This is a genomic window from Sphingobium scionense, assembly GCF_014197035.1.
GTDB classification, from domain to species: domain Bacteria; phylum Pseudomonadota; class Alphaproteobacteria; order Sphingomonadales; family Sphingomonadaceae; genus Sphingobium; species Sphingobium scionense.
Genome location: NZ_JACIEU010000005.1, coordinates 167,302 through 222,203, shown reverse-complemented (window position 1 = coordinate 222,203; position 54,902 = coordinate 167,302). Strand labels below are relative to the sequence as shown.

Genomic DNA, 54,902 nt, shown 5'->3' with positions numbered 1-54,902 from the left:
CCTGCTCGCGGCGATCGTCTATGGCCAGGCGATCGCGCAATCGCCGGTCTGGGGGCCGATCTTCACCTTCACGCCCGTGCAGCTCTGCTGGATCCTGATCGGCTATGGCGCGGTGGCGTCGGTGCTGCCGGTCTGGCTGCTGCTGGCCCCGCGCGATTATCTGTCGACCTTCCTCAAGATCGGCGCGATCGCCGCGCTGGCGATCGGCATCGTCATCATGGCGCCGCCGCTCAGGATGCACGCCGTTACCCAGTTCGCCGCCGGCGGCGGGCCGGTCTGGTCGGGCGGCCTCTTCCCCTTCCTGTTCATCACGATTGCCTGCGGCGCGGTGTCGGGCTTCCACGCGCTGATCGCCAGTGGCACCACGCCCAAGCTGATCGCGACCGAAAGCGACGCGCCGCTGATCGGCTATGGCGCGATGCTGATGGAGGCGTTCGTGGCGATCATGGCGCTGGTCGGCGCGTCGATCCTGGACCCGGGCATCTATTTCACGATGAACAGCCCGGCCGCGGTGATCGGCACCGATCCCGCCAGCGTCTCCGCCGCCGTCACCGCCATGGGCTTCCCGATCAGCCCGGACCTCATCGTCCAGACGGCAAAGGATGTCGGCGAACACACGATCATCAGCCGCGCCGGCGGCGCCCCGACGCTGGCCGTGGCGATGGCGGAAATCTTCAGCCATGTGTTCGGCGGCCCGGCGATGAAGGCTTTCTGGTATCATTTCGCCATATTGTTCGAGGCGCTGTTCATCCTGACCGCGGTCGATGCCGGCACCCGCGCCGGTCGTTTCATGCTGCAGGATCTGATCGCGCTCGCCGTGCCGAGCTTCAAGGACAGCAAGAGCCAGTTGCCCGGCTTCGTCGCCACGGGCCTGTGCGTCGCGGCCTGGGGCTTCTTCCTCTATCAGGGCGTCACCGATCCGCTGGGCGGGGTGAACACGCTGTGGCCGGTATTCGGCATTTCCAACCAGATGCTGGCCGCGATCGCGCTGATGCTGGGCACCGCGGTGCTGTTCCGCATGAAGCGCGATCGCTTCGCCTGGGTGACGATAGTGCCAGCCGCCTGGCTGCTGATCTGCACGCTGTCGGCCGGCTTTCTGAAGCTGTTTTCCACCGATGCGAAGGTCGGCTTCCTGGCCCATGCCGCCAAATATGGAGCCGCTCTCGACAAGGGCGAGGTACTGGCCCCGGCCAAGTCGGTGGCGGAAATGCGCCAGATCTTGTTCAACGACTATGTCGATGCCGGGCTGGTGGCGATCTTCCTGGCGGTGGTCCTATCATTGCTGGTCTTCACCATTCGCACCTGTATCGCCGCGCGGCGTTTTGCCGCACCGACCGCGCGCGAGATTCCGGCGCAACTGGTCACCACGCCATGAGCCATCTCCTCCACACGCTGCGGCGCATGATGCACCTCATGGTCGGCCAGCCCGACTATGACGCCTATCTGCGCCATATGCGCCACCATCATCCCGGCCATGCGCCGATGGACCGCACCGCCTTTTTCCGCAACCGGCAGGAGGCACGCTATGGTGGAAAAAATGGCGGAAAGTGCTGCTGATCGGCGTCGCCTGATCAGCGGCGGGCGTTGAATCCGGCGACCATGCCGGCGGTGATCGACAAAGCGATTTCCGCCGCGCCGATCGCGCCGATATCGAGGCCCGCCGGTCCGTCGATCCGGGCAAGATCGGCCGTTCCGAATCCCTGGACGGCCAGCCGTTCCAGCCGCGCGGCATGGCTGCGCCGTGATCCCAGCGCCGCGACATAGCCGGTCGGCGCGGCGAGCGCGGCGATCAGTGCTGGATCGTCGATCTTGATGTCGTGGCTCAAGGTCACGACGGCGGTGGATTCGCCGGGATGGCGCGCGGCGATCGCCGCGTCAGGCCAGCGGTCGTCCAGCTCGATGCCGGGGAAACGCTCCGCCGTCAGGAAACGGCCGCGTGGATCGATCACCACCGGCGCGACGTCGATCGCCTGTGCGAGGGCCGCGAGCGACTGGGCGATCTGCACCGCGCCGACGATCAGCAGGCGTCGGGGCGGGTCATAGCGGTTGACGAACTGCCCCTCGACCACGCCCTCACGCGTGACGCCGCTGTCCAGATCGGTCGACAGAGCGAGGGCGCGGCCGCGCGCGCTTGCCGCCGCGATCCGGTCGAACAGCTCTGGGGCAAAACCGCCCTCGCCCACCGGTTGCACCAATATGCTGATCTCGCCACCACAAGGCAGGCCGACCTCCCAGGCATCGCCATCGGCCACGCCATAGCGCGCGACATGGCCGGGCCGGCCGGCGATCACTTCGGCAGCGCGTTGCAGGACGTCGGTTTCGACACAGCCGCCCGATATGCTGCCTTCCAACCGGCCGTCCTGATGCACGATCATATGGCTGCCACGCGGGCGCGGCGCCGATCCCCAGGTGGACACCACCGTCGCCAGCGCCATCGGTGCACCGTGCCATGCGATCGCCTTGCGGATCACCGCGCCATTATCGTTCACGACCAGCCTTTCCCTGTTTATGTTCGACATAGGAAAGGCCAGGTGCCTTTCAAAGACGGTGCTGGCTTCTCAGACCAGCCGCCTGCCTGTCCAGACGACCCGACCGACGATCACCACCATCGCCGGATCGATATCGGTCCAGTCGGGATAATGCGGATTGTCGCTGAGCACGCTGAACCGGCCGCGCAATGGCCCCATCGCGATCCGCTTGACCATCAGCACGCCATCGAGCCGCAGCACATAGACGCCGTCGCGCAAGCGGGGGGCTTCATCCTCATGATCGACCATGATGTCGTCGCCGTCGCTGAGCGTGGGCGCCATCGATTCGCCATCGACCCGGATGATCGACACACGCTGCGGCCGGACGCCCAGATGGCGCAGCCATTGCGCGTCGAACGCCATCACACCGGCCACACGTTCATCCTCATCCAGTGACCCCGCGCCGGCCGAAGCGCCGAGCGACAGGCGCGGCACCGCGACCACCGCCGGCAAGCCACGCGCACGCGGGATCGGCGCGCCAGCCGGCGGAGAGCTGCCCAGCATCGTTTCCGCCACGCCGAAATAGCGCGCCAGGATGCGACGATCCTCCTCATCCAGCTTGCGCGGCGTGCCGCGCTTGATGAATTGCTGGATATAGGCGGGATTGCGCCCGATCAGCCGCGAGAGATCGGCATAATTTTCCCCGCGTTCGACGATCAGCCGATCGAGGGCAGCCCGGGCATCCTGCGCTTCATCCATGTTGCATCCATAATGATAGGAATTTTCCTAGACAAGTAGGAAAATGAATATGAGATAGGAAATTACCTATTGATTCGCAGGGGGCGAATCGGCTCGAAAGAGGAGAGTTCCGTCCATGCTGCTGCGCACGATCGAGAAATTCCTGCGAGACCATCGGATAGCGCCGACGCGGTTCGGTCGCGATGCCGTGCGCGACCCACGCCTGGTCTTCGACATGCGCTTGGGACGCGACCCGGGCGATCGAGTGAAAAGACGAATAGAACATTTCATGAACGAATATCGCAGGAGCATGGGCCAATGACAAGCACCGACATGTTGCGCATGGGCGCCAATCTGCTCCGCAATCGAGAGTGGGTGCGGCGCGAGGCCGATCCGCTGGCCCAGTTGCTGGTGCAATTGATCGCGCGCATCGGGGAACCGGCAACGGTCGAGCGCGCCGTCAGTCGCCCCTGGGCCAGCGCCCTGTTCGAGGGGCGGCGCCATGTCATCCTGTTGCGCGTGGCCGGCGGCAGCCTGCGCGCGCGCCGGGAGGTGCTGGCCAGCGAATTGCAGGATGCGGAATGGACATTGCCGGGCCATTTCGTCGCCGACATGGTGATCGACGACCTGCGCGGCGATGCGGAGGGCGAATGGATCGAGTTGTCCGCTCTCACCATCCGCGACTGGTAAGGGGGCCGTCTAGCGGGGGCGACCGGTCATGGTGCGCAGCGTGCCGAGCGCGGCACGCAGCGCATCCTCGACATCTTCCGAGACCGCTTCACGTACCGGCACGGCCGATGCGACCGGCATGTCGGCAATCACGCGCGGTGCCGTCGCGGGGCGGCCGCGCCGGGTCAGTGCCCGCTCCAGCCGCTCGGTCAGTTCGGTGATCGACATGGTATCGATGCGGGGTTCGGTCCGGATCGGCGGCAGTTCGCTACGCGGCGCGAATGGTGCCGGTTCGGGCGCCGCCTCGTTCGTCTCCACAACGTCTTCAGCAGCCGGTACATCGACTTGCGGCGGTGCAAAGATTGGCGTGGCGTCAAGGATATCAGTCAGTTCGACAACGAACTCCGGCTCGACGGCGGAAACGATTTCGGCCTCTTCGTCATGAAAGGCGGCAGGCTCAGCCACATCCTCTTCCGCCCAAGGCTCGAACATGGCGTCCTCCGGCACTGCGAAGGGCGGTCGGCCGAGCGGGATCGGATTGACCGACAGAGCCGGCATGGCGTCGAATGGACGCGGAAAAGCGGGCGCCTGTGCGATGCCCGATGCATCCTGGCGCACCTCTTCCCGTGTCGGCGGCGGGACAAATGCAGCCGGGGCTTCGACGCGTGCCATCGGCTCTATCGGATCATTGTCGACGACAAGCCGGCGACGGGCCGATTCGGGGCGCGCAAAAATATCGGCGCCGCCAAAGTCGCGGCTGGCAAATATCGGAGGCCGGGGCGGCGCATCGGGATGCGCGTCGGCGCGGCGTTGCGCGGGCGCGACCTCTTCTGCGGCAGGCACGTTGCGTCCGCGGGCAAGCGCGGTCAGCTTGGCAAATGCGAAACCCATTTTTCTTGCTCCTTGGACGCCTGGATGGCGCCTTCCGCTTATTCTCAAGCGCCCGTGCGGCGCATCCGATCCATTTCGCCGCACGGCGGCCACAATTCCTACACCCATCAGCGCGGCAAAACCGGCCAGCAGCAGCCTTGCCTTCATGCCCAGCGGCGGGGCGGCCGCCGGTATGGCTTCGCTCAGGCCGCTGGAAGCGACCAGCATTTCCACCAGGCCAACCGGCAGGGTCAGCACGATCAGGATGCCGCAGCCTGCCGCTGCCAGCGCCATGATCGCCAGTCCCCGCCTGGACGGTGTGAACTTCGGCATCGCCGTGGTTCCTCAAGCCGCCTTTGCGGTCGAGTCCCGTCCCAGAAGTCGCTGGTAAACAGGCTCATAACGCAAAATGTTTGACGACCAGTTACGCTCCCTCTCAACGAAGTCGCGCGCAACGACGCGGCGCTCGTCCCAGAAACCGCGATCCGCGAACATGCCTGCCAGCGCCTGCGCGATCGCAGCCGGATCGTCCGGTGCGAACAGGGTGCCGGTCACGCCATCCTCAATCAGTTCGCGATGCCCGCCGACGCTAGACGCAGCGACGAGTCGGCCCTGCGCCATCGCCTCCAGGGGCTTCAATGGCGTCACCAGATCGGTAAGGCGCATCGCCTTGCGCGGATAGGCAAGGACATCGACCTCGGCATAATAATGTTCGACCTGGTCGTGCGGCACCCGGCCGACAAAAACGATATGGTCGGCAAAGGGCGACGCCAGCGCCTGATCGCGCAGCGCCTGTTCCATCGGCCCGCCGCCGACCAGCAGCAGCTTTGCCCTGGGCCGCGCCCGCACGAGTCGCGGCATGGCGGTGATCAGATCGTCCAGCCCTTCATAATCATAGAAGCTGCCGATGAAGCCGACGACATCCGCCCCCTCAAGCCCCAACTCCGCGGTCAGGACCGGGTCACGCGGCACCGGCGCGCCGAACTGATCGAGATCGACGCCATTGGGCGAGACCGTGATCTTGGCGGAATCGATACCACGGGCGACCAAATCGGACCGCAGTCCTTCGCAGATGACGGCAACCGCGTCGGCGGCGCGGACCGCGTGGGTCTCCAACTGCCGCGTCAGCCAGTAGCGGGGGCTGCCTTCCGTGCCGGTGCCATTGCCGACTGCAGCATCCTCCCAGAAGGCGCGAATCTCGTAGATCAGGGGAATGCCATGGCGGCGCGCGACTCGCTGCGCGGCCATGGCGTTGAGCACCGGCGAATGGGCATGGATGATGTCCGGCCGCCACTGACGCACCAGCGACTCGATCGCATCGGCATGGGCGGAAATGTCGCGCCATTCGCGCAGCAGCGCGTTGCCGGCCGCCGCTTCACCCGGCGTGCGGTGAAAATGCAGGCCATCGACCAGTTCCTCCTGCGGTCCCGCCGCGACATGGCGCCGGCCGGTAAGGCCCCGCACATCCCAGCCCTTGGCCAATTGCGCCCGCAGGATCGCCCGCGTGCGGAACGTGTAGCCGCTGTGCATCGGCAGGCTGTGATCGAGGACATGGAGGATACGAGTCATAGCGATAACTTTTTGCCGAAAAAGGTTTAACGCCCCGTCAACTCTGTCACGCTAGGGATTTTCCGGGGCAAGAGTCCAGAACCGGCAGATCAAAAGACGCAATGATTGATACCCTATCCCTGCTGATCAGTCATGGCGTCATCCTGCTGGCCGCCTGGCGGCTGCTGTCGCGCCCGGACCTGGATCGCGACATCGATCCCCCCCCCGCATCGCCGGACGGAGATGCCGCCGATGCGTGACCTGTTCTTCATCGCCTTTCTGGGCATGTTCTTCCTGATGGGATTCAAGCGGCCCTTCCTGCTGATCATCATCTACGCCTATATCGACATCGTCTCGCCGCAGCGGCTCTGCTATTATCTGCTCAATTCGATCCCGATATCGCTGATCGCCTTCGTCTGTGCGGTCGGGGCCTGGATCTTGGTCGACGACAAGAAGGATTGCCGCTTTTCCGCGCGGCAGGTGCTGCTGCTCGTCCTGCTCGCCTGGTGCGGTTATACGACCGCGACCGCCGATTTCCCGATCAACGCCGCGACCAAATGGGCGTGGGTGTGGAAGGCGATCGTCTTTGCCGTGTTCCTGCCGCTGGTGCTGCGCACGCGGTTGCGGATCGAGGCGCTGGCGCTGTTCATGGTGCTGTGCGCGAGCACGATCATCATCAATGGCGGCATGAAGACCGCGCTGTCGGGCGGTGGCTATGGCGTGCTCAACCTGATGGTCGACAATAATAGCGGCCTGTATGAGGGCAGCATCATTTCCTGCGTGGCGATCGCGCTGATCCCGATCATCCTGTGGCTGACCCAGCATGGCACCATCTTTCCGCCCGACTGGAAGGTGAAGGCCTTTGCCTATGCGCTGTGCCTGGCCTGCATGTTGATGCCGATCGGCACCGAAGCGCGCACGGGCCTGGTCTGCCTGGTGATCCTGGCCGGCATGATGCTGATGCGGTCGAAGCGCAAATTCGTCTATGGCCCGCTGCTGGCCTTTGCCGCGCTGGCCGCCATCCCCTTCCTGCCCGCCAGCTTCACCAAGCGGATGCAGACGATCGAGAATCATCAGGGCGACGAAAGCGCCTCCACCCGCGTCGCGGTGTGGATGTGGACGCTCGACTATGTGAAGAGCCATCCGGGCGGCGGCGGCTTCGACAATTATCTCCAGAACAGCTTCACCTATTTCGCCCAGAGCGAGGTCGGCGATGGCGACGAGAAGCGGATCGAGCGCCGCCTGGTCACCGACAAGGGTCGTGCCTATCACAGCGCCTATTTCGAGATGCTGGGGGAGCAGGGCTATTTCGGCCTCTTCCTCTGGGCCTTGCTGCACATCAGCTGCTTCGTCCGCACCGAGGCGATCCGGCGCATGTACCGCAAGCGTGATGGGCCGGGCGAAGCCTGGATCGCGCCGTTCGCGGTGGCGCTGCAGCAGGGCCATGTCGTCTACATGATCGGATCCCTGTTCGTGGGCATCGCCTATCAGCCCTTCATTTTCATGATGTTGTCGCTCCAGATCGGCCTCGACACTTATTTGACCCGCAAGCGCAAGGACGCGGATCGCGTGCCGTTCTTCGAACAGCCTGGTGCGCAGGCGGGAGTGACGGCATGAATCTGGAATTGCGGATATTGGGTTGGCTTCAGGGACTGATACTGGGGCTGATCCTGGCCGCCCCGCTGCTGTCCCCCGCCCATATGCCCTGGGGCGTGCAGATCCTCTTCGCCCTGTCCGCCTTCCAGTTGCGACAGGCCGACCGGCGCTGGGCATTGCGGCCGGGCATGGTGGGCTGGATCAGCCATATCCGCATGGCACCGTCGCGCATGCTGCCCTGGGCGGCCAGCGCCGTCGTGGCTTTCATCGCGGACGGCGGGGGCGCAGCGACACCCGGCGCGATATTGCTGGCGGCGCTGACCTGCGAATTGCTGCTCTATCCCTTGCTCACGCGCCTGATCGGCGGCTGGCAATGGCGCCGCGCGGCGCTGGCGATGATTGGGCTGATCGCCGCCTGTGCGATCGTGCCGGCCGGCGCGATGCAGAATATCGCGATGTTTGCGCTGGGCGTTACGGGCTGCCTGTTCTGGCTGCGCGGCCCGGACGGCGACCTGCGGGCGACCCTGGCGGCCTTTGGCGGCGGGTTTTCGGCAATCATCCTCGCCTTTGCCATGCCCGCCACCATGGCGCTTGCCTTTCCGCTGGCGGTGATCAGCCTGATCGTCGGTTGCGCCCAAGCGACGACGGTGCGCCGGCAACTGCTGCCCTGGACCGGCCATTATGGCGCCGGCACCGGCTGGTTGCAGCGGCTGCGATCGCGCCCGTCCTGACAGCGCCGGGCGCTCCGCACGCGGAACGAAGCCGATCATCGCGGGTTGGACCGGGAGAAAGAAGGTCGCCCGGTCCCCATGTCGTCCCCCGCCATCATCCACAGCCATGACGGCATGCCCGGCATCAGCCGGCGCGCGCTGAAACAGGGATGGGCCTATCGCACGGCGGATGGCAGCCGCATCACCGACCGGGACGAGATCGACCGGCTGAATGCCATCGCCATGCCGCCGGCCTATCGCGACTGCTGGTTCTGCCCCTCGCCCCACGGCCATATCCAGGCGACCGGCTATGACGAGCGGGGGCGCAAGCAATATCGCTATCATCCCGATTTCCGGGCCGCGCGCGAGGCGGTGAAATATGCCGGATGCCCCGCCTTCGGCCGCGCCCTGCCACGCTTGCGGGCGCAGATGGAAGAGGATCTGTCGCGACGCGGCCTGCGCAAGGCGCGGACGATCGCGGCGGTGGTGCGGCTGCTGGACCTCGCCAAGCTACGGGTCGGCAACGAACATTATGCCACCACCAACAAGAGCTTCGGTGCGACGACGCTGCGGCGACGGCATGTCGACCTGAATGGCCGCAGCCTGACCCTGCGCTACCGCGCCAAGTCCGGCAAGGAGCAGCAACTGAGCATCACCGACAGCCGCCTGCTGCGTTTCGTGCGCGCGGTGCAGGATCTGCCGGGCCAGCATCTGTTCCAATATCTGGACGAGGATGGCGAGGCGCATCCGATCAGTTCGAGCGACGTCAACGCCTATATCGCGCAGGCCATGGGCGGAGACTTCACCGCCAAGCATTTCCGCACCTGGGGCGCATCGACCATCGCCTTCGAGACGCTGGCGGCGGGCCATGTCTCGCTCAAGGAGATGCTCGACCCGGTCGCCGCGGCACTGGGCAACACGCCGGCGATCAGTCGCAAATCCTATATCCACCCCGCCCTGATCGCCCTGTGCAAGGACGGACAGGATGAATGGCGGCAGGGGCTTCGCCTGCCGCGCCGAACGCGCTATCTGTCGCGTCACGAACGCGGGCTGATTGCGTTCCTCGACGATCTGGCCAACGCGCCCCCGCTGGCAGCGGCGGCCTGATCCAGCCCACGGACCATCAATCAAGGATCAGCATGGCCAACAAGAACGACCCCGGCATCGACATCAACGTGCGTGCGCCCAACCTTACCGAAATGTGGCATTCGACCCTCGCCTGGTTCCAGCTTCATTATATCCAGATCCTGATCGCCGTCGGCGCGGCCACGATCATCTATCTGGCGCTCGCCACGCTGCGCCGGATCGGCACCAAGCATCGCGGCCGGCACGGCGACCCGCTGGGCCTGGGCAATGTGCTGAGCCGGGCGGCGGCGCGCACGACGCAATATTTCATGATCATGGTCGCGGCCAGGCTGGTCGTGGTGTTCGCCGACGCGCCCGCGTCGCTGGACAAGACCGTCACCTTCTTCTTCACCATCGCCGTTGTGGTGCAGGCCGCGATCTGGGCACGGGAGATCATCCTGGGCCTGATCGAGCGCAAGACGCGGGCCGACGATGGCCAGGGCGAGACGCTGGCCAATGCGATGGGCCTGATCCGCATCCTGGTGACCTTTGCCCTGTTCGCGATCGCCGCGATCGTCGTGCTCGACAATCTGGGCGTCAACGTGACCGGCCTGGTCGCGGGCCTTGGCATCGGCGGTATCGCGATCGGCCTTGCCGCACAGGGCATCTTTTCCGACCTGTTCGCCGCGCTGTCGATCATCTTCGACAAGCCCTTCCGGCAGGGCGAGATCATCACCTATGACCAGACCACGGCGCGGGTCGAGAAGATCGGCCTGAAATCCACCCGGCTGCGAGCGATGAGCGGCGAGAAGAAGGTGATGTCCAACGCCAATCTGCTGCAGAAGGAAATCACCAGCCTGCAGACGCTGATCCAGCGCCGCGTCACCTATGCCATCGGCATCATTTACCAGACGCCGGAGGAACAGGCGGAAGCCATCCCAACCCTGTTGCAGGAGATCGTCGAGGCGGAAGGCATGATCTTCGTCAATGCCGGGATCATCGCCTTTGGTGCCAGCAGCCTGGACTATCAGCTCAATTTCGACGTGCCAGACCCAGACCATCACGACTATTTCCAGATGCGCCATCGCATCGGCCTGGCCATCTGGAAGCGGTTCAATGCCGAGGGCATCGAGTTCGCCTATCCCACCCAGATGAGCTTCACCGCCGCCCCGGACGGCAAGGCGATCATGCCCTATGCCGAGGTGCAGCCGGTGCGCCGGGTCGACGGATAGAGCGAAACGCCTCGCTTCACCGCAAGGCCGATTCGGCTGGTCCCCTTTCCACTTGCCGGCGGGGACCAGCCGCGCCCTTACCGACCCATCACCAATGACTGATATGGATTTGCCATGAAAATGAACCGGATGGCGGCCCTTGGCCTGCTGATCGCTGCCCCCCTTATGGCGCCTGCCGCCCATGCCGAGGGGCTGGGCGCCGAAGTCAATTATGGTCGCGCCGACGGCCATTGGGGCACAGAGATCGGCGCCGGCTATGCGCTGAACATGGCGGGCTTCAGCCTGACGCCGGGCGGCGGCGTCTATCTGCGCGATGGCGACACCAAGCTCTATGGCCGGGTCGAAGCGGCCTATACGATTCCGATGTCGGTCTCGATCGGCGCGGGCGTGCGCTTCAGCGGCGACAATACCCGCCCCTATGCGACACTGGCGATGCCGCTGATCCCCAAGCTGCGCGCCAAGGCCAATGTCGGCCCGAAATATTATAGCGTCGGCCTGACGCTGGGTTACTGAGCCGAGACAATCTGTCGCGATCGGCGGGCACGGCAGGGTCACGCCGGCGCGACACCCCCGAAGTTCACAGTGTCGTCGAGCAAATCGGGCGGTTTGCGCCGGATATGCATCACGCACGCGCCAGCCACGCAGCAACGGCGCGACACTGGGGTCACACCTGCCTGCCGATCGGGTCACGACCAGGCGACGGTGGCGCGCCATCGGGGCGACACTTAGGTCACGCCTCCCATGGGCGACGGGCGATGACGTGGATTGCATCGCCGAGGATAGACCAGAGAAAGGCCGAGTAGGAAAGCGGCGCCACTTGCTTCAGGCGGCCTGCCCCCTCCACCATCCTTCGGATGGTCCCCCTCCCCGCAAGCGGGGAGGAATAGTTTCAGCCCTGGCCCCAGAGGGTGCCGGGGTGGAGCAGGCCGTCGCGCAGCGGCAGGGCGCCGTCGCGATCCTTCGCCAGCAGCAGCGCGCCGTCGAGGTCGATCCAGTCGGCCCCCTGCGCCACCAGTGCGGCAGGCGCGATGCCGAGCGAGGTGCCAAGCATGCAGCCGACCATGATGCGAAAGCCCCGCGCCCGCGCTGCCTGCGCCAATGCCAGCGCCTCGGTCAGGCCACCGGCCTTGTCGAGCTTGATATTCACCGCGTCGAAATCACCCAGCCGGTCGAGATCGGCACGGGTGTGGCAGCTTTCGTCGGCGCAGAGCGGCAGCGGCGCGCGCAGGCCGGCCAGCCTGTCCTCCCGCCCGTGCAGGATCGGCTGTTCCACCATTTCCACGCCCAGTTCGGCGAGCGCCGCCGCCTCCGCCACGATGTCGCGATCATGCCAGCTTTCATTGGCGTCGACGATCAGCCGGACGCCGGGTGCGCCGGCGCGAACCGCCGCAATGCGGGCATGATCGCCCTCCCCGGTCAGCTTGCATTTGAGCAGGCCGAAGCCGCGCGCGACGGCGGCGCGGGCATCGGCTTCCATCCGATCCGGCTCGCCCAGGCTGATGGTGAAGGCGGTCGGCAGCGGCATCGGCGCGGCGAGGCCGGCCAGTTGCCAGACGGGGACACCGGCCCGTTTCGCCTCCAGATCCCACAGCGCGCAATCGAGCGCATTGCGCGCGGCGCCGCGCGGCATCGCCTGCAACAGCGCTTCGCGATCGAGCGGCCCGGCATAGGCGCTGATCGCCGCCGCGCAGTCCTGTGCGGTCTCGCCCTCATAATAAATGGCCGTCCCCTCGCCCCGTCCGACATGATCGCCGTCGCCCACGGTGCAGACGACGACGTCCACCTCCGTCTTGGCGCCGCGGCTGATGATGAAGGCGCCCGCAACCGGCCAGCATTCGACCGTCGCGGAAATTATACGGGTCATCGGCGTTTCCTGCGTCATGATTTGACCATATGGATCGGCGTCATATGCGTGAAACAGGACTGCTGGCATAGTCCCCGCCTTTGCGACAGGAGCTTATTTCCCCGTGACTTCCCGTGAATTGACCGGCTTCCTCTCGCTGAATGAATCCGAACCCGTGACCGATGATCTGTCCCGCCGCATCTCCGACATGGCATGGCGCGTGGCCTTTGGCGCGATCGGCTGGCCCTGGTTGCTCGCCAGCCTGTCGGGCGGGCGCAAGGCGGACAAGCGCGCGCTGCTGGACGAACTGAAGCTGCCCCATGACGCGCTGCCCCATCTGGGGAGTTGGAAGGCCGATGTCGGCTTCCTGCGCCATATCGTGCGCGAGATTGCGCGGCTGCGGCCGGCGCATGTCGTCGAACTGGGCGCGGGTGCATCCTCGCTGATCGCGGCGCGGGCGCTGCAATTGCATGGTGGCGGCCAGTTGCACAGTTTCGACCAGCATGGCGGCTTTGTCGACGCGACCCGGCAATGGCTGGCCGATCATAAGCTGGACGTGGATATCCGCCATGCGCCGCTGACCCATGAGAGCGCCGACTGGCCGGGCCGCTGGTATGCGATCGATCGCCTGCCCGAGCAGATCGACCTGATCATCATCGATGGGCCGCCCTGGAGCGTGCATCCGCTGGTGCGGGGCGCGGCCGACAGCCTGTTCGCGCGCCTCTCCCCCAATGGCGTGGTGCTGCTGGACGATGCCGCGCGGCCGGGCGAGCGGCTGGTCGCGCGGCGCTGGCGCAAGCGCTGGCCGCATATCGATTTCCGCCTGATGCATGACGGCACCAAGGGGACGCTGGTCGGCCGGCGCCGCGACATGTCGCGACCGGTGGCCAATGACAATGAGGCCGGGCGCGGCTGGCGCCATGTCGGGCGAGCAGCGGCGATCGCCGCGCTGCTGGCGACGGGGTGGATCGGTCGGGGCGCGCTGGGCGAATTTCCCCAGGCGGCGCAGGCCAGCACCTTCCTGGACGAGGCGGCCGCATCGCGCCGCGCAGGGCTGCTGCGCCAGCAAATGGCGTCGCAGGTCGAAAGCGCGAAACTGGACGATGCCGAAATCCGCCGATCGACCGGCATCGTGCTGCCGCGCCTGCCGGCCAACTGGCAGGTGAGGGACGTGCAACTGGTCCCGTCCACGGACAGCGCGGCAATCGCGATTGCGCTGACCACCGAGAAGGGCGAGCAATTGTCGCTGTTCGCCGACCGGGCCGAGACGCCGGCGGAAGGGCAGCCGTTGATCGCGCAGCGGCGGGACGGCGCGGTCGCCTATTGGGAGGCGGGTGACATGGCCTATGCGCTGACCGGCAAGGCGGATACGCCGCGCCTGATGGCGCTGGCCGAGCGTATCGCGCCGGCGGCCTGAACGGCGGGATCGCGCGCGCCCATTGAGGCGGGGGCGCCACGCTGCTAACGCCCCGGCATGGAGGATGCCACCGCAACCGCGCCGCGCCGCGCCGATCGCCCTGCCCTGTCGAGCCTGGCCATGCTGTGGCGCTTTGCGACGCGCTATCCGGCGCGGATCGCCGGTGCGCTGATCGCGCTGATCGTCTCTTCCGCGGCGACACTGGCGATCCCGAGCGGCTTCCGCCTGGTGATCGACAAGGGCTTTACCGGTGGCGGCGATATCAGCCGCTGGTTCGAATATCTGTTCCTGCTGGTGCTGATCCTGGCGCTGGCCAGTGCGCTGCGCTTCTATTTCGTGTCCTGGCTGGGCGAGCGGGTGGTCGCCGATATCCGCAGCGCGACCCAGGCCAATCTGCTGCGCCAGGCGCCGGCCTTTTTCGAGGAGAACCGGCCGTCGGAGATCGCATCGCGCATGACGGCGGACACCGCGATCATCGACCAGGTGGTGGGATCGACCGTGTCGGTAGCGCTGCGCAACCTGGTCACCGGCATTGGCGGCCTCATCTACCTGTTCATACTGGCGCCCAAGCTGGCGGGGCTGCTGATCCTGGGCATACCGGTGATCGTGCTGACATTGGTGACGCTGGGCCGGCGGGTGCGCAAATTGTCGCGCGCCAGCCAGGACCGGCTGGCGGAGGTCGGCAGCGTCACCACCGAGGTGCTGGGCGCGATGAAGATCGTCCAGGGCTTTGGCCAAGAAGGGCGCGAGGCGGCCCGCTTCGACGCGACCGTCGCGAGCGGCTTTGTCACCGCGCGGCAGCGCATATTGCTGCGCGCGGTGATGACCGCCATCGCCTTTGCATTGGTGTTCGGATCGATCACCGGGGTGCTGTGGCTGGGCGCGATCGACGTGGCAGCCGGGCGCCTGTCGGGGGGCAGCATCGCCGCCTTCGTGCTGACCGGCGGGCTGGTGGCCGGCGCGTTCGGATCGCTTTCTGAAAGCTGGGGCGACCTGCTGCGCGGCGCCGGGGCGGCGAGCCGGCTGGACGAGCTGATGGCGGCCGAACCGGCGATCGCCGCGCCGGTCGTGCCGGTCGCGATCCCGAGGCTGGCGCAGGGCGCACGGCTGAGTTTCGACAATGTCCATTTCCATTATCCCACCCGGCCCGATCAGGCGGCGCTGAACGGCGTCACGATCGACATCGCGCCGGGCGAAACGGTGGCGGTGGTCGGTCCCTCGGGTGCGGGCAAATCGACGCTGATCCAACTGGCGCTGCGCTTCTATGACCCCGATCAGGGCGAAGTGCGGCTGAACGATGTGCCATTGCCGGTCGCCGATCCGGCCGCGCTACGCGCCGCCATGGCGATGGTGCCGCAGGACAGCGTGATCTTTGCCGCCTCCGCCCGCGACAATCTGCGCTATGGCAAATGGGATGCCAGCGACGAGGATATCTGGGCGGCGGCGCGGGCGGCCAATGCCGAAGCCTTTCTGCGCGCCCTGCCCCAGGGGCTGGACAGCCATCTGGGCGAGGGTGGCGCCCGGCTATCGGGCGGGCAGCGCCAGCGCGTGTCGATCGCCCGCGCGCTGCTGCGCGATGCGCCGATCCTGCTGTTGGACGAAGCGACGTCAGCGCTCGATGCGGAGTCGGAGCAGTTGGTCAAGGATGCGCTCGACCGGCTGATGCAGGGGCGCACGACGATCGTCATCGCCCATCGGCTGGCGACCGTGCGCGCCGCCGACCGGATCATCGTACTGGATCAGGGGCGGATCGTGGAACAGGGCGATCATGCGCGCCTGGTCTCGCTGGGTGGCCTCTATGCGCGGCTCGCCAGCCTGCAGTTCCAGGACCAGCTGGACGGCTGAAACGCCGTCCGACCGGGCAGACCGTCAGCGGCCGGACAGGCTGCGCTGGATGATATAGTCGAAGATGGCGGGATGGAGCGGGCGCTCGAAGGTACAGCCCGATTCATGGGCGCGCACCCATTGGACACGCGCGCGGCGGCCTTCGAAACCGGGCAGCATGATCCACAATTCGCTGCCGACGGTGAGCTTCATGAAACTGTGCAGGCGAAAGCCGGTGAGCGACATATCGGCGATGTTGCTGGTGAACCAGGTTTCGCCCGGACGCCGGACCTTGACGCCGATAACGACGTCGCGCCGTTCGGCAAGCCGGCCCCTGCGTTCCAATTCCGTCAGTCGTTCAGCAACCATGGCCCATATCCACCCATTCCCCCTCAGCATCGCGCAGGAAGGTAAGGGAAATGTTAAGCGGCGCACGATGGGCACAAAAAAGGGGCTGCCGAAGCAGCCCCTGTCCATAGCCTGATCTTGATCGTCCGAAAGGTCGGAGACGGGAAGTCTGAGACCGACGCGCCCCGGACGATCGCGGATCAGAAAGCGCTATATTGTTCGTTGCCGACGAAACCCAGCTTGGTCACGCCCGCGCGCTTGATCTCCGCCAGCACTTCGTCAACGACGACGTAGCGGGTCTGCGCGTTAGGCTGGAACTGCAGTTCCGGCTCGACGGGCAGACGCAGCGACTGCTGCAGATACTGACGCAGGGTCAGCAGGTCGATCGGCGCACCGTTCCAGCTGATCACGCCGCCGGCATCGATCGCGACCTTGTTCTTGACAGGGTCGACCACATTGTCGCTCGGAGGCGCGCTCTGCGGCAGATCGATCTTAACCGCGTGGGTCTGGATCGGAATGGTGATGATGAACATGATGAGGAGAACGAGCATGACGTCGATCAACGGCGTCGTGTTCATTTCCATCATCGGCTCACCATCATCGGAGCCCATGCTCATGGCCATAGCGAATTCTCCTTAATCAGCCGGTCAGAGGCGGGTCGTCGACGTGCCGGGTTCCGGCTCGGAGATGAAGCCCACCTTCGGGAAACCGGCGCGCTGCATCGTGTAGATGGTGCCGCCGATGCAACGATAGGGGGTATTGATGTCGCCGCGGATATGCACTTCGGGCAGATCTTCGGGCGTCAGATTTTCAACACCGCCTGCCTTCTTGATGTCCGCTTCCAGCTTCGCCACGGCACGATCGAGCAGATCGTCAGAACCGACCTTGGTCAGGTTCCAGTAAACTGCGCAGCTGCCGTCGGGCGCCGAGGTGACCGACAAGGAAACATTTTCGGGCTTCGTCGTCGTCGGCTCGAACGCTACCTTGGGCAGCTGCAGATCGACCGTCTGGACGACGACCGGGACCGCGATGAGAAAGATGATGAGCAGCACCAACATGACGTCGACGAGCGGCGTCGTGTTGATGTCGGACAAGGGCTTGTCGTCACCGCCGCCGGGGCCAACACTCATTGCCATTGATACTATCCTAACCTTGGTGTCGATGGTGCCCCGCATAACGGGGCCCCTGTCCGGCGGGGAACCGGGCGGTCGCAGCCGCCGCCCGATTCCCGTACCGGCGTCTTAAGGCGATCAGGCCTTGGTCGGCGCAGCAGCCGGCTTGGCAGCAGCAGCGGCCGGAGCGGCAGCAACGGTCGGCTTCACAGCGCCGTCCGAAACCAGATAGGCCAGCAGGTCGACGGTGAAGCCGTTCAGCTGCTCGGCGATCGACTTGTTGCGGCGCTGCAGGAAGTTGTAGGCCAGAACGGCGGGAACGGCCACGGCCAGACCCAGCGCGGTCATGATCAGAGCTTCACCGACCGGGCCGGCAACGGCGTCGATCGAGGCCTGACCGGCAGCGCCGATCTTGATCAGAGCGCGGTAGATGCCGATAACGGTACCGAACAGACCGATGAACGGCGAGGTCGAACCGACGGTGGCGAGGAACGCCAGGCCGCCACCGAGCGACGAGTTGATCGCGGCTTCCGAACGCGCCAGCGAGCCGTGCAGCCAGTCATGCGCTTCGACCGGATCCTTCAGCTTGCCATGCTCTTCCTGAGCCTTGATGCCGTCGTCGACGATCTGCTTGTAGGCCGAGTTCTTTTCGAGCTTGGCCGAAGCTTCCTTCAGCGAAGCGGCGCGCCAGAAGGTCGCACGGATCTTCTTGCCCTGGCTGATCACCTTCTGCTGTTCGATCAGCTTGGTGAACAGGATGTAGAAAGTGCCGACCGACATGGCGCACAGGATGAGGAAGACGGTCCAGGCAATGGTGCCGCCCTGTTCCAGGGCTTCCATCAGGCCGTACGGATTTTCCGGCTTGGGCGCAGCAGCTGCGAGATACATCAACATGTTCAAGACTTCCCTCTCAAAAGGATCGTGAAAGGGGAAGGCGGCGCCGGGCGCCTGCCTTCCCGATTAGATTACTGCGGAATCCGCCACTGAATGCGGTTCGCATAGGTCGCCGGGATCTTGTTACCCTGGTCATCTTCCGCGGGGCTAAAGCGCGCGCGGCGAGAAACCAGCTTACAAGTCGCATCGTCCAGCTCGGGCGAGCCACTCGACTGCGTAACGGTGCAGCTCGTGACACGGCCATCGGCACCCACTTCAAGACGGAAACCAGTGGTTCCCTGCTTTTCTTCACGCAGAGCGCGCGAAGGATAGTCTTCAGTGGTTGCCCAGGAACCCGGATTACCACGCGGCGACACGCCCTTTGCAGCCTGCCTTGCGGCGGGCGGCGGCGGGGGTGCCGGCGGCGGTGCGGCGACCGGAACCTCATTGAATACCGGCGGCGGCGTCCGAACCGTCTGGATCGGCGGCGCGGGGGCCGGGGTCTGGACGATCGGCGGCGGCGCGACGACCGGCGGAGGCTCAATCGGCTTGTCCGGCGGCGGCGGCGGCGGCTCCTCGTCAGGTGGCGGGGGCTCCTCCTTCACGTCGATCACATTCAGCTGTTCCGCCGCCTTTTTGACATATTTCATGCCAAGACCGGTGACGAAGGCATAGCCGAGAACAGCGTGAATCAGGGCGACGATGACGATCGATATCGTACGACTCGATCCTTGCGAGTGGTCAGCATAGGCCATTCGGCAACGACACTCCTTAACTCATCTTACCAGTGGGTTGTACAAATCAGCCAAAAACGGCCCGAGCTGCCCGGGGGCTATCCCCGACCACCTTTGGCCCTTATCCGTCCATTTGCTACCGTGCGAACTCCTATCGCGGCGCATCGTGGCACGCAAACGCTTTATCGAACTACCGGCTTGCGTTTACCATCACACACCGGAATGACTTGCCTGTGACATCCCTGCCACGGGCTGACAGCATAGGACGAAGATGCAGAAGAAATCCACCATGGCCATGAAGACGCTCGCTTCGCTGTGCCTCATTTCCGCCTCATATATCGCCGTTTTTCCGGCATTTTCTCAGACAAATTCAATGACAGCGCAATCATCGACGATCGCCGCGGGATTGACCTATGCCGACATTGCCGACCTTTCCGACGCGGCGCCGCTGGTTGCCAACGTGCGCATTAGCAACATCGTCCCATTGAAGCCCGAACAGGCTCCCGATGTTCCGGCAGGCTATCGCAGGGTCTATGTCGAGGCCGAAGTGACCGCACTGATTCGCGGCGAAGGGGGCATAAGCCCGACCGTCGGCTACCTTTACGACGCGCGCCTCGATTCGAAGGGCAAGCTGCCCAAGCTGAAGAAGGCGCAGGTGCTGCTGTTCGCCCGCCAGGGTGGCCGCCCGGGCCAGATCCAACTGATCGCGCGCGATGCGCAGATCGCCGCCACCCCCGCCGAAGTGGAGCGGGTGAAGGCGGTCCTGTCCGCCCTGGTCGCCCCCGACGCCGCACCGCGAATCACCGGCCTGGGGGACGCCTTCCACGTCGCGGGCACGATCGCGGGCGAAGGGGAAACGCAGATTTTCCTGCGGACGGAAAATGGCGATCCGGTATCCCTGTCGATCATCCGCCGCCCCGGACAGCAGCCCAGCTGGGCCGTCGCGCTGGGCGAAATCGTCGATGAAGCGGCGCGAGCCCCCGCCCCCGGCAGCCTGCTCTGGTATCGGCTGAGCTGCAGCTTGCCGGCCAATCTGCCGGCCCGGTCGGTCCGCACCCTCGCGGTGCAGGACGCCGAAGCGGCACGCGCCGATTATCAGTTCGTCCTGAACGCACTTGGCCCATGCGCACGCAACCGAAAGCCGAACTGACCGAGCACGCACTTATCTTTCAACCGGGCGCCGCCGTGCTTTTCCTTGGACAGCGGCGCTCGGGCCGCTATCAGCGCGGCTCTTACAGTGCGAAGGACCAGGAAACGCCATGACCAATCTCCACCGCCATGCCCCGCTGCGCGTCGCGCTCGTTGGCCTCGGAACGGTGGGCGGGGGGGTCATTCGCCTGCTCAACACCAATGGCGACCTGATTGCCCGTCGCGCCGGCTGTCCGATTCAGGTCGTTGCCATCTCCGCGCGCGACCGCAACAAGGATCGTGGCGTCGACCTGTCGCCCTATGAATGGGTCGATGACATGACGACGCTGGCGACCCGCGACGATATCGACGTGGTGGTCGAGCTGATCGGTGGCGCCGACGGCCCGGCCCTGACCCTCGCGCGCCAGTGCCTGGCCGCCGGCAAGCCCTTCGTCACCGCCAACAAGGCGATGCTGGCCCATCATGGCCTCGACCTCGCCAGCCGCGCCGAAAAGGCGGGCGTGGCGTTGAAATATGAAGCGGCGGTCGCCGGCGGCATCCCGGTCATCAAGGGCATGCGCGAAGGCGCGGCCGCCAATGAAATCAGCCGCGTCTACGGCATCCTCAACGGCACCTGCAATTACATCCTGACCACCATGGAGAAGGAAGGCCGGGGCTTTGACGAGGTGCTGAAGGAAGCCCAGGAACTGGGCTATGCCGAGGCCGATCCCAGCTTCGACATCGATGGCGTCGATGCCGCGCACAAGCTGACCATCCTCGCCAGCCTGGCCTTTGGCACCGAACTCGACTTCGACCATGTCGCGACCACCGGTATCCGCCACGTGATCGCCGCCGACATTGCCGAGGCGGCGGCGCTGGGCTTCCGCATCCGCCTGGTCGGCATGGCGGAGAATGGACCTGAAGGCCTGTTCCAGCGGGTTCATCCGATGCTGGTGCCGCTCGACCATCCGCTCGCCCATGTCGACGGCTCGCTCAATGCTGTTGTGGCCGAGGGCAATTTCGTCGGCCGCCTCTTCTTCCAGGGGCGCGGCGCGGGCGACGGCCCGACCGCATCGGCGGTGGTCGCCGACCTGATCGACGTGGCGCGCGACGAATATGGCGATGCGCTGGCGATGCCGGTCGCCGCCCTGACCCCGCAACAGCCGGCGGACGCCGGCCAGCGGATCGGCCGCGCCTATCTGCGCTTCAAGGTGCAGGATCGCCCCGGCGTGCTGGCGGAGATTGCCGCCGCGACCCGCGATGCCGGCGTCTCGATCGAGAGCATGATCCAGCGCGGCGCCAATCAGGCCGATGGCGTGCTGGTGGCGATCGTCACCCATGCCGGCGAGGAGCGCTGCGTGCGCGAGACGCTGGAGCGGCTGGCCGGCTCCGACAGCCTGCTCGACACGCCGATGGTCATGCATATTCTGGATTGATCGCGCCGGGACCGGTGGGATCAGTGCTGGCCTGTTCCCTTGACCGAATCCGGCAGAGGCGGCGGTGGCGCCATGTCGGCGTCCGGGTCCAGCAAATGGGTGATAGCCTTGCCAGCCAGCATCGCCGCGCCCAGGATCGGCACGCCGCCACCGACGCAGCCCGCGCCCTGCCCGCCAACGACGCCGCAGGCACCTTGCCTGGGGGCAGCGGCGGAGGCGCGCGGCGTATCGCCGGCGAGGGGGTGCCCTTCGACCGGCTCGCGCGGCAGCGGCAGCCTTTCCTTCGCATTGCGCTCCGCCCGGCTGCCGCAGACGACGATGCCGCCGCCGCTGCGATCGCAGGGCCGGATGGCGGCGGTGCGGGCCTGATATTGTGCCATGGGCGAAACGGTGGCGAGAGGCGCTGCATCCACCGGGACGACATCCTGCGCGGTGGCCAACGGCAACCCGATCAACATGAGAGGGAAAGAAATGGCCAGCCGCATAAGCACATCTGACCAGTCGAAAATGGCGCGATGATGGCAGCGGGTGGACGTTGCGGAATGCCATATAAGGCAAAGCCGCGTCCATCCGTGCCATCACGACTATGAAAAGCTTTGCGAGCCGGGCAAGTTGGGTCGACAAGCCGGGGCGGACATCCTATCGCCCTGCTCTATCAGTTACAGCAGAGGAGTGGCTATGGTGCAGGCTAGTTCGATTCTCGATCGCGTCTTGGTACTCGAAATGGTGCGCGTCACCGAAGCGGCTGCAATCGCCGCATCCAAGCTGGTCGGTCGGGGCGACGAGAAGGCCGCCGACGCCGCTGCGGTCGAGGCGATGCGCCTGGCCTTCAACGATCTCTACATGGACGGCACCGTCGTGATCGGCGAGGGCGAGCGCGACGAGGCGCCGATGCTCTATATCGGCGAGAAGGTCGGCAATGCGATCGGCAAAGGCCCCAAGATCGACATCGCGCTCGATCCGCTGGAAGGCACCACCATCACCGCCAAGGCCGGCCCGAATGCGCTGGCCGTGCTGGCCATTTCGGAAGAAGGCGGCCTGCTCAACGCGCCCGACGTCTATATGGACAAGATCGCCGTCGGTCCGGGCTATCCCGACAATATCATCGACCTCAACAAGTCGGTGAAGGAGAATGTCGAGGCGGTGGCCAAGGCCAAGGGCGTCGATCCGCACGAGATCATCGTCTGCGTGCTCGATCGACCGCGCCACGAGAAGCTGATCGCCGAATTGCGCGCGATCGGCTGCGGCATCATGCTGATCCCCGATGGCGACGTTGCCGGCGTGATCGCGACCACCAATCCCGAGACCACGATCGACATTTACATGGGATCGGGCGGTGCGCCGGAAGGCGTGCTGGCCTGTGCCGCGCTGCGCTGCGTCGGCGGCCAGTTCAAGGGCCGCCTGCTGTTCCGCAACGATGACGAGAAGCAGCGTGCCTATAAATGGGGCATCACCGACCTGGACAAGGTCTATGACCTCAAGGAACTGGCCAAGGGCGATTGCATCTTTGCCGCGACCGGCGTGACCGACGGGTCGCTGCTGGCGGGCGTCAAGCATCTGCCGGGCGACAAGCTGACCACCGAAAGCGTGGTGATGCGCGCCAGCACCGGCACAGTGCGCTGGGTCAAGGGCGAGCATCGCGTCGAGCGCAAGGACGCCTGATCGGGCACATCGGACGGAAAGACGAAGGGGGCCGCAAGGCCCCCTTTTTCGTGGTCATCGATGCGGGAAGATCCTCCCCGATAATCGCCAACGGTCAGTGGCTGGCGCGGTGGTTGAGATCGTGGCCGAGGGCGAGGATGGCGACGCCGAGCAGCGTATAGGCGCTTTCCTGCCAGCCATGATCCATGGTGAGCGCACCGGCCATGATGCCAAGGCCCAGCGAACCGATCGCGGCGGGCATCATGAAGCGATGGACGAGAGCGCCATGGCCGAGCGCGATCGCGCCCATCAGGATCGCCAGCGCCAGACCCGCTTCGTGGAAGATCGGACTGTCGAAAATGCCGCCAGCCGATGCCAGCAGGCCCAGCACCACCGCCGTCAGGAAACAATGCGCGACGCACAGGCCCGAAAGCGCCATCGCAAGGCGATCGAAGCGACCGGATTCCAGGGCGTGACGGAGGCTTTGCGGCATGGTGCGTGCTACATAGTCGAGACCGGCGTAAGTTACAACATAACATCACCGATTTTTCGGGCGGGGACGTCCCTCCCCTGCTGGCGGATCGTCAGGCGGCGAAGCGCAGGCAGTTGCGGCCGCTGCCCTTGGCGGCATAAAGCGCCTTGTCCGCCGCCTCCATCAGGGTCGCGGCGCTGGCCGAACCGTCGAGTTCGACCAGGCCGGCGCTGAAGGTGATAGCGATATCCTCGCCATTGCCGAGCGGGAAAGGCCGGACCCCGACGCGAGTGCGCAGATGCTCGCAGATGCGCTCGGCGCGCTCCAGATCGACATCGGGCAGCAGCACGGCAAATTCCTCGCCGCCCAGGCGCCCGATGCTGCCAGTCCCGCGCAGCGCCTGACGCAGCCGCTCGACAAAGCCGACCAGCACCCGGTCGCCGGCGGCATGGCCATGGCGGTCATTGACCGACTTGAAATGGTCGATGTCGATCAGCAGCAGGCAGGCCCGCCCGCCCGCCGCAACGCGGGCGATCTGGTCGTCCAGCTTTTCCTGCAACGCACGGCGGCTGTCGGCGCCGGTCAGGGCATCCTGCGCCGCTGCCTGATGCAGCGCCCGCTGGCGCGCCTTGTGGCGGGAAATGTCGCGCACGGTGCTGATGACGCCGATCGCCCGCCCCTGCTCGTCCAGCACGGCGCGGACCAGCATCTCATACCAATCGAAATCATTGTCCGGCCGGTTGGGGCGAAATTCGACCGCATGCGCCTCCCCCGGATGGGCGAGCGCGCGGCGATGGGTGACGATGGCGAAAGGGCGATATTCCGGGTCGATAAGGTCGACCGCGGCCTGACCCAGCAGCCGATCGGCGTCGATGCCGATCTGGTCCACGGCCGAGGGCGAGACATATTGGATGATGCCGTCGATGCTGAGATTAATGACGCCGTCGCCGCTATGTTCGGCAAAGGCGCGATAGCGCGCCTCGCTGTCGCGCAGCATGCGGATCAGGCGGCGACGGCTGTTGAGTTCGGCGGCCACGGGGACGGACAGCAGGAAGCTGAGCGCGAGATAGAATTGGAAGAACTGGATGCGTTCTGGGATATCGGCCGCGACCAGCCGGAGCGGTCCATGGCCGGTCATGGTCGCCGTGCCGCCGATCAGCGCCAGGATGACAATGGCCGCGGCAGACCCCGCATAGCCAATCCGGAAGGCGATCAGCACCAGCGGCAGCAGCGAGGCGAACAGCATCGGATAATCGACGCGATAGAAGATCCACCAACTGCACAGGGCAAAGGCGGACAGTAGCCCGAACGCCTCCAGCCGCTCGATCGGCCGGGCCTGGCGCGCCCAATGGCCGACCTCCCCCTGCAACAGGATCAGCAGCAGGGGCGTGCAGATGAGACCGCCCAGCACATGGCCGCTATACCATTGCAGCCAGATATGGGGGAAATTGCCATCCAGCAGGACAGCAACCACCAGCCCGGCGCCGATGCCGGCAAGGACATTGGCAACGCCCGCCAGCGCGAACACGAAGATGGACAATTCGCGCATCGATCCGGCGATCTGCCGCCCGACGCCGAGGCGGCGACAGATATAGGCGACGACCAACGCCTCGCCGGCATTGATGAAGGCCATCGGGACGGCGGCCAGCGCACCGATGCCGAACAGCGCGGTCGCGAGCGCACTGGCAACCATGCAGGAGAGCAGCAGGCGGGGCCAGGAACGCATCCGCGCGGTCAGCATCTCTGCCATCAGCAAGGCATTGGCGCCCCAGATGAAGGCCAATCCGCCTTCGAATCGCGATGTCAGGAGCGCGAGCGACGCGATGGCGAAGTAAAGCAGGCCGGTGAACACCGACATTTTGAAAGAAGGATGGCGAAGGGCGGGCCGCGTCATGTTCCCAACCGGGCTAAAGCGACAATGTTAATATATATTCCTATGTCGCCGACTATTTCATGTTGAATACATCAAATCAGGCCCCGGCGATCATCACCGGGGCCTGATTTGACAATATTACATGTCTATTCAACTGGATGCATCAGCCAATAGCGCATCGGTCGGGGCCGAAATCGACGGATTGCGATCCTTGATCGTGGCCCGGGCCTGGCGCACGCCCGCGCCATAGTCGGGATGGACCTGATCGAAGAGCTTGCACTGGCGCTCCTCGATCTCGGCGGGGATATCCCCCATGGCCGCGGCGATATTGGCGAAGAGCCGCACCTTCTGTGCATCATCGAACAGATTGAAGAGCGCGCGCGGCTGGCCGAAATCATCATTGCCTTCGCGATGATTATAACGGTCGGCGTCGCCCGAAATCTTCAGCGGCGGCTCCAGGAAGCGCTGATCCTCGACCGGGCCGCCAAAGCTGTTGGGCTCATAATAGGCGGCCGGATTGGGATTGTTCGGGAAGAAGCGCATCGCCCCGTCCTTGTGATAATGATGCACCGGGCATTTGGGGGCATTGACCGGCAGCGCCTCATAATGGGTGCCGATGCGGTGGCGGTGCGCGTCGGCATAGGAGAAGATGCGCGCCTGCAGCATCTTGTCGGGCGAGAAGCCGATGCCCGGCACGATGTTGGACGGCGAGAAGGCGGCCTGCTCGATCTCGGCGAAATAATTGTCGGCGTTGCGGTTCAGCTCCAGCACGCCGACGTCGATCGGCGGATAGTCGGCGTGAGGCCAGACCTTGGTCAGGTCGAACGGATTATAGGGCGTCTTGTCCGCGTCCAGCTCCGGCATGATCTGGACCTGCATCTTCCATTTGGGGAAGTCGCCCTTTTCGATCGCCTCGAACAGATCCTCCTGCGTGGATTCGCGGGTGCGGCCGACGATGTCCGCCGCCTCCTCATTGGTCCAGTGGCGGTGGCCCTGCATCGTCTTGAAGTGGAACTTCACCCAGAAACGTTCGCCGGCGTCATTGATGAAGCTGAAAGTGTGGCTGCCATAGCCGTTGATGTGGCGCACATCGGTCGGCAGGCCGCGATCCGACATCAGGATCGTCACCTGGTGCAGCGATTCGGGGCTCAAGGACCAGAAGTCCCACATCGCCGTGGGGGAACGCAGGTTGGTGCGCGGATGGCGCTTCTGCGTGTGGATGAAATCGGGGAATTTGAGCGGATCGCGCACGAAGAAGACCGGCGTGTTGTTGCCGACCAGGTCCCAATTGCCCTCGGGCGTGTAGAATTTCATCGCAAAGCCGCGCACGTCGCGCTCGGCATCGGCGGCGCCCAGTTCGCCCGCCACCGTCGAGAAGCGCAGGACCATCGGCGTCTGCGCCCCCGGCTGGAGCGCCTTCGCCTTGGTATATTGGGAAATGTCGCCGGTGATCGTCAGCGTGCCATAGGCGCCCCAGCCCTTGGCATGGACGACACGTTCGGGGATGCGTTCGCGATTCTGGTGCGCCAGCTTTTCCAGAAGCTGATAATCCTGGAGCAGCAGCGGGCCGCGCGGGCCTGCGCTCAGGCTGTTCTGGTTATCGGCAATCGGCGCACCCGCGCTCGTCGTCATCACTGGCTTATCGACCATATCGTCCTCCTCAGCTTTGGATGAGAACAGGCTAAGGCCCCGCGAAGTTTCAGAAAAACTGATTAAATCGGATTGGGTGATCGATTTTTACGGTCAATCTGAAGATCGCCCGAGTCAGGAGGCCAGCGTCCGATCGCGCAGGCGGTGCCATGCCGACAGCCGCGCATCGCGCGGCTGCGGCAGCATTGCCGGATCAAATCGAATCGTCTTCCCTGCCATCGTCGCGGCCTCGTTCAGGGACCGGAACAGTCCAGCCCCCAGCCCTGCCAGCATGGCCGCACCCAGCGCCGTGGTTTCCACATCCGCCGGACGATCCACACTGACATCGAGCATATCAGCGATATCCTGGGCGATCCAGTCATTGGCGCTCATGCCACCGTCGATCCGCAGCTGGCGCCAGGGCGCGCCATCGGCGGCGAAGGCGGTGGCGAGGTCGGACAATTGGTGCGAGAGGGATTCGAGCGCAGCGCGGACGATATGCGCGCGGGTCGATCCCTGGGTGAGGCCGGCGATGACGCCATTCACGTCCGGCCGCCAGTGCGGCGCGCCAAGCCCCGCCAGCGCCGGCAGCATCAGCACGCCGCCACTGTCGGGCACCGATCTGGCCAGCGCCTCCGTCTCTTCGGCCGATCCGATCAGCCCGAGCTGGTCGCGCAGCCATTTGATGAGATTGCCGGCGATGAAGATCGATCCTTCGAGCGCATAGATGCGCTGATCGCCGATCCGGTAGAGCAGAGTGCCGAGCAGGCGATGGCGCGAGGCAGGCAACTGCGCGCCCATATTGGCGAGGATGAAGGCGCCGGTGCCCAAGGTCGCCTTGGCATCGCCGGGCGTCAGGCAAGCCTGGCCGATGCTGGCCGCCTGCTGATCGCCGGCCAGCCCGCGGATCGGGATGGCGCCGCCGAACAGCGCCGCCAGCGTCTCGCCAAAGGCGCCGGCATTGTCGACGATTTCGGGGAGCGCCGCGCGCGGGACGCCGAACAGGTCGCATAAGGCCGGATCCCAATCGGTGCCGTCGAGCGCGACCAACTGGGTGCGGCTGGCATTGCTGGCGTCGCTGACATGCAGGCCGCCGGTCAGTTTCCACACCAGCCAGCTTTCGATCGTGCCGAGGGCCAGCCTATCCCCCGCCTGGGCCACGGCCGGCACATTGTCGATCAACCAGCGCATCTTGCTGGCGGAAAAATAGGGATCGACGACAAGGCCGGTGCGCTGTTGCAGCATCGCCTCATGGCCGGCGTCCCGCAGCGCGGCGCATTGGGCCGTCGTGCGCCGGTCCTGCCAGACGATGGCGGGCGCCAGCGGTTCGCCGGTGCGCCGGTCCCAGGCGACCACCGTCTCGCGCTGGTTGGTGATGCCGATGGCAGCGATCCGGTCGGCACCACCGGCCCGCTCCACCATCTGGCGGGCGCAATCGCGCGTGCGGGTCCAGATTTCGGCGGCATCATGCTCAACCCAGCCGGGCTGTGGATAATATTGGGTCAGTTCCGCCTGCGCCATCGCGATACGGCGGCCGTCGGGGGCATAGAGCATCGCGCGGGTCGAGGTTGTCCCTTCGTCCAGCACCAGCAGATAGCGGTCGGTCATGCCCTCTCCTCAAGCCAGGCATCGAGCGCGGCCAGTTGCGCGGCGTCGAACCGCAGACCCAGCTTGGTCCGGCGCCAGAGAATATCCTCGCTGGTCTGCGCCCATTCCCGCGCGCGGAGATAGCGCACCTCCGCTTCGGTCAGGCCATGGCCGAAATCCCGGCCCAGGTCCGACCAGTCGCGCGCCGCGCCCAGCCAGTCGCGGGCAAGGGTGCCATAGGCGCAGCCGATCCGCTCCGCCGTGTCGAGATCAAGGAAAGGATAGTCGCCGGCCAGCGCGGCGACGAGATCGGCCAGGCCGGTCATCGGGAAATCGCCGCCGGGGAGCGGCGCGTCGGCTGTCCAGTCATCGCCCGCGAGCGAGGGCAGGAGCGGCTTCAACAGGGCGATCGCATCGGCCGCGAGATGGCGATAGGTGGTGATCTTGCCGCCATAGATGCTGAGCAGCGGCGGCGCGCCATCCTCCCGATCAAGATCGAGATGATAGCCGCGCGTCGCCGATTCCGGCCGGGCCGATCCGTCGTCGATCAGCGGCCGGACGCCGGCAAAGGACCAGACGACATCGGCGGGGCTGATCGAGCGGGCGAAATAGCGGTTCGCACCCTCGCACAGATAGGCGATTTCCTCGGCACTGGCCTCGATCGGATCGACGCCATCCTGATGATCGCGGTCGGTGGTGCCGATCAGCGTGTAGAGATGCTGATAGGGGATGGCGAAGAAGATGCGGCCGTCGGGCAGCTGGAAGAAATAGGCCATGCCATGGTCGAACAGGCGCGGCACGACGATATGCGACCCGCGCACCAGCCGGATGAGCCGGTCGGCGCGGCGATCGGCGCGGTCGAGCAGGTCGAGCACGGCGGGTCCGGTAGCATTGACCACGACCCGCGCATGGAAGGTCTGCGCCTGCCCCGCCGCATCGCGCGCATGGATGCGCCAATGATCGCCGGCCTGCTCCAGCCGCAGCAATTGCGTGCGGGGGCGGATGTCGGCGCCGTGATCGGCGGCGTCGCGGGCGTTGAGGATAACCAGTCGCGCGTCATCGACCCAGCCGTCGGAATAGACATAGGCGGGGCCGAATCCCGCCCGCAGCGGCGCACCGGCGACATGATGACGCAGGTCGATCGCCTCCGTCGCCGGCAGGGCACGGCGGCCACCGATATGATCGTAGAGGAAGAGGCCGAGGCGCAGCAACCAGCGCGGGCGCAGCCCTTGGACCCAGGGCAGGACGAAGCGCATCGGCTGGATGATGTGCGGCGCGATGCGCCACAGCCTTTCCCGTTCGGCAAGGGATTCGCGGACCAGGCCGAAAGCGCGATGTTCCAGATAGCGCAGCCCGCCATGGATGAGCTTGGTCGAAGCCGAGGAGGTGCCTTGCGCCAGGTCACCGCGTTCGAGCAGCACCACGCTGGCACCCCGCCCCGCCGCATCGCGCGCAATGCCGCACCCGTTCACCCCGCCGCCGATCACGGCAAGGTCGTGGATGAAAGGGGCCGTCTCCTGCGTCACGCCGCCGTTCTAGCGGCAAAATGCTGCCCCCGATATTAACGAAGGCAAGATCGTGAAAATTCATCCGGCCAGCGCCACGCACGATAGCCCATGCCGCCGGCCGGAAGTCTGCGCGCCCCCACGCGCGTCAGATGGGCGCACCGTCAGGCGAGGCTGTCGACCACCAGGCCGCTATTGCTGCTGCTCGCGGCGCTGCTGGTCGATCCGTAGAGCGACTGACTGAGGCTGGAGCGGAGATTTTCGAGGAAGGCGATGATCGAATCCAGCTGATCGGCCGCGCTGGTCGCACTCGTCTCGCTGGTGGTGCTGTCGTCGTCATCGCTGCTGTCCTCGGCCGGGCGCGGCGGCGGCGGGCCGCGCATGCCCTGCGGCCCCTGCATCCCGTCCATCGCGGACAGGCCGTCGATGCTCATACTATCTTCGCCATCGGCCGACGCCCCCGCACCGCCCGGTCCCTGGGCAAAGAGGCTCTGCAATTGCGCCGCCTGATCCTCGGTCAGGGTGCCGGCCGATACCTGATCATCGATCAGGGAATCGATCCGATCCTTCATCGATGACGGATCGAGCCGTGAACTGCCCGAACTGGCGGAGGTACTGAGCGCGGAATCGATGGAATCGAGCGCGGTTTCGAGCGCGTCGCCATCCGTTTCCGAGATGGAGCCGGCCTCCACCGCAGCTTCGATGCGATTGGTCATCGACATGCGCGGCGATGGCGGCATGGTCATGTTGTAAGTGCTGATAGTCGTCATGCTGGAAGTCCCCACTTCGTTTAGCGGGACCGATCATGCCGAATAAGTCTGAAAAAACATTGTATTTCAATCATGTAATTGATTGAAATAGAGGCGCCACACTGACCAAGAAAAGGTTAAGCGATCGCCCTTTCCCGCTGATGTCAGGCCTTTTCCAGCGTGCATTGCAGCGGATGCTGGTTCTGCCGGGCGAAATCCATCACCTGGTTCACCTTGGTCTCGGCCACTTCATAGCTGAAGATGCCGCACACGCCGACGCCGCGCTGATGGACGTGCAGCATCACCCGGGTCGCTTCCTCCATATCCATGCGAAAAAAATGCTGAAGGACATGCACGACGAACTCCATCGGCGTGTAATCGTCGTTCAGCATCAGCACCTTGTAGAGCGATGGCTTCTTGGTGCGGGTCCGCGTGCGCGTGGCCACGCCGATGTTCGGGCCATTGTCGCCCGTATCGTCCTGGTCGGGACCAGCCGTGAAGGGGATCGTCGCCGATGCGCTGATGAGATGCTTCATGATGGCGAAGGATATGGCGATTTGTCTCGCCAAGGCAAGGGGGCGGACCGCGTGTCATCGCTGCGTAACCATGTTTCCGCCGCAAGTCATGACATGGAAAAGGGCGCCGCTTCCACGAAAGCCACGCCCTTAGCTGTCATTCCGATCGGAAGAACGCTACGCCTCAGGCGGCGAGCGACTTCACCTTGTCGGTCACCAGGGTCACGCGCGCCGTCAGCGGCTGGCTGATGTCGCCAGCGAGCTTCAGGAAGGCTTCGCTGCTCTTGGCGGCTTCCTTGGTGAACTCGTCGAAGCTGCTCGACAGGAACTGGCTCTGCAGCTGGAAGAATTCGGTCGGGGTCTTGGCGGTCGAGAAGCTCTTGAACGATGCCGTCGCCTTCTCGAAATTCTTGCGGCTGTAGTCGACGGCTTCCTGGCCCAGCGTCTCGAAGCCCTTGGCCGCGATCTTGCCCGATTCAACCAGCGCCTCGACATTGCCCTTGGCGATGTCGCTCAGCTCTTCCATCGCCTTGGTCGACTTTTCGACACCGGCCTTCGCCTTTTCGTTGATGTCGGCATAGGCCGTTTCCAGCTTGACCTTGGTGTCTTCGGCGAACTTCTTACCGGTTTCGAGGATATCGTTCATGATCAGGGTTCCTTCTGTGGCAGGCAGCGTCTTCGCTTTGGTCTGGGGGGCGGACACAGGCTCCGGAGCCACTACCGCCTCTAGGTCTTCAACAACGGGTTCAGGTGCTGCATCGACCGCCGTCGAGGCCGCGATCACCGCCACCGGATCGGCGACGGGCGCAGCCTCTTCCACCGTCAGCTTGGGCTTCTCCACCGGCTTGGGCGCAGGCGCCTTTGCAGGAGCAGCTTTGGCAGCGATCTTGCGCGGCGCAGGCTTCTTGGGCGCGGGTTTTTCACCCAACGCGGCTTCCGCAGCCTTGAGCGCCTCACTGGCAGACAAGGTTGCAGACGCAGTTTTCGCGACCGGCTTGGCACGCGCAGACTTAGGGGTAACGGCCATCGACCATCCTCCGTTTGTTGCACTGCACAATAAGCCTTATCCCAAAGGATTACAAGGCCCATTGTGCAGTGCAACAAATCAGACATATTGATGTTTTGGCGCTGATCGGCGGCCAATGGGGAATGGCTGAAATCCGCGCCTCTAACGGGCTTTTACGTAACGTCCGGGCGCATCTTCTATTGCCCGAAGCTTGCCGCCGCCCGGCTTGCGCGCGCCGCGGACCGCGACCTCGCGCGAATCGATGGCGCGCAACCATTCGGCCCAGTCGGGCCACCAGCTGCCCTTGGTTTCGCGCGCAGATGCAACAAAGCCGTCCAGCGTCGGCTCTCGCGCCTCGACCGTCCAATATTGATATTTCTGCGCAACCGGCGGGTTGATGACGCCGGCGATGTGACCGGAGCCGGCGAGCAGGAACCGGACCGGACCGGCGAGATGCTCGGTCAGTTTCCACACGCTTTCGAGCGGAGCGATATGATCTTCCTTGCCGGCCTGGACATAGGCGGGGGTGTGGATCTGCGTCAGGTCGATCGGCGTGCCCGCGACGCTGATCGCGCCGGGCACCACCAGCAGATTGTCGCGATAGAGCTGAGTCAGATAGTCGCGATGCCAGCGCGCCGGCAGGTTGGTCGTGTCGCCATTCCAGTAGAGCAGGTCGAAGGGCGGATAATCCATGCCGAGCAGGTAATTCTTGACCACATAGTTCCAGATGAGGTCGCGCCCGCGCAGCAGGTTGAAGGTCGCCGCCATATAGCGCCCGTCGAGAAAGCCGCTGGACGAGAGCCGGTCGACCAGCTTCATCTGTTCGTCATCGACGAACAGGGTGAGATCGCCGGCCGCGCTGAAATCCACCTGGGCGGTGAAGAAGGTCGCGCTCGCCACCTTGTCCGCCTCGCCCCGCGCCGCCAGCAGCGCCAGCGTGGCTGCCAGCGTCGTGCCCGCCACGCAATAACCGATGGTGTGGACGCTCGGCACGTTCAGCAGGTCGCGCACCGTATCGATCGCATCGACCTGGCCGCTGAGGATATAATCGTCCCAGACCATGTCCTTCATCGAGGCGTCGGCCGATTTCCACGAGACGAGAAAGACGCTGATCCCCTGGTCCACCGCCCATTTGACGAAGCTTTTCTCCGGCGAGAGATCGAGAATGTAGAAGCGGTTGATCCAGGGCGGGAAGATGATCAGCGGCGTCGCCAGCACCTTGGGCGTCGAGGGCGCATAATGGATGAGCTGATAGAGCGGGGTTTCGTGGACCACCTTGCCCGGCGTCGCGGCGATGTTGCGCCCCAGTTCGAACTGGGTGCCGTCGGTATGGGTAAGCTGGCCCTTCTCCATGTCGGCCAGCATATGCTGGAGGCCCTTCACCAGATTCTCGCCGCCGCTCTGGATCGTCTTTTCCACCACCGTCGGATTCATCAGCGGGAAATTGGACGGCGCCATCGCATCGAGCATGCCGGTGGTGGCAAAGCGCAGCTTGGCCTTCGCCTTGGGATCGACGCCGTCGACCGCGTCGGCCAGATTCATCAGATAATCGGAGATCAGCAGATAGCTTTGCCGGATCAGGTCGTAGAAGGGATGGGTCGTCCAGGCGGGATCGGCAAAGCGCCGGTCCTTGCGCGCAGCCGGGCTGTCGGCCGGCGGCGGAGCGGGCTGGTCGCGCAGCAGGCCGCCGGAATCGAGGAAGCGCTGCCATAGCGCCAGCCCTTCATCGGCAAAGCTGGTCTGGATCCGCGCCACGACCTCCGGGTCGAAGGGCAGCATACGACCGGTCGCACCCGCCGCCTGCTCCAGCATCAGCTGTTGCGCACGGCCCAGCACCTGGGTCCATTTCTGCATCTCCGCCAGGGTCGGGAGATGAGGCTCCAGGACATCCTGCGTTTCCATGGCCACCTTCCTCCTCCTGGCATTGCCGATATCAGCCGCTTTCACTGGCGCGCCGCAGCCTGGCGGGTTATAGCCAGATTGTGACATGCCGAATGCGTGCCACGCACTATTCCTTACCGAGAGCTTTCAGGAAAGCCCCTATAATGTCCGAAGAATTCTACCGCATGAAGCGCCTGCCGCCTTACGTCATCGCCGAAGTGAACGCGATGCGAGCCGCAGCCCGCGCCGCGGGAGAGGATATTATCGACCTGGGCATGGGCAATCCCGACCTGCCGCCGCCCGATCATGTCATCGCCAAGCTGGTCGAAGTCGCCAGCAAGCCAGACGCCCATGGCTATTCCCAGTCCAAGGGGATTCCGGGCCTGCGCAAGGCGCAGGCCAATTATTATGGCCGTCGCTTCGGCGTCGACGTCGACCCGGAAACCGAGGTCGTCGTGACCATGGGGTCGAAGGAGGGGCTGGCCAGTCTCGCCACCGCAATCACCGCACCGGGCGACGTGGTTCTGGCCCCCAACCCCAGCTACCCGATCCACATGTTCGGCTTCATCATCGCCGGAGCGACCATCCGGTCGGTGCCGACGACGCCGGACGAGAATTATTTCCGCGCGCTCGACCGCGCCATGGCCTTCACCGTGCCGCGCCCGTCGATCCTGGTGGTCAATTATCCGTCCAACCCGACCGCCGAAACGGTGGACCTGGCCTTCTACGAGCGGCTCGTCGCCTGGGCGAAGGAGAACAAGGTCTGGGTGCTGAGCGACCTCGCTTATTCCGAGCTTTATTTTGACGGCAACCCGACGCCCTCCATCCTGCAGGTGCCGGGCGCCAAGGATGTCGCGATCGAGTTCACGTCCCTGTCCAAGACCTATTCGATGGCCGGCTGGCGCATCGGCTTTGCCGTCGGCAACAAGCAACTGATCGCGGCGATGAGCCGGGTGAAATCCTATCTCGACTATGGCGCATTCACGCCAATCCAGGCGGCCGCCTGCGCCGCGCTCAACGGCCCGCAGGACATCGTCGCCAAGAATCGCGAGCTGTATCACAAGCGCCGCGACGTGATGGTCGAGAGCTTTTCCCGCGCCGGATGGGACATTCCCGCGCCGCGTGCGTCGATGTTCGCCTGGGCACCGCTGCCGCCCGCGCTCAAGGACATGGGCAGCCTGGAATTTTCCAAGCAGCTCCTGACCCATGCCAAGGTCGCGGTCGCGCCGGGCGTGGGCTATGGCGAGGATGGCGAGGGCTATGTCCGCATCGCCATGGTCGAGAATGAACAGCGGCTGCGGCAGGCGGCCCGCAACATCAAGCAGTATCTCAAGTCGATGGGCGTCAACACGCCCTCGTCCAAGGGCGCTGCCTGACATATCGGCCTGACATGACGGACGGACGCTGCGGCTGTATCGCAGCGCTGCCCGCCATGTTTGCACTGCTCAGCCTGTTCGTCGCTCGCGTCATCGGCGACTGCCATATCGATGCCGGCGACATGCAATGCGCGGCTGGTAAGCGACAAGCATCGGTCATCCTGATCCTTACACCTATCGCAGGCATCGCCACTTTTTTCCTTGTCCGCTGGTTGATAGGGAGAAGGAAATGACAATGATCCCCCTTCCGCAAGTCAGCCAGGTCGCCCAGACGATCCAGCTTGCGCTTGCCCCCGTCTTCCTGCTCGCCGGTATCGGTGCGTTCCTGAATGTCTGCGTCAGCCGGCTGGCCCGCATCATCGATCGCGCGCGCGCGGTCGAGGATTGGGTGTTGAGCACGCGCGGCAAGGAGCATGACCGGATGGTGAGCGAGATCCGCGTGCTCGACCGGCGCATGAGCGTGGTCAATGGCGCGATCTTCCTGTCGGTGGCGTCGGCCTGCGCGGTCTGCCTGGTCGTCATCCTGCTATTCGCGGGCAATCTGTTCAACGCCCATCTGGGCACGCCGATCGCCATCCTGTTCAGCCTGGCAATGATGTTGCAGGCAGCCGCCTTTGGCACCTTCATCCAGGAAATCCGGCTGGCGTCGCGCACCATCCATATCCGCAACGAGGTGCTCTACCATCAGGTCGAGGAAGAAGAGGCGGCATGACGCGCTTCACCGTCAATGACCGGCCGGTGCAATATCGGATGGACCCGGAGACGCCGCTGCTGTGGGCGCTGCGCGACGCGTCCAACCTGACGGGAACAAAATATGGCTGCGGCACTGGCGATTGCGGCGCCTGCACCGTGGATATCGATGGCGAGGCTGTGCGGTCCTGCCAGGTGACGATCGGCAAGACCGAGGGTCGGTTCGTGACGACGATCGAGGCGCTGTCGCCCGATCGCGGCCATCCGCTGCAACAGGCGTTCGCGGCGGAGAATGTCTCCCAATGCGGTTACTGCATGTCCGGCATCATCATGGCGGCGTCGGTATTGCTGCGGCGGACCAACGACCCCACGGACGCGGAGATCGATGCGGCGATCACCAATATCTGTCGCTGCGGCGTCTATCCCCGGCTGCGCGGCGCAATCAAGCGCGCGGGCCGGATCATGCGCGGCGAGGACCAGGCAGGCGACGACCCGATCCAGGCCGCGCCGCCGCCCGGCATCACGCCGGACGAGGCGGTGCAGGCCGTGCCGGCGCTGCGCAAGCCCTAGATATCGGCCTTAACCGAAGCGATAGCCCGAAACCGTCCAGCCCAGCACCGTGCTGCGATGAGCGCAGATGGCCGCATCATCGCCGCCTGCCCCCAGCGCCACCATCAGCGGCAACAGATGCTCCTCGCGCGGATGGGCGAAGCGGGCATGGGGCAGATGATCCCAGGCAGCGACGCGCATTGCCCTACGGACCGGATCGGGATCGGTCACGGCATCGCGCAACGCATCGTCCCACTCAAGCGACGGCGCCGTCGCCATCGCGCCGCGCACGCGCAGATTGTGGAAGCTCATGCCCGATCCGACGATCAGCACGCCCTCCTCGCGCAGCGGCGCAAGCGCGCGACCGGCGGCAATATGATCGGCCGGATCGAGATCCCGGCGCAATGACAGTTGCGCTACCGGAATGTCGGCATCGGGCAGCGCGACCTTCATCGGGATGAAGACGCCATGGTCCCAGCCCCGTTCGGATTCGCGCGCGGTCGCAAAGCCCGCCTGCTCCAGCAGTTCGGCCGCGCGATCGGCGAGCGCGGGCGCGCCCGGCGCGTCCCAGTGCAACTGATAGGTGTGTGGAGGAAAACCAAAATAGTCGAACAGCAAGGGCGGCCGGGCACCGTCATGAACGGTGAAACCCGGCGTTTCCCAATGGCCCGACACCAGCAGGATTGCGCGCGGCCGTTCCGGCAGGTCGGCGACCAGGCCGGCCAGATACTCCTGCATCGGCTGCCACATCGCGTCGCTGTGCGGGTGCTGGGGATCGGCGGGGTCCATGAAGAAGCAGGGACCTCCACCATGGGGGATGAACAAGGCAGGCTGTTTCATGCCCGCCTAGATCGGATGCCGGCACCGCCCGCGCAACGCGCCAGACGGAAACCGACTGTTTCCCGTCAGACCCTGGCCAGCAGCGGGGCGATCGCCTGGGCCAGGGTCGCACCCGAATAGGGCTTTTTGAGCAGGGTGACCTCGCTGAAGCGATCGGGCAGGTCGAGCCCGTCGCCATAGCCGGTCGCGAACAGGAAGGGCACGCCCCGCTGCGCCAGCATGTCGGCGATCGGCAGGCTGGTTTCATTGCCCAGATTGAAGTCGAGCACAGCGATGTCGATCGGATGGAGCATAAGCGCTTCATGCGCGCGGCCGATGCTGGCGGCGGTCATGACCTGCGCGCCGAGGTCGCGCAGCGCATCTTCGCCATCCATGGCGATGATCATATTATCCTCGACCAGCAATATCTGCCGCCCCTTGAGCAGATGCGGCGAGGGAGCGGGCGCGGGCTTTGCCCGATCCGTGCCGGCGATATCGGGCAGGATCGAGGCGACATGGGTGGACGGAATGCAGAAATGGGCTTCTAGGCCGGCGAGCCGATAATTGACCTCCGCCCGGCCATCCAGATCATAGGGGATGGAGCGCTCGATCACGGTCGACCCGAACCCCCGGCGCGAGGGTGCAACGACGGCCGGGCCACCGCTTTCCTGCCAGTGGAGCAGCAGGCTGCCCTCCGGATCGACATGCCAGTCGATCGATACCGTACCGCTGTCTGACAGCGCACCATATTTGGCGGCGTTGGTCAGCAGTTCGTGGACGACGAGCGCCAGCACGGTGAAGGCGGCGGGGGTCAGCAGCACATTGGGGCCGGCCAGCTTCACCCGGTCGCGCCGGTCGCCCAGATAGGCGCCAGCCTCCACCTCGATCAGGTCATAGAGGCGTGCGGGCGCCCAGCGATCGGCGGTGATCTGGTCATGGGCGCGGGCCAGCGCATGGACCCGGCTTTCCAGCGTGCCGATGAACTGGTCGACCGACATCGCGCTGTCGCGGGTCTGGGAAATGAGGCCACGGATCAAAGCGAGGATGTTGCGGACGCGGTGGTTGAGTTCCGCGATCAGCAGTTCCTGCTTTTCATGCGCGCGCTGCCGTTCCTCGTCCGCGGAATCGGACAGGCGCAGGATCACTTCCAGCAGCGCCGTGCGCAGCGCTTCGGCGACGCGCAGTTCGGCCGGCATGAAGGCGACGGCCGTGCCCTTCACCAGTTCCGACCATTCCTCGAAACTCTTGCGCGGGGTCAGGCGCGGGCCGTTGGGGCCATATTCGATATGCTTGTCCTGCTTGCCGGCCCAGCGGACCGAGCGCAGTTGTTCGGCGCGGAACAGCACGACATAATCGCGCGGCCGGCGCGAGATCGGAATGGCGAGCAGCCCGGCGGCGCGATCGGCATGGGCCAGGGCTTCGGGCATGATGCGGGCGATGCTGTCGGTGGTATAGACCTGGCTGGCGGCGGTGCGGTTGAGCATCGAGACGATCGCGGCGAAGGAGGGTTCGTCCGGGGTCAGGCCCGACAGGGTCATCTGCCCATCGATATAGATGCCCACGCCATCGGCGGGAATCGTGTCGAAGATGATGTCGCCCAGCCAGCGGGCGTTGGACATCAGGTCATGATCCTGCGCAACGGCCGAAAGCAGCCGGTCGGCGACCTGGCGGGCCTTGCCCTCATAGCTGGCGGTCTCTGCCCGCTCGCGCCCTTCCAGCATCATCGAGAAGATCTGGCCGAACAATTCGGCAGCGCTGCGTTGCGCGAAACTGGGCAGGCGCGGCGCATAATGGTGGCAGGCGAACAGGCCCCACAGCTTGCCATCGACGATGATCGAGATGGAGAGCGAAGCCCCCACCCCCATGTTGCGCAGATATTCGATATGGATCGGCGATACGGCGCGGGTGACGCAGAGCGACATGTCGAGCGCGGCGCCAGAGGGATCGAGCGTCGGAATGACCGGCACCGGCGGCGCATTGATGTCGGCGATCACCCGGAAGATGTTGCGCATGTAGAGCGCGCGCGCCTGCACCGGAATGTCGGAGGCGGGATAATGGAGGCCGAAGAAACTGTCGATGCCGGGACGCAGTGCCTCCGCCACCACCTCGCCATCGCCATTGTCGGCAAAGCGATAGACCATCACCCGGTCGAAGCCGGTGAGCGCCCGCACCTGGCGTGCGCCATCGCGCAGGAAGGCGGTCATGCCATCCGCCTGCGCCAGCCGCGCGACCATCGAGCGGACCATGGAACTGGCCTCCATCTCATCGGGCACGGCAGGCTCCGCCTCGATCACCACCAGTTGCCCCGAGAAATGGACGGCGACGTCGAACGGCGCGCCGCCCTCCACCAGCCGCAGCGAGAAGACACGCTCGACCGAATCGGGGCCACGTAGCAGGGTGATGCGATTGCGCAGCGTATGAATTGCGTCGGCGGTGAACACCGCACTGACCGGCTGGCCCAGCATCTGGCCCGGCGCCAGGCCGATATGATCGGCGCTGTTGGCCGATACCCGCGAGACCAGCCAGTCGGCGGTCAGGGCGACGAGGAAGCCGAAGGGCTGGACCGTGCCGAGCACATGAATCGGCTCACGATCGCAATTATTGATGTCGACGGTGAAGCTCTGCGCTTGCGGGCTGGTCACATCAGTCACAGGCGACTTCCCGTTCGGCACGCGCGCCCGCTTCAAACACAGCGAAGGCCGTCTGCGCGCCGGCGATCGCATCGTCCAGCCAGGTGGCATCGCCCTGCGCCGCAGCGGCATCAAGTTGGTGCTGGAAAGCGAGCCAGCCGCCCTTGCCATGGACCGCGGAGAGATAGGCGCGGGGCAGGTAGTCCGCGACCTGGCGCGCGAGCATGGCGCCGCCCAGGCGCGATCCTTCGAGCGCATAGAGCAGGCCCCAGCGGAAGCCGTCGCCGCCTGTGGACAGCATAGGCAACGGCGCGGGCATGGCGTCGCCCAAGGCCGCCAGATCCTGCGCCATCAGCGCAAGCCGCGGCGAATCGGGCTGGGCGGCCGGTTCCAGCGCGGCGATCGCACGGGCATGGGCGCGCAGGAACGCACGGTAATCGGGCGCGGAGGCGAGCGAAAAATGAGAAAACAGGTCATCGACCCGTTGATGGCTCTCCATCGTCGCGGCACGCAGGGCCTGTCTTGTGCGGCCGGCATCGGCAGTTCTTATCACCCGTCGGTCCTAATGCTTGTTTGTCGGCACTGCACTGATCTGGATCAGCTTTGCGCCGAACAGGCCATTTACCGGGCCTTGTCGATGCAAACGGATGGAATGGAAGCAATGATCCCGCTTGTCCATTGGTGCAGCGGAGATTCTTTCAAATCGCTGACAAGCCAATTCAGCATCGCGACATCGCCATGCGCGTAGGAATGCGGCATGAAGGGAACAGATGGTTCCCGCACGAGGAATCGGAACGATGCTGAGGAAATGGATGCTGACCGGCCTGATGGGTGCGACGCTGCTGAGCGGCGTGGCACCGGCCTATGCGCAGCGGAACGACAATGGCGGCGGTCCACGCGGCGAGCGCGGCGCGGGCAATCCTGGAAATCGGGGCGGCGACATGCGCGGCGCGCAGGGCAGCACGCGCTGGCAAGGCAGCAGCGATCGCGGTGGTGATCGTGGCGGACGCCCGCAAATGGCCGCGCCCGCGCAGCGCTGGCAGGGCGGCCCGGAACGGGTCAGCCGCCCGGATCAGCGGCCCGACCAGCGCCCCGATCGCCCCAATGGCAATTGGCAGCGTCCCGGCAATCCCGGCCCCGGCAATCCGGGGGCTGGCATGCAACCGGTCGCCCGACCCGACCGCCCGGATGGACGCGGCGGGGATCGTCGGCCCGATGCACGACCGGATGCCAGGCCCGACTGGAACCGCCAGGTCTGGGACCGCGATCGCAATGGCCGCGACTGGAACGACCGCAATCGCGACGGCCGCCCCGACGATCGGCGCTGGAGCGACAATGACCGGCGCGGCGATCGTCCCGGCTATCCGGGCAACTGGAACAATGGTGGCCGCCGCTATGACGATCGCACCCGTTGGGCAGACCAGCGCCGCTGGGACAATGGCTGGCGCCAGGATCGGCGCTATGACTGGTATGGCTATCGCAGCCGCTATGGCGACCGTTACCGCATGGGCCGTTATTATGCGCCGTCGGGTTGGAATTATGGTTATCGCAGCTTCTCGATCGGTGTGTTCCTGTCGGGTGCGCTCTATGGCAGGAACTATTGGCTGAACGACCCCTATTATTACCGCCTGCCGCCGGCCTACGGCACGATGCGCTGGATCCGTTATTATGACGACGCGCTGCTGGTCGATGTCCGCGACGGCTATGTCGTCGATGTGATCCGCAATTTCTTCTGGTGATCGCTTCCTGAACTGGCCTTCAGGAGACCTGGCCCGGGGCATCCCTGCTCCGGGCCATTTTTCATTGCGCAGCGCCGGCCGGTAATGGCAGGGATGCGGCATGAACGAGATAGTGGATGATGGCGGCATCGCATCGCCGGCACGGGCAGCGATCGGCGATCGGGTGCGCGAGAAACTGAACCGCAACCCGCTCGTCAGCCGCATCGACAACCCCCATCTGGAAATCTATGGCCGGCAGGATTTCCTGGGCGCGGAAGAATGCGCGGTGATGCGCGCGATCATCGACGCCGGCGCGCAGCCTTCGACCTTGTTTTCCGGCAGCGAGAGCAGCGATTATCGCACCAGCCACAGCTGCAATCTGGATCGCGCCGATCCGCTGGTCGATGCGATCAGCGCCCGCATCTGCGCCATGACCGGGCTCGATCCCGATCATGGCGAGACATTGCAGGGACAACGTTACACCCAGGGCCAGGAATATAAGGTCCATTGCGACTATTTTCCGGTCAACGCCGCCTATTGGCCCGACATGCGCAAGAGCGGCGGCCAGCGCGACTGGACGGCGATGATCTATCTGTCGCCGGTCGAGGGCGGGGGCGAGACCCATTTTCCGCGCTGCGAATTCATGGTGCCGCCGATCGAGGGGATGATCCTGATCTGGAATAATCTCAAGCCCGACGGTGCGCCCAATCCCTATAGCCTGCATGCCGCCCGGCCGGTGACGCAGGGCACCAAATATGTCGTGACCAAATGGTTTCGCGAGCGCCCCTGGGTTCGCTGAACCAAGTCGTCACCCACCATTACACTTTGCGACATAAATGACTGGTTCCTGACAGTGCCGTTACCGGCCGGTTCAGCGAATCCACTCCATATTCAACATGTTGGTAAGGGAACCTGCCCCGCCTGAAGCGGTTGGAAGCGTCCCCGAGCCACCAGATTGATGGGAGTAGAAATATGCGCAAGATCATCATCCTTGGCCTGCTGGCGGCCACCGTCGTTCCCAGCGTCGCCTCCGCCCAATCCTATGGCGAAGCCCGCCGCAGCGAGCAGCGGCTGCGCGAAGACCAGCGCGACCTGCGCGCAGCCCAGCGCCATGGCGATCGCCGCGATGTCCGGGAAGCCCGTCGCGACGTGCGCGACTCCCGCCAGGAAGCGCGGGAAGACTGGCAGGATTATCGCCGCAGCCATCGCGATGTGTATCGCGGCGGCAACTGGCGCGCGCCGTTCCGCTACACCAGCTGGAACCAGGGCCAGATGATGCGGCCGACCTATTATAGCTCGCGCTATTATATCGCCGATCCCTATCGCTATCGCCTGCCGCGTCCGGCCGCCAATCAGCGCTGGGTCCGCCATTATAATGACGTGCTGTTGGTGAATGTGCGGACCGGCCGGGTGATGACCGTCCATCGCGGCTTCTTCTGGTAAGCCGAGCGACCGAACGGAAAAGGCCCCGGACAGAAATGCCCGGGGCCTTTTCCTATCCCCCTTGGCCGCGCCACCCGTTTCCGGGCCGGCGCGGCCGATGCCGTGCCAGGCACGCCATCAGTCCGAAAGGGGGGTGGACCATTCGCGAAACGCCCTGCGCGCGCGATGGTTCCCCGCTTCGTTCCGATCAGGCGGCGAGTGCCTGCGCAATCAGCTTGCGGCTGTTGTCGATGCCGTAGAGCGCGATGAAGCTGCCCATGCGCGGCCCCTGATCGGCGCCCAGTAGCGTCTGGTAGAGCGCCTTGAACCAGTCGCGCAGTTCGGCGAAACCAAAAGCCTCATCCTTGCCGATGGCATAGACGATATTCTGGATATCCTCCGCGCTGGCATCGGCGGGCAGGGCGGCCAGTTCTTCGTCCAGCCTGGCAAGCGCGGCGGCTTCATTGGCTTCCGGCGCACGACGCTTGAGCGTGGGCGCAACGAAATCACGATGATAGGCCAGCGCGTGGCCGATCAGCGCGTCCAGTTCCGGATAGGTTTCCGCGCTGGCACCGGGGACGTAATTCTGGAGATAGCCCCAGACCTGCTCGGGACTGGCATCACCCATCACGCCGACCAGGTTCAGCAGCAGGCCGAAGGTCACCGGCAGTTCACCCTGGGGCAGCTTGCCGTCATGGATATGATGGACCGGGTTGCCGAGCTGCTGCTCGATCGCCTGCTTGGGGTAATTGCCGCGGAACTGCCAATATTCGTCGACCGCGCGCGGGATCACGCCCATGTGCAACTGCTTCGCCTTCTTGGGTTCGCGATAGGCGTAGAAGGCCAGGCTTTCCTGCGGGCCATAGGTCAGCCATTGTTCGAGGCTGAGGCCATTGCCCTTGGATTTGGAGATTTTCTCGCCCTTTTCGTCGAGGAACATCTCGTAATTGAAGCCCTCCGGCGGGCGCCCGCCAAGCGCGCGGCAGATCTTCGACGACTGGGTGACCGAATCGATCAGATCCTTGCCCGCCATTTCATAGTCGACGCCCAGCGCATACCAGCGCATCGCCCAGTCGACCTTCCATTGCAGCTTCGCTCCGCCACCCAGGATCGACTGTTCGATCGTCTCGCCTTCATCGACGAAACGGACGAGACCGGCTTCGGCATCGATCACCTCGACCGGCACCTGCAACACGATGCCGCTCTTGGGGCTGATCGGCAGGACGGGCGAATAGGTCGCCTGCCGTTCCTTGCGCAGGGTCGGCAGCATGATATCCATGATCGCAGAATAGCGGCGCAGCACCTGGCGCAGCGCCTCGTCAAAGGCGCCGGCCTTATACTGTTCGGTGGCCGAGACGAATTCATACTCAAAGCCGAAGCTGTCGAGAAATTCCCGCAGCATCGCATTGTTATGATGCGCGAAACTTTCATATTTCTCGAACGGGTCCGGCACCTTCGTCAGCGGCTTACCCAGATATTCGGCCAGCATCGTCTGGTTGGGAACATTGTCCGGCACCTTGCGGAAACCGTCCAGATCGTCGCTGAACGCCACCAGCCGGGTCGGGATATCCGACAGCGCATGATAGGCGTTGCGGACCATGGTGGTGCGCAACACTTCGTTGAAGGTGCCGATATGCGGCAGTCCCGAGGGACCATAGCCGGTTTCGAACAGGATATGGCCTTTCTCCGGCGCGCCCGACTCACTGCCTTTGGCGGGATAGCGCTTGAGAAGCTTGCGTGCCTCCTCATAGGGCCAGGCCTTGGATGCGTTCGCTGCGGTGCGGAGAATGTCGGATATGGTCATGATGCCAAAGCCCCTACCGCCGCGAAGCCCGAAAGGGAACGGTCTTTGGAGGCAAAAGCACGTTAAACCGGGCTTCATATTTAGATTTTATTTACCCTGTTCCTCCATGCTCTGGTCATATGGAGGCTCCCATGCAGACACCCCGCAGCCGCGAACGCATTCCCGTCGACATCGCGATCACCATCACGACCGTGCTCGATAGCCTGGAAGGGACGATCGTCGACCTGAGCGAGGGTGGAGCACAGGTGGTCGGTTGCACCCTGCCGACCGGCAGCCAGTGTCAGCTGGACCTCGACGGCTACAGCGTGTTCGGCACGGTACGCTGGTCGGAAGAAGACCGGATGGGCATCCGCTTTCCCTATGAACTGGCCGAAGGTCCGCTATTCGACCAGCTGGAGATGGCACGGCTCGCCCGCCGCGCACCAGTGGCGTTCCAGCCGCGGCCGGCGGCCACCGCCTTTACCTATTCCGGTCCCGTGGGTTTTGGCCGCCGGACGCATTGATCGGCGCATTTCGGTTTCCCTTTTGTTCGCCTTCCCCTAAGCCGGACTGGTGATCGACCCTGCTGCCCTGCCCGCCCTCCATGCCAGCCATGGCGGCATCTGGCTGCGCGAAGGCGGCCGCACCCTGGGCGTGGCCAAGGGACAGGCGATTGCGCAGACCGCCGAAACGCCGACGCTGCTGCTCAATGCGCCGCTGACCGGCCAGCGCCTGGGCTACCCCGATCTCAACGGCCTCGACCTGCTGGAACTCTGGGCGTTCGTCCATCCTGCGCGCTTCCTGGTGCCCACGCCCAAAGGGTTGGCCGAGGCGCTGGACCTGCCGCAGCCGGCACAGGAAGGCGATATCCCGGCGCTGCTGCAGATGGCGGCGCGCGCGCTGCTCGACCGGCTTGAATCCCCGGAATGGAAGGAAAGAGAAGGCGGCTGGACCGCAGCGCAGGCGCTGCACCGGTTGCGCTGGCCCTGGTCGCCGCTGGTCGCGCCGCGCATCAGCCGCCCGGCGGAAGCGGAACGCTGGCTCTTTTCCAAATTGCCTGAATGGGAGGAGGCCGCGCACCGCCCGGCTCCGCGCACCGTGGCAATCGAGGAGGACGCCGTTCTGGCGCAGCTCGACAGCCTGACCGGACCGGGCGCCGAACCCCGCCCCGGCCAGCGCGCCTATGCCGCCGCCGCGATCGAGGCCTTTCGCCCGCGCGTGCATCGCGACCAGCCCAATATGCTGCTGGCGGAAGCCGGCACCGGCATCGGCAAGACACTGGGCTATCTCGCGCCCGCCTCGCTCTGGGCGTCACAGGCACAGGGCACGGTGTGGATATCCACCTATACCAAGGCGCTGCAACGCCAGCTCGACCGGGAATCGCTACGCCTGTTTCCCGATCCCGCGACGGCCGCACGACGGGTGGTGGTGCGCAAGGGCCGGGAAAATTATCTCTGCCTGCTGAACCTGGAAGATGCATTGCAGGGCGGCTTTTCCGGCCGTGCGGCAATATTGGCGCAACTGGTGGCGCGCTGGGCCGCCTTCTCCAAGAATGGCGACATGGTCGGCGGCGACCTGCCCGGCTGGCTGCCCACCCTGTTCCGTCGCAACGGCTCGACCGCGCTGACCGACCGGCGCGGCGAATGCATCTATGCCGGCTGCCCGCATTACCGGAAATGCTTCATCGAGCGGTCGGCGCGCGCATCCGCCGATGCCGACGTCGTCATCGCCAATCACGCGCTGGTGATGATCAATGCCGCGCGCGGCCGCGAGACCGGGCAGCGGCCGCAACGCATCGTCTTCGACGAAGGCCATCATCTGTTCGATGCTGCCGACTCGACCTTCTCGGTCGCGCTGTCGGGGCAGGAGGCGATCGAGCTGCGCCGTTGGGTGATGGGACCGGAGGGGGGATCAAGGGGCCGCCGCCGGGGCCTGGCCGCACGCCTGTCCGACCTTGCCAGCTATGACGAGGAGGGCGGCGACGCCATTCGCGCCGCCGTCGATGCCGTCCGCGCTTTGCCGGCCGACGACTGGTTGAAGCGGATCGTGGCGGGAGAGCCCTTTGGCGCGATCGAGACATTACTGGCCGCCGTGCGCGGCACCGTCTTCGCCCGCGCCGCCGACAGTGGCGAGGCGGATGCCGGCTATGGACTGGAAACCGAACTCGCCGAACCGGACGGACCGCTGGTCGAGGCAGCGCAGGAAGCGGCGATCGCGCTCGATGCGCTGTTGAAGCCGCTTGTGCGCCTGTCCAAGCGGCTGGAGGCGGTGCTGGAGGATGCGCCGGACTGGCTCGACGGCGCGGCGCGCGCGCGGATCGAAGGGGCGATCGGATCGCTGGGCTGGCGCCGCGACCTGATCAGCGCCTGGCTGGCGCTGCTGGCCCGGATCGGCGGGCCGGCGGACCCGGATTTCGTCGACTGGATGACCGTCGACCGGGTGGAAGGGCGCGAATATGATATCGGCCTGCACCGCCACTGGCTCGACCCTACCCGGCCGTTGGCCGAGGCAGTGCTGCAACCCGCGCAGGGGGTGATCGTCACCTCCGCCACGCTGAAGGGCGGCGGCGACTGGTCCAATGCGGAGGCGCGCAGCGGCGTCGCTCATCTGCCCCACAGCGCCGAACGGTTCGAGGCGGCCAGCCCGTTCGATTATCCCGACCGGGCCGAGGTGCTGATCGTCACCGATATCAAGCGGGGCGACATCGCCGCCATGTCGGGCGCCTATGCCCGGCTGATCGAGGCATCGGGGGGCGGCACGCTGGGCCTGTTCACCGCTATCCGGCGGTTGCGCGCCGTCCATGCGCGCATCGCAGACAGATTGGCCCGCGCCGGCCTGCCGCTTTACGCCCAGCATGTCGATCCGATGGATACCGGCACGCTGGTCGACATCTTTCGCGACGATCCGCGCGCCTCGCTGCTGGGCACCGATGCGCTGCGCGACGGCGTCGACGTGCCCGGCCATTCGCTGCGGCTCGTGGTGATGGAGGGCGTGCCCTGGTCGAAACCGACCGTGCTGCATGCCGCGCGGCGACTGGCGGGGGGTGGCAGTGCCTATGATGACCGGCTGATCCGGGCGCGCCTTGCCCAGGCGTTTGGCCGGCTGATCCGCCGTGCCGAGGACAAGGGCAGTTTCGTCATCCTGTCCGCCGCCATGCCGAGCCGGCTGCTGAGCGCCTTCCCGCCGGGCACGCCGATCCGCCGGCTGACGCTGGACGAGGCGATCATTGCCGTCAGCGCAAAGATGCAGGAGCGGGACATGCAGGACGCTGGTCTTGGCGACCGAACAACGTTAGGGCATCAGGGAAGCGAACCCGGCATGCGGTGACCCGACAGGGCACGGCGCCTTTGTTTTCTGCGTTTTTGCGAGTCGGCAGAAGATATTCCGCCGCAACAAGGCGCGAGGAGCTGGAGCGAGAATGAAGCGGTTGACCCTGTTGCGCCATGCCAAGTCCGATTGGGACGATCCGGTCGCGCGGGATTTCGATCGGCCGCTCAACCGCCGCGGGGAAAAGGCCGCACTGCTGATGGGCCAGTTCGCCGCGCGCAAGGATATGCGTTTCGACCTGCTGGTCGCCTCCCCCGCTGCCCGCGTCGTCCAGACGCTCGACACTTTCTTCAACGGCTATGGCGAAACGCTGGACGCGCGCTGGGATCGACGCATCTATCTGGCCTCCGCCCCGACCCTGATCGACGTGCTGCGCGACCTGCCCGATCAGGCCGACAGCGTGCTGATGGCCGGGCATAATCCCGGTTTCGAGGAATTGATCCTGAGCCTGGTTCCCGATGATGCCGCCAATCCGCTGCGCGAGGATGTCGAAGTCAAATTCCCCACCGCCAGCATCGCGGTCATAGACCTGGCGATCGACCATTGGGAAGCGACGGCAGACAAATGCGGTACGCTGCTGAGTTTTACCCGCCCCCGCGACCTGGATCCGGCGCTGGGTCCAGGATCGCGCTGAGCTTGACCACGCCGATCCATTGGCGGCCGGCAGGCCCGTCCGATACCGCCGCGCTGGCAATATTGGGCGGCGCGACCTTCCTGGCCAGCTTTGCCCATGACCATCCCGGCGAGGCATTGGTCGCCCATATCCGCAAGGCCCATGGCGAGGATTATTATCGTGCCGCGCTGGCCGATCCGGCCCAGACCATCCTGATCGGCGAGACGCCGCTGGGCGCGCCGGTCGGCTATGCGCTGATCACGCCGCCCGACCTGCCGGTGCCGACCGACGACCGGCATGACGTTGAGTTGAAGCGCATCTATCTGCTGAGCGGATGGCAGGGCGGCGGCAATGGCGACGCGCTGATGGCGCTGGTGCTGGCCCAAGCCAGGCAACGCGGCGCGCGCCGGCTGCTGCTCGCCGTCTATCCGCAGAATGATCGGGCGCGGCGCTTCTATGCCCGACATGATTTTGTCGAGATCGGCGAACTGACCTTCATGGTCGGGGACGTGCCGTTCCGCGACCTTATCTATGCGCGGAGCCTTTGACCGCCACTATCGACCGAGCGCGCGGGCCAGATCACCCCTGATCACTTCCAGTCGCGCGAGCAGGTCCGGTTCGGAAGGCGGCGTGGAAAGCGACTCGACCACGACGACATCGATACCGTCAGCCAGCGCCTTCTGCGCGCCCTTGACGGTGAATCCCTCGACATTGAGCAGTTGGTTGATCCGCCGCGCCAGAGCGACATCGGCAGGGCGATAATAGCGACGGTTCCCCGATCGCTGGAGCGGACGCAATTGAGGGAAACGGGTTTCCCAATAGCGTAAAATATGTTGGGCAAGACCCAGCTCTGTCGCCAGTTCGCTGATGGTCAGAAATGCGCCCTCGGCCTTTTCCATGGGCGCAATGTTGCACCCATAGTCCCGTAAAGGTCAACTACGGTAAACAGGCGACAATATTACAAAAGATGACCGAATTGCCTCAGGTCGAAGCAACCCGGTCCCGCATCGTCTGGCTCGCGCGGAATGTAAGCACTCGGCGCGGTTCGATCGGCACCTCGATCCCGGTCTTGGGGTTACGGCCCATGCGCTCATTCTTGTCCCGCAGGACGAATGTGCCAAAACTCGATATTTTCACATTTTCGCCGCGCTCCAGCGCGCTCGACATATGTTCCAGGATCGATTCGACCAGTGCCGCAGCTTCCGCGCGGGACAAGCCAATATGACGATTGACGCTCTCCGCCAGATCAGCGCGGGTCAGTGTGCCAGTGCCGGTCATCGCAAATCCCCAATATGCCCCCCTGCACCATCCGCGATGCGAATGATTGCAAAAGAAATGTGATGCATGTTCGATGATTTGGCAAGCAGGTCAGATACGTAGGGGCGATCGTTTCGCCGCCGTATCAGACCCGCAGGACGCAGGCGCCCCAGGTGAAGCCACCACCCATGGCTTCGAGCACGAGAAGGTCGCCCGGCTTGACCCGGCCGTCGCGGGTCGCGGCGTCCAGCGCCAGCGGCACCGAAGCGGCCGAGGTGTTGGCGTGCCGGTCGACGGTGACCACGACCTTGTCCGGCGAGAGTTTGAGCTTGCGCGCAGTCGCGTCGAGAATCCGGGCATTGGCCTGATGCGGCACCAGCCAGTCGATATCAGCCGGCGTCATGTCGGTCATGGCCATCACTTCCTTGAGCACGGCGGCGAGATTCACCACCGCATGACGGAACACTTCCTGCCCCTTCATGCGCAGCTTGCCGACGGTCTGCGTGGTCGAAGGACCACCATCGACATAGAGGAGCTGGTTGTGGCGGCCATCGGCGTGCAGCTTGGCGGCAAGGATACCGCGAGCGCCATCCGCACTCTCCTCCGCGCCGAGCACCACGGCGCCAGCGCCGTCGCCGAACAGGACGCAGGTGGCGCGATCGTCCCAGTCGAGGATGCGACTGAAGGTTTCCGCACCGATCACGAGCGCGCGCTGGGCGGCGCCCGAACGGATCATCGAGTCGGCGACCGTCATCGCATAAAGGAAGCCCGAGCAGACGGCGGCGACGTCGAAGGCAACACAGTCATCGATGCCGAGCGCGGCCTGCACCAGCGTGGCGCTGGCCGGGAAGGTCTGGTCCGGGGTTGCGGTTGCCAGGATGATGAGGTCGATATCCTGCGCGGCGATGCCAGCGGCTTCCAGCGCGCGCTTGGCGGCATCGGTCGCCAGCGTCGTCGTCGTTTCGCCTTCGCCGGCGATATAGCGGGTGCGGATGCCGGTCCGCTCGACGATCCATTCGTCGCTGGTATCGACGGTCTGGGCCAGCTCCGCATTGGTGACGACGCGTGCAGGCAGAGCGGAGCCGGTGCCCAGGAGAACGGATCGACGGATCACTTGACGGGCAGCTCCAATTTGGACGCGACGGCGGACAGATCCTGCACCCCGGCCATGTCGGCGGCGATGCGTCGCGTGATATCCTCTTCCAGCAGGCGGGCGGCGACATGCACCGCATTGGCCACGCCCTTTGCGTCGGCGCTGCCATGGCTCTTCACCACGACCCCGTTCAGGCCGAGGAAGACCGCGCCATTATGATTGTTGGGATCGAGATGATGCTTGAGCAGATGCATCGCCGGCTTCGAGATCAGGAAGCCGATCTTGGACCGCAGCGAACTGGAGAAGGCGCGGCGCAGCAGGTCGGCGACGAAGCGGGCCGTGCCCTCGGCCGTCTTGAGCGCGACATTGCCCGAGAAGCCGTCGCACACGATCACGTCGGTTTCGCCGCGGCCGATCTTATCGCCTTCGGTAAAGCCGTCGAACGAGAATGGCAGGGTGGTGTCGGCTGCGCGCAGCACGGCGGCGGCGTCGCGAATCTCGTCCGTGCCCTTGAGCTCTTCGGTGCCGATGTTGAGCAGGCGCACGCGCGGCCGCTCCAGATCGAGGGCGATGCGGGCATAAGCCGCGCCCATCACCGCGAACTGGACCAGGTTGCGCGCGTCACACTCGGTATTGGCGCCAAGGTCGAGCATGACGACATCATTGTCGCCAAGGGTCGGCAGCATTGCCGCCAGCGCAGGGCGATCGACACCGGGCATGGTGCGCAGCGCCAGCTTCGCCATCGCCATGAGCGCACCGGTATTGCCAGCGGAAACCGCCGCACCGGCATCACCCGATTTCACGGCGTTGATCGCCATGCTCATCGAGCTGCTCTTCTTGCGAATCGCGACGCTGGGCTTGTCACTGCCCTCGACGATTGTGGCGGAATGCACGACTTCCGACGCCGCCCGCAAATTGGGGTGGTTGTCGAGAGCCGCCTTGATCCGCGTCTCGTCGCCGAAAAGGGTGAAGCGGAGTCCTTCGTGCCGGCGACGAGCGAGCGCAACGCCCGCCATCATCACCCGCACGCCTTCATCCCCGCCCATCGCGTCAATGGCGATTCGCGGTTGACTGGACACTGAGGTCACCCCTTTGCGGAGATCGAAAAGTCTTTACGCCCCGACGGCGATGACTTCGCGGCCGTTATAATGGCCACACGCGTCGCACAGATTGTGCGGACGCTTCAGTTCACCGCAGTTCGAGCATTCCTGGAATGCTTCGACGCGCAGCGAATCGTGGCTGCGACGCATGCCACGCTTGGACGGGGAAGTTTTCCTTTTGGGGACAGCCATGTCGGCACCTGTTTCCGTAATTAAATCTGGTTAAGCGACTGGCCGGTTTCCAAATGAGACGCCGACGGCACGGGTGCCGCAGACCATGCGGCCCGGGTGATCGCGAAGCCCTGCGCCTATAGCCGTTTTTGAAGATGGTGCAAGTCCTTCCTTGCCCGCCGAGCCGCCGCGCCTATGGTGGCGGCCTGTTGGATAGGGGGATGCCCATGTTGTTGCCGATCACGCTCACACTGGCTGCGGCCTGTGCGCTCATCAATTTCTGGCTGGCGGTCCGCTGCGCCCGAATCCGCGTGGGCGCGAAGCTTCTGCACGGCGACTCGGGGAACATGCTGCTGGCGCGGCGGATGCGGGCGCACGCCAATTTCATCGAATATACGCCGATCGTGTTGATTCTCTTCGGCCTCGTCGAAATGGCGATCGGCGCGCCGCTGTGGCTGTGGATCGGGGCGATGATCTATGTACTGGCGCGAATCGCCCATGGCTTTGGCATGGACGCGGACAAGCCGACGGCCTGGCGCGCCGGCGGCGCGCTGCTCACCTGGATCGTGATGCTCGGCCTGGCGGTGGCGGCGCTCTATGTCGCCTATGGCGCGACTCGCGCCGTGCCTGCCCCCCCGGCGATGGCCCAAGTTTAACTGAGGACCGAATCCGCCACATAGGGATTGGTGCGCCGTTCATAGGCGAAGTTGCTCATCTCGCCATGGCCGGGGACGAAGGCAGTCTGGCCGCCCAGCGGCCAGAGCTTGCCGGTGATCGCGTCGATCAGGTCCTGATGGTTGCCGCGCGGGAAGTCGGTGCGGCCGATCGAGCCCTTGAACAGCACGTCGCCCACGATCGCGAGCTGGCTCGGGGCATGGTGGAAGACGACATGGCCCGGCGTGTGGCCGGGGCAATGATAGACGTCGAAGGTCAGATTGCCGACGCTCACCTGGTCGCCATCGACCAGCCAGCGGTTCGGCTCGAAGCTTTCGCCCGGAATGCCCCAGCGCTCGCCATCCTGCGGCAGGCGGTCGATCCAGAAGCGATCCTCCTCATGCGGTCCCTCGATCGGGACATCGAGGTCGCGGGCCAGCACGCCGGCCTGGCCGCAATGGTCGATATGGCCATGGGTGACGAGAATCTTCTCGATCGTGACGCCATGCTGCGCCGCCGCCTTCTTCAGCACCGGCAGGTCGCCGCCCGGATCGACAAAGGCGCCGCGCATCGTTTCCGTGCACCAGAAGAGGGTGCAGTTCTGCTGCAGCGGGGTGACGGGGATCAGGGTGGCTTTGAGCGGCGGCGTGGTCATGATGCCGATGTGGCGGAGCGGCGGGGCGAGTGCAAGGCCGTCCGCGACCCTGCTCCTGCGGCGCCCTACCCCAGCCCTTCGGCAGCGAAAGGTTCGGCGAGGCTGATGCTGTCGAGTACCTTGGCGGTCTCGTCGCGGACGCGCAGCATCACCCGGTGCAGGCGGCATTCGCTTTCCGGCAGGCAGTTGGTGCAGCTTTCATGGGCGAAGCGGCTGGCGCAGGGGGTGAGCGCCAGCGACCCCCGCGTCAGGCGGACGATATCGCCATAGCTGATGTCCACCGGCGCCAGTGCCAGCCAATAGCCGCCGTCGCGGCCGCGCTGGGTCGCCACCAGCCCTTCGCGCGACAATTCGGACAGGATCACCGTCAGGAATTTCGCCGGGATATTCTGGCGCGTCGCAATCTCGTTGAGGGGCACAGGCCCCTGGCGATAGCGGTCGGCAAGATGCTGGAGCGCGCGGATGGCGTAACGGGTCTTCTGGGACAACATGGTCTGTTCGTTATTCGCCTGCGATCCGGCTTTGGCAAGTCGAGCCGGAGGGTAGAGAAGGGAAAATCCGCTTTAATTTATGCGA

The 54,902-nt window shown here is 65.1% G+C and carries 58 protein-coding genes (1 of these 58 running past the window's edge); 27 read left to right on the top strand and 31 right to left on the bottom strand.

Annotation, left to right across the window (positions count from 1 at the left end; all coding sequences use genetic code 11):
* On the top strand, window positions 1-1,375 hold the 3' portion of the coding sequence (locus GGQ90_RS07660; protein WP_188081576.1) for a carbon starvation CstA family protein. It extends 674 nt beyond the left edge of the window; the window shows 1,375 of its 2,049 coding nt (coding positions 675-2,049); its start codon lies beyond the left edge, outside the window; it ends in the stop codon at window positions 1,373-1,375.
* Entirely contained in the window at window positions 1,372-1,557 is a 186-nt protein-coding gene (locus GGQ90_RS07655) for a YbdD/YjiX family protein (RefSeq protein ID WP_188081575.1), read from the top strand. The genes GGQ90_RS07660 and GGQ90_RS07655 overlap by 4 nt, the downstream gene beginning before the upstream one ends.
* A 14-nt stretch (window positions 1,558-1,571) precedes the next feature.
* Here the strand turns inward: GGQ90_RS07655 and GGQ90_RS07650 are convergent, their stop codons facing one another.
* Window positions 1,572-2,489: an XdhC family protein gene (locus GGQ90_RS07650; protein WP_188081574.1), complete on the bottom strand. Its 918-nt coding sequence runs from the start codon at window positions 2,487-2,489 to the stop codon at window positions 1,572-1,574.
* A gap of 69 nt (window positions 2,490-2,558) precedes the next feature.
* Window positions 2,559-3,227 carry a S24 family peptidase gene (locus tag GGQ90_RS07645; RefSeq protein ID WP_188081573.1) on the bottom strand — a complete coding sequence of 223 codons (669 nt, stop codon included), beginning with the start codon at window positions 3,225-3,227 and terminating at the stop codon, window positions 2,559-2,561.
* A gap of 115 nt (window positions 3,228-3,342) precedes the next feature.
* Here GGQ90_RS07645 and GGQ90_RS07640 point away from each other — a divergent pair, with 115 nt between their 5' ends.
* Together GGQ90_RS07640 and GGQ90_RS07635 are read left to right on the top strand one after the other, a co-directional pair.
* Window positions 3,343-3,528 carry a hypothetical protein gene (locus tag GGQ90_RS07640; RefSeq protein WP_188081572.1) on the top strand — a complete coding sequence of 62 codons (186 nt, stop codon included), beginning with the start codon at window positions 3,343-3,345 and terminating at the stop codon, window positions 3,526-3,528.
* Complete coding sequence (locus GGQ90_RS07635) at window positions 3,525-3,896, top strand: hypothetical protein (RefSeq protein ID WP_188081571.1); 372 nt, start codon at window positions 3,525-3,527, stop codon at window positions 3,894-3,896. The genes GGQ90_RS07640 and GGQ90_RS07635 overlap by 4 nt, the downstream gene beginning before the upstream one ends.
* A gap of 9 nt (window positions 3,897-3,905) precedes the next feature.
* On the opposite strand, the gene GGQ90_RS07630 is transcribed toward GGQ90_RS07635, so the two are convergent.
* Entirely contained in the window at window positions 3,906-5,078 is a 1,173-nt protein-coding gene (locus GGQ90_RS07630; protein ID WP_246428166.1) for a hypothetical protein, read from the bottom strand.
* A gap of 12 nt (window positions 5,079-5,090) precedes the next feature.
* The gene (locus tag GGQ90_RS07625; protein WP_188081570.1) at window positions 5,091-6,314 is read right to left on the bottom strand and encodes a TIGR04063 family PEP-CTERM/XrtA system glycosyltransferase; all 1,224 of its coding nucleotides are present in this window, start codon (window positions 6,312-6,314) and stop codon (window positions 5,091-5,093) included.
* A gap of 101 nt (window positions 6,315-6,415) precedes the next feature.
* On the opposite strand from GGQ90_RS07625, the gene GGQ90_RS07620 reads away from it, so the two are divergent.
* From GGQ90_RS07620 to GGQ90_RS07595, 6 genes are all read left to right on the top strand, one after another.
* Complete coding sequence (locus tag GGQ90_RS07620) at window positions 6,416-6,553, top strand: hypothetical protein (RefSeq protein WP_188081569.1); 138 nt, start codon at window positions 6,416-6,418, stop codon at window positions 6,551-6,553.
* Window positions 6,546-7,910 carry a putative O-glycosylation ligase, exosortase A system-associated gene (locus GGQ90_RS07615; protein WP_188081568.1) on the top strand — a complete coding sequence of 455 codons (1,365 nt, stop codon included), beginning with the start codon at window positions 6,546-6,548 and terminating at the stop codon, window positions 7,908-7,910. Before GGQ90_RS07620 ends, GGQ90_RS07615 begins: the two co-directional genes overlap by 8 nt.
* Window positions 7,907-8,620, top strand: a complete 714-nt coding sequence (locus tag GGQ90_RS07610; protein WP_188081567.1) for a hypothetical protein — start codon at window positions 7,907-7,909, stop codon at window positions 8,618-8,620. Before GGQ90_RS07615 ends, GGQ90_RS07610 begins: the two co-directional genes overlap by 4 nt.
* A 78-nt stretch (window positions 8,621-8,698) precedes the next feature.
* Complete coding sequence (locus tag GGQ90_RS07605; protein WP_188081566.1) at window positions 8,699-9,706, top strand: DNA topoisomerase IB; 1,008 nt, start codon at window positions 8,699-8,701, stop codon at window positions 9,704-9,706.
* 32 nt (window positions 9,707-9,738) lie between these two features.
* Complete coding sequence (locus GGQ90_RS07600; protein ID WP_188081565.1) at window positions 9,739-10,896, top strand: mechanosensitive ion channel family protein; 1,158 nt, start codon at window positions 9,739-9,741, stop codon at window positions 10,894-10,896.
* Between the two features lie 114 nt (window positions 10,897-11,010).
* Window positions 11,011-11,409 carry a hypothetical protein gene (locus tag GGQ90_RS07595; protein WP_188081564.1) on the top strand — a complete coding sequence of 133 codons (399 nt, stop codon included), beginning with the start codon at window positions 11,011-11,013 and terminating at the stop codon, window positions 11,407-11,409.
* A gap of 376 nt (window positions 11,410-11,785) precedes the next feature.
* On the opposite strand, the gene dgcA is transcribed toward GGQ90_RS07595, so the two are convergent.
* The gene (gene dgcA / locus GGQ90_RS07590; RefSeq protein ID WP_188081563.1) at window positions 11,786-12,760 is read right to left on the bottom strand and encodes an N-acetyl-D-Glu racemase DgcA; all 975 of its coding nucleotides are present in this window, start codon (window positions 12,758-12,760) and stop codon (window positions 11,786-11,788) included.
* Window positions 12,761-12,863: 103 nt separating this feature from the next.
* Here dgcA and GGQ90_RS07585 point away from each other — a divergent pair, with 103 nt between their 5' ends.
* Together GGQ90_RS07585 and GGQ90_RS07580 are read left to right on the top strand one after the other, a co-directional pair.
* The gene (locus tag GGQ90_RS07585) at window positions 12,864-14,156 is read left to right on the top strand and encodes a class I SAM-dependent methyltransferase (RefSeq protein WP_188081562.1); all 1,293 of its coding nucleotides are present in this window, start codon (window positions 12,864-12,866) and stop codon (window positions 14,154-14,156) included.
* 57 nt (window positions 14,157-14,213) lie between these two features.
* Window positions 14,214-16,001 carry an ABC transporter transmembrane domain-containing protein gene (locus GGQ90_RS07580; RefSeq protein ID WP_188081561.1) on the top strand — a complete coding sequence of 596 codons (1,788 nt, stop codon included), beginning with the start codon at window positions 14,214-14,216 and terminating at the stop codon, window positions 15,999-16,001.
* A 24-nt stretch (window positions 16,002-16,025) separates the two neighbouring features.
* On the opposite strand, the gene GGQ90_RS07575 is transcribed toward GGQ90_RS07580, so the two are convergent.
* The 5 genes from GGQ90_RS07575 to GGQ90_RS07555 all read right to left on the bottom strand — a co-directional run bounded on the left by GGQ90_RS07575 (window position 16,026) and on the right by GGQ90_RS07555 (window position 19,068).
* Entirely contained in the window at window positions 16,026-16,349 is a 324-nt protein-coding gene (locus GGQ90_RS07575; protein ID WP_188081560.1) for a PilZ domain-containing protein, read from the bottom strand.
* Window positions 16,350-16,528: 179 nt separating this feature from the next.
* Window positions 16,529-16,951 (bottom strand): ExbD/TolR family protein, encoded by a 423-nt coding sequence (locus GGQ90_RS07570; RefSeq protein ID WP_188081559.1) that lies wholly within the window; start codon window positions 16,949-16,951, stop codon window positions 16,529-16,531.
* 24 nt (window positions 16,952-16,975) lie between these two features.
* Window positions 16,976-17,464, bottom strand: a complete 489-nt coding sequence (locus GGQ90_RS07565; protein WP_188081558.1) for an ExbD/TolR family protein — start codon at window positions 17,462-17,464, stop codon at window positions 16,976-16,978.
* Window positions 17,465-17,578: 114 nt separating this feature from the next.
* Entirely contained in the window at window positions 17,579-18,334 is a 756-nt protein-coding gene (locus tag GGQ90_RS07560; protein ID WP_188081557.1) for a MotA/TolQ/ExbB proton channel family protein, read from the bottom strand.
* 71 nt (window positions 18,335-18,405) lie between these two features.
* Window positions 18,406-19,068, bottom strand: coding sequence for an energy transducer TonB (locus tag GGQ90_RS07555; RefSeq protein ID WP_188081556.1), 663 nt, complete (start codon window positions 19,066-19,068; stop codon window positions 18,406-18,408).
* Window positions 19,069-19,318: 250 nt separating this feature from the next.
* Between GGQ90_RS07555 and GGQ90_RS07550 the strand changes: the two genes are divergently transcribed.
* On the top strand, window positions 19,319-20,197 hold the full coding sequence (locus GGQ90_RS07550) for a hypothetical protein (RefSeq protein WP_188081555.1): 879 nt from the start codon (window positions 19,319-19,321) through the stop codon (window positions 20,195-20,197).
* A gap of 109 nt (window positions 20,198-20,306) precedes the next feature.
* Window positions 20,307-21,611: a homoserine dehydrogenase gene (locus GGQ90_RS07545; RefSeq protein WP_004209986.1), complete on the top strand. Its 1,305-nt coding sequence runs from the start codon at window positions 20,307-20,309 to the stop codon at window positions 21,609-21,611.
* A 20-nt stretch (window positions 21,612-21,631) separates the two neighbouring features.
* Here GGQ90_RS07545 and GGQ90_RS07540 read toward each other — a convergent pair whose 3' ends face one another.
* The gene (locus GGQ90_RS07540) at window positions 21,632-22,069 is read right to left on the bottom strand and encodes a hypothetical protein (protein WP_188081554.1); all 438 of its coding nucleotides are present in this window, start codon (window positions 22,067-22,069) and stop codon (window positions 21,632-21,634) included.
* Window positions 22,070-22,289: 220 nt separating this feature from the next.
* Between GGQ90_RS07540 and glpX the strand changes: the two genes are divergently transcribed.
* The gene (gene glpX / locus GGQ90_RS07535) at window positions 22,290-23,273 is read left to right on the top strand and encodes a class II fructose-bisphosphatase (RefSeq protein ID WP_004209983.1); all 984 of its coding nucleotides are present in this window, start codon (window positions 22,290-22,292) and stop codon (window positions 23,271-23,273) included.
* A 94-nt stretch (window positions 23,274-23,367) separates the two neighbouring features.
* On the opposite strand, the gene GGQ90_RS07530 is transcribed toward glpX, so the two are convergent.
* The 9 genes from GGQ90_RS07530 to GGQ90_RS07490 all read right to left on the bottom strand — a co-directional run bounded on the left by GGQ90_RS07530 (window position 23,368) and on the right by GGQ90_RS07490 (window position 34,490).
* Window positions 23,368-23,745 carry a MerC domain-containing protein gene (locus tag GGQ90_RS07530; protein WP_188081553.1) on the bottom strand — a complete coding sequence of 126 codons (378 nt, stop codon included), beginning with the start codon at window positions 23,743-23,745 and terminating at the stop codon, window positions 23,368-23,370.
* 91 nt (window positions 23,746-23,836) lie between these two features.
* The gene (locus GGQ90_RS07525) at window positions 23,837-25,618 is read right to left on the bottom strand and encodes a sensor domain-containing diguanylate cyclase (RefSeq protein WP_188081552.1); all 1,782 of its coding nucleotides are present in this window, start codon (window positions 25,616-25,618) and stop codon (window positions 23,837-23,839) included.
* Window positions 25,619-25,747: 129 nt separating this feature from the next.
* Window positions 25,748-27,247, bottom strand: a complete 1,500-nt coding sequence (locus GGQ90_RS07520) for a catalase (RefSeq protein ID WP_188081551.1) — start codon at window positions 27,245-27,247, stop codon at window positions 25,748-25,750.
* 114 nt (window positions 27,248-27,361) lie between these two features.
* Window positions 27,362-28,834: an FGGY family carbohydrate kinase gene (locus tag GGQ90_RS07515; protein ID WP_188081550.1), complete on the bottom strand. Its 1,473-nt coding sequence runs from the start codon at window positions 28,832-28,834 to the stop codon at window positions 27,362-27,364.
* Window positions 28,831-30,339 (bottom strand): glycerol-3-phosphate dehydrogenase, encoded by a 1,509-nt coding sequence (locus GGQ90_RS07510; protein ID WP_188081549.1) that lies wholly within the window; start codon window positions 30,337-30,339, stop codon window positions 28,831-28,833. Before GGQ90_RS07510 ends, GGQ90_RS07515 begins: the two co-directional genes overlap by 4 nt.
* Before the next feature lie 143 nt (window positions 30,340-30,482).
* Window positions 30,483-31,088, bottom strand: a complete 606-nt coding sequence (locus GGQ90_RS07505) for a hypothetical protein (protein ID WP_188081548.1) — start codon at window positions 31,086-31,088, stop codon at window positions 30,483-30,485.
* Window positions 31,089-31,231: 143 nt separating this feature from the next.
* A complete protein-coding gene (gene clpS / locus GGQ90_RS07500) occupies window positions 31,232-31,603 on the bottom strand; it encodes an ATP-dependent Clp protease adapter ClpS (RefSeq protein ID WP_188081547.1) in 372 nt (123 codons plus the stop codon).
* A 163-nt stretch (window positions 31,604-31,766) separates the two neighbouring features.
* Window positions 31,767-32,609, bottom strand: a complete 843-nt coding sequence (locus GGQ90_RS07495; RefSeq protein WP_188081546.1) for a phasin family protein — start codon at window positions 32,607-32,609, stop codon at window positions 31,767-31,769.
* A 141-nt stretch (window positions 32,610-32,750) separates the two neighbouring features.
* Window positions 32,751-34,490: a PHA/PHB synthase family protein gene (locus GGQ90_RS07490; RefSeq protein WP_188081545.1), complete on the bottom strand. Its 1,740-nt coding sequence runs from the start codon at window positions 34,488-34,490 to the stop codon at window positions 32,751-32,753.
* Window positions 34,491-34,633: 143 nt separating this feature from the next.
* Between GGQ90_RS07490 and GGQ90_RS07485 the strand changes: the two genes are divergently transcribed.
* From GGQ90_RS07485 to GGQ90_RS07470, 4 genes are read left to right on the top strand one after another with little or no spacing between them, the layout of a single operon-like run.
* Window positions 34,634-35,845 carry an LL-diaminopimelate aminotransferase gene (locus GGQ90_RS07485; protein WP_188081544.1) on the top strand — a complete coding sequence of 404 codons (1,212 nt, stop codon included), beginning with the start codon at window positions 34,634-34,636 and terminating at the stop codon, window positions 35,843-35,845.
* Between the two features lie 14 nt (window positions 35,846-35,859).
* Window positions 35,860-36,078 carry a hypothetical protein gene (locus GGQ90_RS07480; protein WP_188081543.1) on the top strand — a complete coding sequence of 73 codons (219 nt, stop codon included), beginning with the start codon at window positions 35,860-35,862 and terminating at the stop codon, window positions 36,076-36,078.
* 2 nt (window positions 36,079-36,080) lie between these two features.
* On the top strand, window positions 36,081-36,557 hold the full coding sequence (locus tag GGQ90_RS07475; protein ID WP_188081623.1) for a DUF2721 domain-containing protein: 477 nt from the start codon (window positions 36,081-36,083) through the stop codon (window positions 36,555-36,557).
* On the top strand, window positions 36,554-37,105 hold the full coding sequence (locus GGQ90_RS07470) for a (2Fe-2S)-binding protein (protein ID WP_188081542.1): 552 nt from the start codon (window positions 36,554-36,556) through the stop codon (window positions 37,103-37,105). Before GGQ90_RS07475 ends, GGQ90_RS07470 begins: the two co-directional genes overlap by 4 nt.
* A 9-nt stretch (window positions 37,106-37,114) precedes the next feature.
* Here the strand turns inward: GGQ90_RS07470 and GGQ90_RS07465 are convergent, their stop codons facing one another.
* The 3 genes from GGQ90_RS07465 to GGQ90_RS07455 form a co-directional block, all read right to left on the bottom strand.
* Window positions 37,115-37,924 carry a DODA-type extradiol aromatic ring-opening family dioxygenase gene (locus GGQ90_RS07465; protein ID WP_188081541.1) on the bottom strand — a complete coding sequence of 270 codons (810 nt, stop codon included), beginning with the start codon at window positions 37,922-37,924 and terminating at the stop codon, window positions 37,115-37,117.
* A gap of 65 nt (window positions 37,925-37,989) precedes the next feature.
* A complete protein-coding gene (locus GGQ90_RS07460) occupies window positions 37,990-40,554 on the bottom strand; it encodes an HWE histidine kinase domain-containing protein (protein WP_188081540.1) in 2,565 nt (854 codons plus the stop codon).
* The gene (locus GGQ90_RS07455; RefSeq protein ID WP_188081622.1) at window positions 40,547-41,032 is read right to left on the bottom strand and encodes a biliverdin-producing heme oxygenase; all 486 of its coding nucleotides are present in this window, start codon (window positions 41,030-41,032) and stop codon (window positions 40,547-40,549) included. The genes GGQ90_RS07460 and GGQ90_RS07455 overlap by 8 nt, the downstream gene beginning before the upstream one ends.
* A 298-nt stretch (window positions 41,033-41,330) precedes the next feature.
* Here GGQ90_RS07455 and GGQ90_RS07450 point away from each other — a divergent pair, with 298 nt between their 5' ends.
* The 3 genes from GGQ90_RS07450 to GGQ90_RS07440 all read left to right on the top strand — a co-directional run bounded on the left by GGQ90_RS07450 (window position 41,331) and on the right by GGQ90_RS07440 (window position 43,694).
* Window positions 41,331-42,272 (top strand): RcnB family protein, encoded by a 942-nt coding sequence (locus tag GGQ90_RS07450; protein ID WP_246428164.1) that lies wholly within the window; start codon window positions 41,331-41,333, stop codon window positions 42,270-42,272.
* A gap of 100 nt (window positions 42,273-42,372) precedes the next feature.
* Complete coding sequence (locus tag GGQ90_RS07445; protein WP_188081539.1) at window positions 42,373-43,050, top strand: prolyl hydroxylase family protein; 678 nt, start codon at window positions 42,373-42,375, stop codon at window positions 43,048-43,050.
* Window positions 43,051-43,223: 173 nt separating this feature from the next.
* A complete protein-coding gene (locus tag GGQ90_RS07440; RefSeq protein WP_188081538.1) occupies window positions 43,224-43,694 on the top strand; it encodes an RcnB family protein in 471 nt (156 codons plus the stop codon).
* A 187-nt stretch (window positions 43,695-43,881) separates the two neighbouring features.
* On the opposite strand, the gene GGQ90_RS07435 is transcribed toward GGQ90_RS07440, so the two are convergent.
* Window positions 43,882-45,477, bottom strand: coding sequence for a lysine--tRNA ligase (locus GGQ90_RS07435; RefSeq protein WP_188081537.1), 1,596 nt, complete (start codon window positions 45,475-45,477; stop codon window positions 43,882-43,884).
* A gap of 131 nt (window positions 45,478-45,608) precedes the next feature.
* Here GGQ90_RS07435 and GGQ90_RS07430 point away from each other — a divergent pair, with 131 nt between their 5' ends.
* The 4 genes from GGQ90_RS07430 to GGQ90_RS07415 all read left to right on the top strand — a co-directional run bounded on the left by GGQ90_RS07430 (window position 45,609) and on the right by GGQ90_RS07415 (window position 49,944).
* Window positions 45,609-45,980, top strand: a complete 372-nt coding sequence (locus GGQ90_RS07430; protein ID WP_188081536.1) for a PilZ domain-containing protein — start codon at window positions 45,609-45,611, stop codon at window positions 45,978-45,980.
* Between the two features lie 49 nt (window positions 45,981-46,029).
* Window positions 46,030-48,783, top strand: coding sequence for a helicase C-terminal domain-containing protein (locus GGQ90_RS07425; RefSeq protein WP_188081535.1), 2,754 nt, complete (start codon window positions 46,030-46,032; stop codon window positions 48,781-48,783).
* A gap of 91 nt (window positions 48,784-48,874) precedes the next feature.
* The gene (locus GGQ90_RS07420; protein ID WP_188081534.1) at window positions 48,875-49,417 is read left to right on the top strand and encodes a SixA phosphatase family protein; all 543 of its coding nucleotides are present in this window, start codon (window positions 48,875-48,877) and stop codon (window positions 49,415-49,417) included.
* 2 nt (window positions 49,418-49,419) lie between these two features.
* A complete protein-coding gene (locus GGQ90_RS07415; RefSeq protein ID WP_188081533.1) occupies window positions 49,420-49,944 on the top strand; it encodes a GNAT family N-acetyltransferase in 525 nt (174 codons plus the stop codon).
* A gap of 6 nt (window positions 49,945-49,950) precedes the next feature.
* On the opposite strand, the gene GGQ90_RS07410 is transcribed toward GGQ90_RS07415, so the two are convergent.
* The 5 genes from GGQ90_RS07410 to rpmF all read right to left on the bottom strand — a co-directional run bounded on the left by GGQ90_RS07410 (window position 49,951) and on the right by rpmF (window position 53,038).
* Window positions 49,951-50,295: a MerR family transcriptional regulator gene (locus GGQ90_RS07410; RefSeq protein ID WP_188081532.1), complete on the bottom strand. Its 345-nt coding sequence runs from the start codon at window positions 50,293-50,295 to the stop codon at window positions 49,951-49,953.
* Between the two features lie 82 nt (window positions 50,296-50,377).
* A complete protein-coding gene (gene ihfA / locus GGQ90_RS07405; protein WP_188081531.1) occupies window positions 50,378-50,674 on the bottom strand; it encodes an integration host factor subunit alpha in 297 nt (98 codons plus the stop codon).
* 124 nt (window positions 50,675-50,798) lie between these two features.
* Window positions 50,799-51,767 carry a beta-ketoacyl-ACP synthase 3 gene (locus GGQ90_RS07400; protein WP_188081530.1) on the bottom strand — a complete coding sequence of 323 codons (969 nt, stop codon included), beginning with the start codon at window positions 51,765-51,767 and terminating at the stop codon, window positions 50,799-50,801.
* On the bottom strand, window positions 51,764-52,825 hold the full coding sequence (plsX, locus tag GGQ90_RS07395) for a phosphate acyltransferase PlsX (RefSeq protein WP_188081529.1): 1,062 nt from the start codon (window positions 52,823-52,825) through the stop codon (window positions 51,764-51,766). The genes GGQ90_RS07400 and plsX overlap by 4 nt, the downstream gene beginning before the upstream one ends.
* A 33-nt stretch (window positions 52,826-52,858) precedes the next feature.
* Complete coding sequence (gene rpmF / locus GGQ90_RS07390) at window positions 52,859-53,038, bottom strand: 50S ribosomal protein L32 (RefSeq protein WP_004209950.1); 180 nt, start codon at window positions 53,036-53,038, stop codon at window positions 52,859-52,861.
* Window positions 53,039-53,244: 206 nt separating this feature from the next.
* Here rpmF and GGQ90_RS07385 point away from each other — a divergent pair, with 206 nt between their 5' ends.
* Entirely contained in the window at window positions 53,245-53,673 is a 429-nt protein-coding gene (locus tag GGQ90_RS07385; protein ID WP_188081620.1) for an MAPEG family protein, read from the top strand.
* On the opposite strand, the gene GGQ90_RS07380 is transcribed toward GGQ90_RS07385, so the two are convergent.
* Together GGQ90_RS07380 and GGQ90_RS07375 are read right to left on the bottom strand one after the other, a co-directional pair.
* Window positions 53,670-54,326 carry an MBL fold metallo-hydrolase gene (locus GGQ90_RS07380; RefSeq protein WP_188081528.1) on the bottom strand — a complete coding sequence of 219 codons (657 nt, stop codon included), beginning with the start codon at window positions 54,324-54,326 and terminating at the stop codon, window positions 53,670-53,672. The genes GGQ90_RS07385 and GGQ90_RS07380 overlap by 4 nt on opposite strands.
* Window positions 54,327-54,391: 65 nt before the next feature.
* Window positions 54,392-54,817: an RrF2 family transcriptional regulator gene (locus GGQ90_RS07375; RefSeq protein ID WP_004209947.1), complete on the bottom strand. Its 426-nt coding sequence runs from the start codon at window positions 54,815-54,817 to the stop codon at window positions 54,392-54,394.
* Window positions 54,818-54,902 lie beyond the last annotated feature (85 nt).

Bases quoted from the DNA above. Each gene is read 5' to 3' on its own strand.
- GGQ90_RS07430 (WP_188081536.1), top strand. From the start codon at position 45,609: ATGCAGACACCCCGCAGCCGCGAACGCATTCCCGTCGACATCGCGATC.
- GGQ90_RS07560 (WP_188081557.1), bottom strand. From the start codon at position 18,334: ATGTTGATGTATCTCGCAGCTGCTGCGCCCAAGCCGGAAAATCCGTAC.
- GGQ90_RS07600 (WP_188081565.1), top strand. From the start codon at position 9,739: ATGGCCAACAAGAACGACCCCGGCATCGACATCAACGTGCGTGCGCCC.
- GGQ90_RS07540 (WP_188081554.1), bottom strand. From the start codon at position 22,069: ATGTTGATCGGGTTGCCGTTGGCCACCGCGCAGGATGTCGTCCCGGTG.
- GGQ90_RS07490 (WP_188081545.1), bottom strand. From the start codon at position 34,490: ATGGAAACGCAGGATGTCCTGGAGCCTCATCTCCCGACCCTGGCGGAG.
- GGQ90_RS07450 (WP_246428164.1), top strand. From the start codon at position 41,331: ATGCTGAGGAAATGGATGCTGACCGGCCTGATGGGTGCGACGCTGCTG.
- GGQ90_RS07530 (WP_188081553.1), bottom strand. From the start codon at position 23,745: ATGCCGCAAAGCCTCCGTCACGCCCTGGAATCCGGTCGCTTCGATCGC.
- GGQ90_RS07595 (WP_188081564.1), top strand. From the start codon at position 11,011: ATGAAAATGAACCGGATGGCGGCCCTTGGCCTGCTGATCGCTGCCCCC.
- ihfA (WP_188081531.1), bottom strand. From the start codon at position 50,674: ATGACCGGCACTGGCACACTGACCCGCGCTGATCTGGCGGAGAGCGTC.
- clpS (WP_188081547.1), bottom strand. From the start codon at position 31,603: ATGAAGCATCTCATCAGCGCATCGGCGACGATCCCCTTCACGGCTGGT.
- GGQ90_RS07480 (WP_188081543.1), top strand. From the start codon at position 35,860: ATGACGGACGGACGCTGCGGCTGTATCGCAGCGCTGCCCGCCATGTTT.
- GGQ90_RS07655 (WP_188081575.1), top strand. From the start codon at position 1,372: ATGAGCCATCTCCTCCACACGCTGCGGCGCATGATGCACCTCATGGTC.
- GGQ90_RS07385 (WP_188081620.1), top strand. From the start codon at position 53,245: ATGTTGTTGCCGATCACGCTCACACTGGCTGCGGCCTGTGCGCTCATC.
- GGQ90_RS07645 (WP_188081573.1), bottom strand. From the start codon at position 3,227: ATGGATGAAGCGCAGGATGCCCGGGCTGCCCTCGATCGGCTGATCGTC.
- GGQ90_RS07620 (WP_188081569.1), top strand. From the start codon at position 6,416: ATGATTGATACCCTATCCCTGCTGATCAGTCATGGCGTCATCCTGCTG.
- GGQ90_RS07495 (WP_188081546.1), bottom strand. From the start codon at position 32,609: ATGGCCGTTACCCCTAAGTCTGCGCGTGCCAAGCCGGTCGCGAAAACT.
- GGQ90_RS07570 (WP_188081559.1), bottom strand. From the start codon at position 16,951: ATGGCCATGAGCATGGGCTCCGATGATGGTGAGCCGATGATGGAAATG.
- GGQ90_RS07445 (WP_188081539.1), top strand. From the start codon at position 42,373: ATGAACGAGATAGTGGATGATGGCGGCATCGCATCGCCGGCACGGGCA.
- GGQ90_RS07410 (WP_188081532.1), bottom strand. From the start codon at position 50,295: ATGGAAAAGGCCGAGGGCGCATTTCTGACCATCAGCGAACTGGCGACA.
- GGQ90_RS07565 (WP_188081558.1), bottom strand. From the start codon at position 17,464: ATGGCAATGAGTGTTGGCCCCGGCGGCGGTGACGACAAGCCCTTGTCC.
- GGQ90_RS07605 (WP_188081566.1), top strand. From the start codon at position 8,699: ATGTCGTCCCCCGCCATCATCCACAGCCATGACGGCATGCCCGGCATC.
- GGQ90_RS07440 (WP_188081538.1), top strand. From the start codon at position 43,224: ATGCGCAAGATCATCATCCTTGGCCTGCTGGCGGCCACCGTCGTTCCC.
- GGQ90_RS07465 (WP_188081541.1), bottom strand. From the start codon at position 37,924: ATGAAACAGCCTGCCTTGTTCATCCCCCATGGTGGAGGTCCCTGCTTC.
- GGQ90_RS07470 (WP_188081542.1), top strand. From the start codon at position 36,554: ATGACGCGCTTCACCGTCAATGACCGGCCGGTGCAATATCGGATGGAC.
- rpmF (WP_004209950.1), bottom strand. From the start codon at position 53,038: ATGGCTGTCCCCAAAAGGAAAACTTCCCCGTCCAAGCGTGGCATGCGT.
- GGQ90_RS07625 (WP_188081570.1), bottom strand. From the start codon at position 6,314: ATGACTCGTATCCTCCATGTCCTCGATCACAGCCTGCCGATGCACAGC.
- GGQ90_RS07550 (WP_188081555.1), top strand. From the start codon at position 19,319: ATGCAGAAGAAATCCACCATGGCCATGAAGACGCTCGCTTCGCTGTGC.
- GGQ90_RS07545 (WP_004209986.1), top strand. From the start codon at position 20,307: ATGACCAATCTCCACCGCCATGCCCCGCTGCGCGTCGCGCTCGTTGGC.
- GGQ90_RS07515 (WP_188081550.1), bottom strand. From the start codon at position 28,834: ATGACCGACCGCTATCTGCTGGTGCTGGACGAAGGGACAACCTCGACC.
- GGQ90_RS07615 (WP_188081568.1), top strand. From the start codon at position 6,546: ATGCGTGACCTGTTCTTCATCGCCTTTCTGGGCATGTTCTTCCTGATG.
- GGQ90_RS07520 (WP_188081551.1), bottom strand. From the start codon at position 27,247: ATGGTCGATAAGCCAGTGATGACGACGAGCGCGGGTGCGCCGATTGCC.
- GGQ90_RS07575 (WP_188081560.1), bottom strand. From the start codon at position 16,349: ATGGTTGCTGAACGACTGACGGAATTGGAACGCAGGGGCCGGCTTGCC.
- GGQ90_RS07455 (WP_188081622.1), bottom strand. From the start codon at position 41,032: ATGGAGAGCCATCAACGGGTCGATGACCTGTTTTCTCATTTTTCGCTC.
- GGQ90_RS07635 (WP_188081571.1), top strand. From the start codon at position 3,525: ATGACAAGCACCGACATGTTGCGCATGGGCGCCAATCTGCTCCGCAAT.
- GGQ90_RS07640 (WP_188081572.1), top strand. From the start codon at position 3,343: ATGCTGCTGCGCACGATCGAGAAATTCCTGCGAGACCATCGGATAGCG.
- GGQ90_RS07555 (WP_188081556.1), bottom strand. From the start codon at position 19,068: ATGGCCTATGCTGACCACTCGCAAGGATCGAGTCGTACGATATCGATC.
- GGQ90_RS07505 (WP_188081548.1), bottom strand. From the start codon at position 31,088: ATGACGACTATCAGCACTTACAACATGACCATGCCGCCATCGCCGCGC.
- GGQ90_RS07420 (WP_188081534.1), top strand. From the start codon at position 48,875: ATGAAGCGGTTGACCCTGTTGCGCCATGCCAAGTCCGATTGGGACGAT.
- dgcA (WP_188081563.1), bottom strand. From the start codon at position 12,760: ATGACCCGTATAATTTCCGCGACGGTCGAATGCTGGCCGGTTGCGGGC.
- GGQ90_RS07525 (WP_188081552.1), bottom strand. From the start codon at position 25,618: ATGACGCGGCCCGCCCTTCGCCATCCTTCTTTCAAAATGTCGGTGTTC.
- GGQ90_RS07610 (WP_188081567.1), top strand. From the start codon at position 7,907: ATGAATCTGGAATTGCGGATATTGGGTTGGCTTCAGGGACTGATACTG.
- GGQ90_RS07580 (WP_188081561.1), top strand. From the start codon at position 14,214: ATGGAGGATGCCACCGCAACCGCGCCGCGCCGCGCCGATCGCCCTGCC.
- GGQ90_RS07630 (WP_246428166.1), bottom strand. From the start codon at position 5,078: ATGCCGAAGTTCACACCGTCCAGGCGGGGACTGGCGATCATGGCGCTG.
- GGQ90_RS07485 (WP_188081544.1), top strand. From the start codon at position 34,634: ATGTCCGAAGAATTCTACCGCATGAAGCGCCTGCCGCCTTACGTCATC.
- glpX (WP_004209983.1), top strand. From the start codon at position 22,290: ATGGTGCAGGCTAGTTCGATTCTCGATCGCGTCTTGGTACTCGAAATG.
- GGQ90_RS07375 (WP_004209947.1), bottom strand. From the start codon at position 54,817: ATGTTGTCCCAGAAGACCCGTTACGCCATCCGCGCGCTCCAGCATCTT.
- GGQ90_RS07380 (WP_188081528.1), bottom strand. From the start codon at position 54,326: ATGACCACGCCGCCGCTCAAAGCCACCCTGATCCCCGTCACCCCGCTG.
- GGQ90_RS07475 (WP_188081623.1), top strand. From the start codon at position 36,081: ATGATCCCCCTTCCGCAAGTCAGCCAGGTCGCCCAGACGATCCAGCTT.
- GGQ90_RS07435 (WP_188081537.1), bottom strand. From the start codon at position 45,477: ATGACCATATCCGACATTCTCCGCACCGCAGCGAACGCATCCAAGGCC.